Below are 57033 nucleotides of genomic sequence, written 5' to 3' on the forward strand. Positions count from 1 at the left end.
AGCAGGGCCAGGGCTGACGAGAAGAGACCCGGGCACGGCCCCCGCACGGGGGCCGTGCCCGAGCACCGCGCCGTCGCGCGCGGTGCAGGCACGGGCCCGCCGTGGGCACCCCCCTCCCGCGGCGGGCCTTCGTGCACCCTGCGGGGCGTGCGTCAGGCCCGGCAGGTGCGTCAGGCCAGGTGCGTGCGCCGGGGCAGGCGTGCCGTCAGGACCGGCGCGCCGTCAGGACAGCGCGTGCCGCATGGGGTCGAGCTTCGCGCGGGACTCCGCGAGCTCGGCGGCCGGGTCGGACGCGGCGACGACGCCGCAGCCGGCGAACAGGCGCAGCCGGCGGGGGTCGTCACGGTCGACCTCGGCGGAGCGCAGCGCGATGCCCCACTCGCCGTCGCCGTCAGCGCCGAACCAGCCGACCGGGCCGGCGTACCGGCCGCGGTCCATGCCCTCGATGCGCGTGATGAGCGCGCGTGCGGCCTGCGTCGGCGTGCCGCACACCGCAGCGGTCGGGTGCAGCGCCGCGGCCAGCGCCAGGGACGAGGGGTGCGCGTCGTCGCCCTGCGGGGCCGTCAGGACGCCCGTGACGTCGGACGCGAGGTGCAGGACGTTGGGCAGCGGCAGGACGAACGGCACGTCGGGCACGTTCGACGACGAGCAGAACGGCGCGAGCGCCCGCGCGACCGACGTCACCGCGTACTCGTGCTCCTCGAGGTCCTTGGACGAGTGCGCGAGGATCGCGGCGCGACCCATGTCGGCGTCGTCGTCGCCCGTGCGCCGGATCGTGCCCGCCAGCACGCGGGACGTGACGAGCCCCCGCTCCGAGCGCACGAGCAGCTCGGGCGTCGCGCCGATCATGCCGTCGACGCTGAACGTCCAGCACGACCGGTACCGGTCGGCGAGCCGGTGCAGCGCCCAGCGCACGTCGAGCGGGTGCTCGGTGCGGGCGAGCTCGTCGCGCGCGAGCACGACCTTGTCGACCTCACCCGCGCGGATCGCGGCGACGCCGCGCGCGACCACGTCGAGCCAGGCGTCGGCGTCGACGGCGCCGTCGGTGTAGGTGACCTCGCCGGGTGCGGCCGGCGGGACGCGGCGCGGCACGAGGTCGTGCAGCCGCGGCATGGGACCGAGCTCGCCCGCCGTGCTCAGGGTCGTCAGCCACGCGCGTCCGTCGCGGCGCCCCACGACGACGCGCGGCACGACGACGACGCCGCCCGCGGGGGAGTCGTCGTCGAACGCGAAGGACCCGAAGGCGATCGGCCCGGTGCCCGGCAGGCGCACCTCGTCGCGGACGATCGCGTGCTCGAGCAGCCGGCGCCACGCCCGCTCGGCGTCGGCGAACCTGTCCGCGCCGTGCACCTCGACGCGCGCGGCCTCGCCCCACGCCACGAGCCCGTCGCCGCGGCGCACCCACGCGAGCGGGGCGTCGGGACCGAGCAGGTCGAGCAGGTCGTCGGCGTCCGGCACGTCGTCCGAGGGCAGGTCGCACGCGACGGTGCGGACCAGCAGGGGGCGGGGGACGCCGCCGGTGACGGGGGTGCTCGGCGACGTGCTCATCGCCGTCAAGGGTAGGCCCTCGGCGGCCGCCGATCGCGTCGAGGGTGGTGCGACGCTCGTCTCAGCGGGCGGGTGTCAGCGGGGCTTGCGGGCCACGACGACGTCGCGCTCGATCGCCTGGTCGACGCGGTGCGAGAGCCCCAGGAAGGGCGCGTCCTCGAGCGGCTCGAGGCCGGCGTCCTCGAGCATCGCGACCAGGTCCTCGCGCGGCAGGACCTTGGTGTTCCACGACAGGCCCATCGCGCCGCCGCGGCGCAGCACGCGCGTCCACACCGGGACGGCGTCGGTCAGCAGGTCGCGCGGCGAGCGCGACGGCGTGCGCGGGCCCGTGACGGAGCCGTGCTGGATGCCGTACGGCGCGTCCGCGACGACGACGTCGAAGAACCCGGCGCGGTACATCCGGTCGGTGTCGAGCGTGTCGCCCTGGGTGATCTCGAGCGTCTGCACGTCACCCGCGCGGTACTCGTCCTTGGTCGCCGCGAGCTCGAAGCTGGTGCGTCGGCCCAGCTTGGCGCCCGCGACCCGGACGCGGCTCGAGCTCGACCGGTGCTTGAGCCGCTTGTCCTGCAGCCACCGCGCCGCGAACGCCGTGTACGCCTCGACGTCGCGCCGGTCGACGTCGACGCCGTACGCGTCCCACCCGTACATGAGCGCCTGGTTGAGCGTCGTGCCGCGCCCGCACATCGGGTCCAGGACGCGCACGCGCGAGCCCAGGAAGCCGTCGAGGGGCAGGGCGGCCGCGGCCGTGAGGTTGAGCAGGAGACGCGTGAGCTGCTCGTTCGTCTTGCCGACGTACTTGAGGATCGTCAGCAGGTCGTCGTCGTAGCGGTCGAGCCGCTGCAGGTCGACGGGCAGCAGCGCGCCGTCGTCGCGCAGCTCGAACAGCGCGAACAGCGAGGACAGGTTGGCGAGCACGCGCAGGTCGTCCGGCGCGAGGTCGGGCGCGTCGACCACCAGGTACGCCACGCCGCCGATCGTGCGCTCGACGGGCCCGCCGCGTGCACCGACCCGCCCGTCGAGGAGGAGCTCGTCGAGCGCGAGCAGCTCGTTGCGCACGAGACGCGCGGCCTGCTGCGAGTAGACCCGGTTCGCCGAGGGCTGGACGAGGATCGCGTACTGCGGCATGGGTGGTGACGCCCCCGGGGGTCGGCTCTGCGGCCCGGCCGACGCCGGGCCCACGGCGCACGCTACCCGAGCACGGTGCGCGCCCTGCCGTGCGGACCTGCGACCATGGGCGCATGCCTCGCGCCGCCCTCGACAAGGACCCCCGCGACGTCGCCGCCATGTTCGACGCGGTCGCGCACCGGTACGACCTCACGAACGACGTCATCTCGCTCGGGCAGGACCGCGCGTGGCGCAGGGCCACGCTGGCGGCGCTCGGCGCCGAGCGCGGCGAGACGGTGCTCGACCTCGCCGCCGGCACGGGGACGTCGAGCGAGCCGCTCGCCGACGCCGGCGTGCACGTCGTGCCGTGCGACCTGTCGACGGGCATGCTGCGCGTCGGCCGTCGCCGCCGTCCCGACCTGCCGTTCGTGGCGGGTGACGCGCTGCACCTGCCCTTCGCCGACGAGTCCTTCGACGCCGTGACGATGTCGTTCGGCCTGCGCAACGTGTCCGACGTGGACGCGGCGCTGCGCGAGCTGCTGCGCGTCACCCGCCCCGGCGGGCGCATGGTCGTGTGCGAGTTCTCCCGGCCGACGTTCGCGCCGTTCCGCACGGTGTACACGAACTACCTCATGCGTGCCCTGCCGCCCGTCGCGCGCGCGGTGTCCAAGGAGCCGGACGCGTACGTGTACCTCGCGGAGTCGATCCGCAGCTGGCCCGACCAGCGGGAGCTCGGTCTCCTGGTGCGGGACGCCGGCTGGGACAAGGTGGCCTTCCGCAACCTCTCGGGCGGGATCGTCGCGCTGCACCGCGCCACCCGCCCCTGACGTCCTCGGGCGTGATCGTGCGGTGCACCACCTGCGTCGGGGCGGCGGTCGGCGCGGGGGCAGGATGAGCACGACGACGTCCCGCGGTGCGCGGACGGCGGCGTCGCGAGGTGGTCGGCGGTGCTGGTGGCGGTGCGTCGCCAGGACGTTCGGCCCGGGCTGCCGCTGAGGTAAGCCAAGCCTTCGCAGACAGGCTCCGAGGCGCTCGTTACACTCGCCGGGGTTGCACGTGAACAACGTCACAAGTGGGGTGGCACGGTGGTCGGAGCGGTCGATGACGCGGACGTCATCGTCGTCGGCGCCGGTCCGGCCGGGTCCTCGGCCGCCTACCACTGCGCGGCCGCGGGGCTGGACGTCCTCCTGCTGGAGAAGGCGACCTTCCCGCGCGACAAGATCTGCGGCGACGGCCTGACCCCGCGCGCGGTCGCCGAGCTGGTGCGCATGGGCGTGCCGATCCGCGAGCAGGACGGCTGGATCCGCAACGTGGGCCTGCGCGTCATCGGCGGCGGCCACCGGATTGAGCTGCCGTGGCCCGAGCTGTCGAGCTACCCGTCCTACGGGCTGGCCCGTGCGCGCGCGTCCTTCGACCAGACGCTCGCCGAGCACGCCCGTGCCGCGGGCGCCAAGCTGCTCGAGGGCACGTCGGTCACGGCGCCCGTGCGCGACGAGCGCACCGGTCGCGTCGTCGGGGTCAAGGCGCGGCCCGTCGCGGCCGACGGCCGGCGCACCGTGGACGCCGGCGCCGAGGTCGAGTACCGCGCGCCCGTCGTCATCGCCGCCGACGGCGTGTCCGCGCGGCTCGCGACCGCCGTCGGGCGCGTGAAGCGCGACGACCGCCCCATGGGCGTCGCGGTCCGCACGTACTTCCGCACCCCCCGCCACGACGACCCGTGGATGGAGTCCCACCTCGAGCTGTGGGACGGGGCTCCCGGCGCCTCGAACCTCATGCCCGGGTACGGCTGGATCTTCTCGCTCGGGGACGGCACCGCGAACGTCGGGCTGGGCTCGGTGAGCTCCACGGCCGCCGCGACCAAGGTCGACTACAAGGACCTCTTCTCGCGCTGGATGGCCAACGCGCCGCGCGAGTGGGAGTTCACGCCCGACAACCAGGTCGCCCCCGTGCGCGGCGCGGCGCTCCCGATGGGCTTCAACCGCGGGCCGCTGTACGCCGACGGCCTCCTGCTCGCGGGCGACTCCGCGGGCATGATCAGCCCGTTCAACGGCGAGGGCATCGCCTACGGCCTGCAGGCCGGTAGGGTCGCTGCGGACGCGATCGCGCAGGGTCTGGCGCGCGGTTCGGCCGCCGGCCGGGAGCGGGCGCTCGCGACGTACCAGCAGCGCATGAAGGACGACCTCGGCGGGTACTACACGCTCGGTCGGGTGTTCGTGCGCCTCATCGAGCACCCCCAGGTCATGCACCTGTGCACGCGCTACGGGCTGCCCCGCCCGCTGCTCATGAAGTTCGTGCTCAAGCTGCTCTCCGACTCCTACGAACCTCGCGGCGGCGACGTGGTCGACCGCGTCATCTCCGCGCTCGCCCGGCTGGCGCCGGATGCCTGAGGCAGCGAGCATGACCCACGCGACGCAGGGCCGGCCCGGCCGGACGTCTTCGACGAGGAGGACCGCTCGATGAGCAACCCGTACGTCCCGCTCCTGGTGATGATCGGGATCGCGGCCGTCCTCGCCCTCGGTGGGGTCGGCGCGAGCGCGATCCTCGGACCCAAGCGGTACAACCGCGCGAAGCTCGAGGCCTACGAGTGCGGCATCGAACCCACGCCCCACGCCATCGGCGGCGGGCGCTTCCCGATCAAGTACTACCTGGTCGCGATGACCTTCATCATCTTCGACATCGAGGTCGTCTTCCTCTACCCGTGGGCCGTGGGCTTCGCCGAGCTCGCGACGTTCGGCCTCGTGGCGATGATGGCGTTCCTGCTGATCATCACGGTCCCGTTCGTCTACGAGTGGAAGCGCGGCGGCCTGGAGTGGGACTGACCGTGCACGGACCCGCACGACCGGGCCCCACCGCCGCCGCGACGCGCGGCCGACCGACTTCGAGGAGGAGCTGACATGGGCATCGAGGAAGCGCCCTCGGGCTTCCTGCTGACGACGGTCGAGGACCTCGTCGGCTACTTCCGCAAGGCATCGCTGTGGCCCGTCACGTTCGGGCTCGCGTGCTGCGCGATCGAGATGATGGCGGCCGGCACGAGCCGGTTCGACATCTCCCGCTTCGGCATGGAGGTCTTCCGCGCGTCGCCGCGCCAGTCCGACCTCATGATCGTGGCCGGCCGCGTGAGCCAGAAGATGGCGCCCGTCGTCCGCCAGGTGTACGACCAGATGGCCGGCCCCAAGTGGGTGCTGTCGATGGGTGTGTGCGCCTCGTCGGGCGGCATGTTCAACAACTACGCGATCGTGCAGGGGGTCGACCACATCGTCCCCGTGGACATCTACCTGCCCGGCTGCCCGCCGCGCCCCGAGATGCTGCTGCACGCGATCCTCGCGCTGCACCAGCAGATCCAGGACGAGCCGCTGGGCGTCAACCGCCAGGAGGCCGCGCGCAAGGCGCAGGAGGCCGCCATGGCCGCCACGCCCACGTCGCACATGACGGGACTGCTGCGATGAGCGACGAGGGCACGAAGCCCGCCGAGGGCACGACGCCGGGCGAGGGCACGGACCCCACGAAGGGCACCAAGCCCGTCGCGGAGTCGACGCCCCGCGAGGACGCGACGTCCCCCGCCGCCGACCGGCCGACGGAGGGCACCAAGCCCACCGCCGAGAAGGCGGACGCGTCGGCCGCGGTCAAGCCGGGCGAGCCCGCGCCGGCGGGGACGCAGCGCACGAGCGCGGCGGCCCTCGAGGCGGGGTCCCAGAACCTCCCGGCGGGCCCCGACCCGACGGGCCCGCGCACGCCGCTCGACATCGTCGACGTCCGCACCGGCATGTTCGGCGTGGCCGGCACGGGGGACACCTCGGGCTTCGGCGGTCTCGTGCGGACCGTCGCGATGCCCGGCCCCAGCGAGCGTCCCTACGGCGGCTGGTTCGACGAGGTCGTCGACGTCCTCACCGAGGTCCTCGACGAGTCCGGCACCGGCTTCGCGCACGCGGTCGAGGCCGTCGTCGTCGACCGCGGCGAGCTCACGCTCGAGGTCGCACGCGAGCACCTCGTCGAGGTCGTGCAGGCGCTGCGCGACGACCCCGACCTGCGCTTCGAGCTCTCGCTCGGGGTCTCCGGGGTCCACTTCCCGCACGACGCCGGACGCGAGCTGCACGCGGTCTACCACGTGGTGTCGGTGACCCACGGTCGACGCCTGCGGCTCGAGGTCGCGGCACCCGAGGGCGACCCGCACATCCCCTCCACCGTGGCGGTCTACCCCGCCAACGACTGGCACGAGCGCGAGACCTGGGACTTCTTCGGGATCGTGTTCGACGGCCACCCCGGTCTGGCGCGCATCGAGATGCCCGACGACTGGCCGGGCCACCCGCAGCGCAAGGACTACCCCCTCGGCGGGATCCCGGTCGAGTACAAGGGCGCGACCATCCCGCCCCCGGACCAGCGGAGGTCGTACAGCTGATGACCGCCCCCACTTCGCAGACCCCCCACGCGACCCGCCACGTGCCGCTGGACGAGACGCAGGGCGTGCCCTCGTTCGAGGCCTCGGGCGGCGACTGGTCCGACATCGCCGAGGAGGCCGCTCGCCTCGGCGAGGAGCGCATCGTCGTCAACATGGGCCCGCAGCACCCGTCGACCCACGGCGTGCTGCGGCTCATGCTCGAGATCGACGGCGAGACCGTCACCGAGGCCCGCGCCGGTATCGGCTACCTGCACACGGGCATCGAGAAGAACATGGAGTTCCGCACCTGGACCCAGGGCGTGACGTTCTGCACCCGCATGGACTACGTCGCCCCGCTGTTCCAGGAGGCGGCCTACTGCCTCGCGGTCGAGAAGCTGCTCGGCATCACCGACGACGTGCCCGAGCGCGCCTCGGTCATCCGCGTGCTGATGATGGAGCTCAACCGCATCTCCTCGCACCTGGTCTTCCTCGCGACGGGCGGCAACGAGCTCGGCGCGACGACGATCATGATCCTGGGCTTCACGGCCCGCGAGGAGATCCTCAAGGTCTTCGAGCTGATCTCCGGCCTGCGCATGAACCACGCGTACATCCGCCCCGGCGGCGTCGCGCAGGACGTGCCCCCGGGCGCCATCGACTCGGTGCGCGAGGCCATGACCACGGTCCGCGGCTACTTCCGCCAGCTCGAGGACCTCATGCTGGCCAACCCGATCCTGCAGGCGCGCATGAAGGACGTCGGGGCGCTCAGCCTCGCGGCCTGCATGTCGCTCGGCGTGACCGGCCCGCTGCTGCGCGCGACCGGCCTGCCCTACGACGTGCGCAAGACCGACCCGTACTGCGGGTACGAGACGTACGACTTCGACGTCCCGACGCAGGACGCGGCCGACTCGTGGGCGCGTCTGCTCGTCCGCATCGAGGAGTGCTACCAGTCGATGCGGATCGTCGAGCAGTGCCTCGAGCGGCTCGCGAAGCCGGGTCCGGTCATGGTCGCCGACAAGAAGATCGCGTGGCCCGCACAGCTCGCCATCGGCACCGACGGCATGGGCAACTCCCTGGACCACATCAAGGAGATCATGGGCACCTCCATGGAGGCCCTGATCCACCACTTCAAGCTGGTGACCGAGGGCTTCCGCGTGCCGGCGGGCCAGGTCTTCCAGACCGTCGAGCACCCGCGCGGCGAGCTGGGCGTCCACCTGGTCTCCGACGGGGGCACCAAGCCGTACCGGGCGCACTTCCGCGACCCGTCGTTCAACAACCTGCAGGCCGTCTCGATGATGTGCGAGGGCGGCCAGATCGCCGACGTCGTCGTCGCCGTCGCGTCGATCGACCCGGTGCTGGGAGGGGTGGACCGCTGATGTCCGTCGAGCACGCGGGCGCCCCGGCGCCCCACGACCACGGTCGGACCCCGGGGGAGCGGCACGCCACGGGCTTCGACGACGCGACGCGCGCCCGGCTGACGGCCGACGCGCAGGAGATCATCGCGCGCTACCCGCAGGCCCGCTCGGCGCTGCTGCCGATGCTGCACCTGGTGCAGGCGGAGGACGGCTACGTCAGCCCGCGCGGCATCGCGTTCTGCGCCGCGACGCTGGGCATCTCGACCGCCGAGGTCTCCGCGGTCGCGACCTTCTACACGCAGTACAAGCGGCACCCCAACGGCACCTACACGGTCGGCGTGTGCACCAACACGCTGTGCGCGGTCATGGGTGGTGACGCGATCTGGGAGGAGCTCAGCGCGCACCTCGGGATCGGGCACGACGAGACGACCGACGACGGCGCCGTGACGCTCGAGCGCATCGAGTGCAACGCCGCCTGCGACTACGCGCCCGTCGTGATGGTCAACTGGGAGTTCTTCGACAACCAGACGCCCGCCTCGGCCGTGGAGGTCGTCGACAAGCTCGTCGAGGGCGCACCCGTCGCACCGACGCGCGGCGCGTCGTCGGTCTGCACGTTCAAGGAGATGAGCCGCGTCCTGGCGGGCTTCCCCGACGGCCGTGCCGACGAGGGCGTGGGCGCCGGGCCGGCGACGGTGCGCGGCACCGTGCTGGCCCGTGAGCGCGGCTGGACGGCACCGTCGTTCGACGCCGACGAGCGCGCGGCCACGAGCGGCGCGAGCCACGGCGAGCCGGAGGCCGGCGAGGAGCAGTCCAGCGCCGACCGGGCGCCGACGACGCCGGCCGACGTCTCGCCCGCCGGCGAGCAGCGCAAGCAGAAGTCCGACGACGCGAAGGAGTCGTGATGACGACCCTGACCCCCGTGCTGTCCGCGCACTGGGACGCGGACCGGTCGTGGAAGCTCGACCGCTACGAGGCCGACGGCGGCTACCGCGGCCTGCGCCGCGCGCTGGGCATGGCACCGGCCGACGTCGTGACCGCCGTGAAGGACTCCGGGCTGCGCGGCCGCGGGGGAGCGGGCTTCCCGACGGGCATGAAGTGGGGCTTCCTGCCCGCGCCCGACGGCGGCCCCCGCTACCTCGTCGTCAACGCCGACGAGTCGGAGCCGGGCACCTGCAAGGACATCCCGCTGATGCTGGCGAGCCCGCAGGACCTCATCGAGGGCGTGATCATCACGTCCTACGCGATCGGCTGCCACCACGCGTTCATCTACGTGCGCGGCGAGGTCGTGCACGTCTACCGCCGGCTGCTCGAGGCCGTCCGCGAGGCGCGCGAGGCCGGGTACGTGGGCACCGACATCCTCGGGTCGGGCTTCGACCTCGAGATCACGGTGCACGCCGGCGCCGGTGCGTACATCTGCGGCGAGGAGACGGCGCTGCTCGACTCTCTCGAGGGCCTGCGCGGCCAGCCGCGCCTGAAGCCGCCGTTCCCCGCGGTCGCCGGTCTGTACGCGCGGCCGACCGTGGTCAACAACGTCGAGTCCGTCGCGTCCGTGCCCGGCATCCTCGTCGGCGGTGCCGACTGGTTCACGTCGATGGGCACCGAGCGCTCCGCGGGCCACGGCCTGTTCTCGCTGTCGGGCCACGTCACGCGGCCCGGGCAGTACGAGGCTCCGCTGGGCATCACGCTGCGCGAGCTGCTCGACATGGCGGGCGGCGTGCGCGAGGGGCACGAGCTGAAGTTCTGGACGCCCGGCGGGTCGTCGACGCCGATCTTCACGGCGGAGCACCTCGACGTGCCGCTCGACTACGAGTCCGTCGGCAAGGCGGGCTCCATGCTCGGGACGCGCGCGCTGCAGATCTTCGACGAGACGACGTCCGTCGTGAAGGCCGTGTCGCGCTGGATCCAGTTCTACAAGCACGAGTCCTGCGGCAAGTGCACGCCCTGCCGCGAGGGCACGTTCTGGCTCGCCCAGATCATGGCGCGCCTCGAGGCCGGGCAGGGCACGCCGCAGGACATCGACCTGCTGCTCGACCTGTGCGACAACATCCTCGGACGCGCGTTCTGCGCGCTCGGCGACGGTGCGACGAGCCCCGTGACGAGCGCCATCCAGTACTTCCGGGAGGAGTTCGAGGCGGGCACGCACACGCCCGCCGACGTCCTGTTCCCGCCCGAGCGCAGCGCGCTCTTCGACTACACGCCGCGTCACAGCACGCAGCTGGCGGGGGTGCACGCATGACCACCACGACCCCGAGGGCCACCGACACCACGCCCCTGGTGCCGGCCGCGCCGCCCGTCGTGGCTCCCGAGCCGACCGCGACGGTGACGTTCACGGTCGACGGCATCGAGACGACCGTGCCGAAGGGCACGCTCGTCATCCGCGCCGCCGAGCAGCTCGGGATCCAGATCCCGCGGTTCTGCGACCACCCGCTGCTCGCGCCCGCCGGCGCGTGCCGCCAGTGCCTCGTCGAGGTGTGGGCACCCGGCCGCGACGGCAACGTCGCCAAGATGCCCAAGCCGCAGGCGTCGTGCACGCTCGAGGCCACCCCGGGCATGCAGGTCAAGACGCAGCACACGTCGCCCGAGGCCGACAAGGCCCAGCACGGCGTCATGGAGCTGCTGCTCATCAACCACCCGCTCGACTGCCCGGTCTGCGACAAGGGCGGCGAGTGCCCCCTGCAGAACCAGGCGATGAGCAACGGGCGCGCCGCGACGCGGTTCGTCGACGTCAAGCGGACGTTCCCCAAGCCGATCGCCGTCTCGACGCAGATCCTGCTCGACCGTGAGCGGTGCATCCTGTGCCAGCGGTGCACGCGGTTCTCCGAGGAGATCGCGGGCGACGTGTGGATCGACCTGCAGAAGCGCGGTGCCGCGCAGCAGATCGGCACGTTCGACACCCGGGTGCTGGGGTTCGCGGGCGACACGCCCGTGGGCGCGTCCACGCTCGACACGAGCGGCCGGCCGTTCGCCTCGTACTTCTCGGGCAACACCGTGCAGATCTGCCCGGTCGGCGCGCTCACGTCCGCCGCCTACCGGTTCCGCTCGCGGCCGTTCGACCTCGTGTCGGCGGCGTCGATCGCGGAGCACGACGCCAACGGCTCCGCGATCCGCGTCGACCACCGGCGCGGCGTGGTGCTGCGGCGCCTCGCGGGCGACGACCCGGCGGTCAACCAGGAGTGGATCACCGACAAGGACCGGTTCGGGTTCCACTGGCAGTCGGCGCCGGACCGCGTCACGACGCCGCTCGTGCGCCGGCAGCTGGCCGACGGCACGCGCGGCGAGCTCGAGCCGTGCTCGTGGACCGAGGCGCTCGACACGGCCGCCGCCGGGCTGCGGGGCGCGACCGTGGGCGTGCTGCCCGGGGGGCGCCTCACGCTCGAGGACGCCTACGCGTACTCCAAGCTCGCACGCACCGTGCTCGGCACCAACGACGTCGACCACCGCGCGCGTCCGCACTCGGCGGAGGAGGAGGCCTTCCTCGGTCACCACGTCGCCGGCCGCACGCTGCGCGTGACGTTCGGTGACCTGGCGGCCGCACCTGCCGTGCTGTGCGTCGGGTACGAGCCCGAGGAGGAGGGCGGCATCGCCTTCCTGCGGCTGCGCTCGTCGGTCGTCGCCGGCCGCACGCGGGTCTTCGCGGTCGCCGCACTGGCCAGCCGCGGCATCGAGCGGCTCGACGGCACGCTCCTGGCCGCCGCCCCGGGCACCGAGCCCGAGGTGCTCGACGCGATCACGACGGGCGCGGACGACGTGCTCGGCGTCACCGCCGAGGCGCTGGGTGCCGAGGGCGCCGTGATCCTCGTCGGTGAGCGTGCGGCGACGGTGCCCGGTGCGCTGACCGCCGTGCTGCGCCTCGCCGAGCGCACGGGGGCACGCGTCGCGTGGATCCCGCGGCGTGCCGGTGAGCGCGGTGCGATCGAGGCCGGCACGCTGCCGACGCTCCTGCCGGGCGGACGCCCGGTCGCCGACCCGTCGGCGCGCGTCGACGTGGCCGCCGTCTGGGGCGTCGACGACCTGCCCGCGACGCCGGGACGCAGCGCCGACGAGATCCTCGCCGCAGCCGCGGCCGGGCAGCTCGGTGCGCTCGTCGTCGGCGGCGTGGACCCGGCCGACCACGCGGACCCCGTGCTCGCGCGGGCCGCGCTCGACGCCGTGCCGTTCCTCGTCTCGCTCGAGGTGCGGCGCAGCGAGGTCACCGACCGCGCGGACGTCGTGCTGCCCGTGGCCCCGCCGGTCGAGAAGGCCGGCACGTTCGTCACCTGGGAGGGGCGTCCGCGCCCGTTCGCGCAGGTGCTCACGACGACCCACCTGTCCGACTTCCGCGTGCTCGACCGGCTGGCCGACGCCCTGGGCGCCGACCTCGGTCTGCTCACGCTGGCGGACGTGCACGCCGAGCTGGACCAGCTCGGCGGCTGGGACGGCGTCCGCGTCGAGCAGCCCGCGACGAGCCCGGCGGAGCCGCCCGCGGTGCCACCGGGTCACGCGGTGCTCGCGACGTGGCACCAGCTGCTCGACGCCGGTCGTCTGCAGGACGGCGAGCCGTACCTGGCGGGCACCGCGAAGCAGCCGGTCGCGCGCGTCTCGCCGGTGACCGCGCAGGCGGCGGGTCTCGCCGACGGCGACGACGTGGCCGTCAGCACGGACCGCGGCACGGTTACGGCAGCGGTGCAGGTCACCGACATGGCCGACCACGTCGTGTGGCTGGCGACCAACCCGCGCGGTGCCGCGGTGCGCGACGTGCTCGGTGCGGTCGGTGGCACGGTCGTCCGGCTCGCACCCGCGGGCCGCAGCGACGCCCCGGGCGTCACGGCGCACGCCGGCTCCGGACTGACCGGGGACACCGCGGAGGCCGTCGCCGGCGTCCGCGTGGACGAGGAGGAGCGGGCATGAGCGGGTGGGCCACGGCGCTGGGTGCGCTGCCGACCGCGGTCGGCGGCGGGACGGCCGGCCCGGTCTCGGCGGACTTCAGCCAGGACGTGTTCTGGGTGTGGCTGCTCAAGGCCGTCGGGATCATCGTCTTCCTGCTGACCAGCGTCCTGATCGCCATCTGGTTCGAGCGGCGGGTCGTCGCGCGCATGCAGCTGCGTCCAGGGCCCAACGTGCACGGGCCGCTCGGCCTGCTGCAGTCGCTCGCGGACGCCATGAAGCTCCTGGTCAAGGAGGACGTCACCGTCCGGGCGGCGGACAAGCTCGTCTACATCCTCGCGCCGATGATCGCGGTGCTGTGCTCGCTGCTGGTGTACGCGGTCATCCCGTTCGGGCCCGAGGTGAGCATCTTCGGGGTCGTCACGCCGCTGCAGCTCACGGACTTCTCCGTGGCCGTGCTCTACATCCTGGCGTGCGCGGCGGTCGGCGTGTACGGCATCGTCCTGGGCGGCTGGTCCTCCAACTCGACGTACCCGCTGCTCGGTGGCGTCCGCTCGACCGCGCAGGTCATCTCCTACGAGCTCGCGATGGGCCTGTCGCTGGTCAGCGTGTTCATCATGGCCGGGTCGATGTCGACGTCGCAGATCGTGGACTCCCAGACGCAGATCTGGTGGTTCCTGCCCCTGCTGCCCGCGTTCGTCATCTACCTCATCTCGATGGTCGGCGAGACCAACCGCCTGCCGTTCGACCTCCCCGAGGCCGAGGGCGAGCTCGTCGGTGGGTACACCACCGAGTACTCGTCGATGAAGTTCGCGTGGTTCTTCCTCGCCGAGTACATCAACATGCTCAACGTGTCGGCGGTCGCCACCACGCTGTTCTTCGGCGGCTGGCGCGCCCCGTGGCCGATCTCGGCCATCAACGACGGCATGTTCAACACCGGCTGGTGGCCCGTCCTGTGGTTCGTCGCCAAGGTCTGGCTGTTCATGTTCGTGTTCGTGTGGATCCGCGGCTCGGTGCTGCGCTTCCGGTACGACCAGTTCATGAAGATCGGCTGGAAGATCCTCATCCCGGCGGCCCTCGTCTGGGTCGTGTGCGTGACGCTCGTGCAGGCCGCGCGCCAGCTGTGGGACGTCGACCTGCGCACGCTGCTCTTCGGGCTCGCGGGTGTCGTCGTCGTCGGGCTGGTCCTGTCCTTCCTGGTGCCGGAGAAGAAGCCCGAGCCGACCCCCGAGCCGACGGAGCCGCAGGACTTCGACCCCTTCGCCGACGGCTACCCGGTGCCGCCGCTGCCGGGGCAGGTCCTGCCCCCGTCCCCCCGCGCGCAGCGCCGCCTCGCGGCGACCGACGCCGCCGACCCGTCCGAACCCGAGACCCCGCTGGAGGTGCGCGGTGGCTGAGCAGCGCAAGAAGAGGCCCGCGCCCGACGCGTCCGCGTCCGGTGCGGGTGCGCCCGGTGGCCAGGTGCAGCCCACGCCGCGTACCGGCGGGGCCGTCGACCGCCCGTCGTCCGAGTACGAGTCGCTCATCGAGAAGCGCTCGGGCCTGAGCGAGCTGCTCGCGCCCGTCGCCGGCTTCGGCGTGACGTTCGCGAACATGTTCAAGCCCACCGTCACGGAGCAGTACCCGCGCGAGCAGGTGCCGACCAAGCCGCGCTACCACGGCCGGCACCAGCTCAACCGCTACGCCGACGGCCTCGAGAAGTGCATCGGCTGCGAGCTGTGCGCGTGGGCGTGCCCCGCGGACGCGATCTACGTCGAGGGCGGCGACAACACCCCCGACGCGCAGTTCTCGCCGGGGGAGCGCTACGGCCGCGTCTACCAGATCAACTACCTGCGCTGCATCTTCTGCGGCCTGTGCATCGAGGCGTGCCCCACGCGCGCCCTGACGATGACCAACGAGTACGAGCTGGCCGGCCCGACGCGTCCCGGGATGATCTGGGAGAAGCAGGACCTGCTCGCGCCGCTGCGCTCGGGACAGCTCGCCGCGCCGCACCCGATGGTCGAGGGGACGTCCGACACGGACTACTACCGCGGTGAGGTCACCGGGGTCACGGACGACCAGGTCGCGTGGGTCGCGGAGCACCGGCCCGACGACCCGACGCTGCCCGAGAACGCCGCGAAGGGTGCCACGGTCCCCGACCTGGGCGAGACGCGTCTCGCGCAGCGCGCGATCACGGCCGCCGCGCACCGCCAGGGGGGTGCCAGGTGAACCCGCTGCTCACCGCGCTGCCGGCCGCCGCCGGCGCGCTGACGGACTCCGGCCAGACGAGCACGGCCGAGGCCGTGCTGTTCTGGGTCCTCGCGCCGCTCATGGTGCTCGCGGCGCTGGGCCTGCTCCTGGCCCGCAAGGCCGTGCACGCGGCGCTGGCGGTCATCTTCATCATGATCTCGCTCGCGTTCATGTACGTCGCCCAGGGGGCCGAGTTCCTCGGCGTCGTGCAGGTCGTCGTCTACACCGGCGCCGTGATGATGCTCTTCCTGTTCGTCCTCATGCTCGTCGGCGTCGACCGCTCGGACTCGCTCGTGGAGACCATCCGCGGCCAGCGCTGGATCGGCGTGCTCGCGGGCCTCGGGCTGGGTGTCGTGCTCGCAGGCGTCGTCGGACGGGCCACGTACGACCCGCCGGTCGGGCTCGCCGAGGCGAACGCGCCGTCGAACCCCGAGGCCGTCGCGCACGTGCTCTTCGCCGACCACGTGCTGGCCATGGAGGCCGTCGGCGCCCTGCTGGTCGTCGCGGCGCTCGGTGCCCTGGTGCTCACGCACCGCGGTCGCCTCGTGCCGAAGGTGGGCCAGCGCGAGCGCGCCGAGCGCCGCCTGCGCGACGGCGTGCACCCGGTCTCGCTGCCTGCCCCCGGCGTCTACGCCCGGCACAACGCCATGGACGTCCCGGCGCTGCTGCCCGACGGCACGCCGCTCGAGAGCTCGGTGCCGCGCGTGCTGCGCGTGCGCGGGCAGGAGGCGGACGCGCGCGAGTACGCGGCGCGCATCGACCGTGTCCTCGCGGGCGGCTGGGCGGTCGGCGCGGGCACGTTCACGTCCGACGACGAGTACGTCGGGGGCCCGCAGGGCGCCGTCACCGGTGGGGTCGTCGTGCACGACCCCTCCGCCGGGCCGGACGGCCCCGCGGACCGGCCGACCGACGCCCCGACCCACGACGAGGAGGACGGCCGGTGAGCCTCACCCACTACCTGGTGCTGGCCGCGATCCTGTTCGCGATCGGCGCGACCACGGTGCTGCTGCGGCGCAACGCGATCATCGTGTTCATGGGCGTCGAGCTGATGCTCAACTCGACCAACCTGCTGCTCGTGACGTTCGCGCGCCTGCACGGCAACCTGTCCGGCCAGGTGCTCGCGTTCTTCGTCATGGTCGTCGCGGCGGCCGAGGTGGTCGTCGGGCTGGCGATCATCGTCTCCATCTTCCGGACCAGGCGCTCGGCGTCGGTCGACGACGTCAACCTGCTGAAGAGCTGAGGGGCAGCACGTGCACACCCTGATCTCCCTGACCGCGCCTGCCGTGCTGCCGGCGGTCGACCCGGTCGTCGCGGCCCCCGAGTGGAGCGGCGGGCAGGCGGCCGTCTGGCTCGTCGCGCTGCCGCTGCTGTCCGCTGCGGTGCTCCTGCTGCTCGGCCGCCGTGCCGACCGGTGGGGCCACTGGCTCGGCGTCCTCGCCTCGGCCGGCGCCTTCGTCGTCGGCGTCGTGCTGCTCCTGGCCGTGCTCGGCCAGCCCGCGGGCCAGCGCGTGCACGACGTGCACCTGGCCACGTGGCTGGACGCCGGCGCCCTGAGCATCGACGCCGGCCTGCGGGTGGACCCGCTGTCGCTGACGTTCGTCCTGCTCGTGACCTTCGTCGGCACCCTGATCCACGTGTACTCCGTGGCGTACATGGAGCACGACGCGGCGCGGCGCCGGTTCTTCGCCTACCTCAACCTGTTCGTCGCGGCGATGCTCCTGCTGGTCCTCGCGGACTCGTACGTGCTGCTCTTCGTCGGCTGGGAGGGCGTCGGCCTCGCGTCGTACCTGCTCATCGGGTTCTGGAACCACCACACGCCGTACGCGGTCGCCGCGAAGAAGGCGTTCGTGGCCAACCGCATCGGCGACGTCGGCCTCCTGGTCGCGATGGGGCTGCTGTTCGCGACGTTCGGGAGCCTCGACTTCGCGACCGTCGAGGCGGGTGCCGTCTCCGGCGACGTCTCGCAGGGCACGCTCACCGCGATCGGCCTCATGCTCCTGCTCGCCGCGTGCGGCAAGTCGGCGCAGTTCCCGCTGCAGTCGTGGCTCGGTGACGCGATGGCCGGCCCGACGCCCGTGTCGGCGCTCATCCACGCCGCGACCATGGTCACCGCGGGCGTCTACCTGATCATCCGGTCCGGCGCCGTGTTCACGGCCGCGCCGACGGCCCAGCTCGTCGTCGCGATCGTCGGTGCGATCACCCTGCTCTTCGGGGCGATCGTCGGCTGTGCCAAGGACGACATCAAGAAGGCGCTGGCCGCCTCCACGATGTCGCAGATCGGGTACATGGTGCTGGCCGCGGGCCTGGGGCCCATCGGCTACGCGTTCGCGATCTTCCACCTGGTGACGCACGGCTTCTTCAAGGCCGGCATGTTCCTCGGTGCCGGGTCCGTCATGCACGGCATGGACGACCAGGTCGACATGCGGCGCTTCGGCGGCCTCGGCCGGTACATGAAGATCACGTACTTCACGTTCATGGCCGGCTGGCTCGCGATCCTCGGGATCCCGCCGTTCGCCGGGTTCTTCAGCAAGGACAAGATCATCGAGGCGGCGTTCGTGCCCGTCGACGGTCAGCCGTGGCGCGCGTGGGTCTTCGGCGGCGTCGCGCTCGTCGGCGCGGGCATCACGGCCTTCTACATGTCCCGCCTGTTCTTCATGACGTTCGAGGGGCAGAAGCGCTGGAGCAGGAAGAAGGACGGCAGCGAGCAGCACCCGCACGAGTCCCCGGCGCTGATGACCTGGCCGATGATCGTGCTCGCGGTCGGGTCCGTCGGTCTGGGCTGGGTGCTCTCGAGCGTCGGCTTCGTCGAGTGGCTCGAGCCGTCCGTCGGGCACGCCGAGCACGGCGAGCCCGTGCTCGCGGTCCCGGTCCTCATCGGGCTCACGCTCGTCGCCGTGGCGCTCGGGCTCGTCCTCGCGTGGCGCCACTACGCGGTCTCGACCGTGCCGGTGACGCCGCCCCTGGGCACCGTGGTCACCCGTGCCGCGCGCGTCGACCTCTACCAGGACGCCGTCAACGACGCGCTGCTCGTCGCACCCGGCCAGTACCTCACGCGGTCGCTGGTGTACGGCGACAAGGCCGTGGTCGACGGTGCGGTGACCGGGGTCGCCCGGGCGACGGTCGGCGTCGGTGACGTCGTCCGCCGGGTCCAGAACGGGTTCGCCCGCTCGTACGCCGCCGTCATGGTCGTCGGCGTCGTCGCGCTGGCGGTCGTCGTCCTCGCCGTGCGCGGCTGACCGAAGAGCCGACAGGAGATCTGAGAACTGATGTCGAACTTCCCCTGGCTCACCGCGCTGGTGGTGCTGCCGCTGCTCGGCGCCGCGGCCCTGTGGCTGCTGCCCGCCGGCGCCCGTGCGCGTGCACGGACGGTCGCGCTCGGGTTCGCGCTCGCCGAGGTCCTGCTCGCGGTCGCGGCCTTCGCGGCCTTCGACACGGCCGAGGCGGCGACGCACCAGCTCGTCGAGACGGCGCCCTGGATCCCGGCGCTCGGGGTCTCGTGGGCGCTCGGCGTCGACGGCGTCGGGCTCGCGCTGATCGGAATGTCGGTGGTCCTGGTGCCGCTGGTCGTGCTGGCGGCGTGGCGCGAGCAGGGCTCCACGGACGGCCCCACCGACCGCCTGCGGCACTACCTGGCGCTCGTCCTGCTGCTCGAGGCGTTCATCGTCCTGGTGTTCGCGGCGCGTGACGTCTTCCTGTTCTACGTCGTCTTCGAGGCGATGCTCATCCCCGTCTACTTCATGATCGGCGCGTTCGGCGGCGCCCAGCGGCGCTACGCCGCCGTGAAGTTCCTGCTGTACTCGCTGGCCGGCGGGCTCGTCATGCTCGTGGGCGTCATCGCGCTGTACCTGCAGGGCCCGGGCGGCCCCGAGGGCTTCCTCGTGGAGAACCTCGTCGGCCTCGACCTCGACCCGACGGTCGAGAAGTGGCTGTTCCTGTCGTTCTTCCTGGCCTTCGCCATCAAGGCGCCGATGTTCCCCGTGCACACCTGGCTGCCCGATGCGGCGCAGCAGGCACCCGCCGGGACGTCGACGCTGCTGGTCGGCGTCCTCGACAAGGTCGGCACGTTCGGGATGCTCACGCTGTGCCTGCCGCTGTTCCCCGCGGCGTCCCGCTGGGCCGCTCCCGTGGTCATCGTGCTCGCGGTCGTGTCGATCCTGTACGGGGCGCTGCTGGCCATCGGCCAGAAGGACATGATGCGGCTGGTCGCGTACACGTCCGTGTCGCACTTCGGGTTCATCGTGCTGGGCATCTTCGCCTTCACGTCGACCTCGATCGCCGGCTCGTCGTTCTACATGGTCAACCACGGGCTCTCGACGGGTGCGCTGTTCCTGCTCGTCGGGTTCCTCGCCGCGCGGCGCGGCTCGCAGCAGATCGTCGACTTCGGCGGCCTGCAGAAGGTCGTGCCGGTGCTCGCGGGCCTGTTCCTCGTCGTCGGACTGTCGGCCCTGTCCCTGCCGGGGCTCTCGACGTTCGTCAGCGAGTTCCTCGTCATCGTCGGCACCTTCGCGCGCCACCCGGCGGCGGCGGTCGTCGCGACGCTCGGCGTCGTGCTCGCCGCGATCTACGTCCTGTGGCTCTACCAGCGCGTGTTCACCGGGCCCGTCCGGCCCGAGCTCGCGACCATGACCGACGCCGGCGCGCGCGAGCGCTGGGTCGTCGGTCCGCTCATCGCGCTCATGCTGGTCCTCGGGTTCGTGCCCGGGCCGGCGCTCGACCTGGTCCGGCCGCCTGCGCAGGAGAGCATCGCGCAGCTCGGTGTCGACGACGTCGAGCCCACGGCGGCGCCGTGGGTCGCCATCCCCGCCGGTACCGAAGGGAGTGACCAGTGAGCGGCTTCACCGCCCCCGAGATCGCGTGGGGGCCGATGGTCCCCGTGCTGGTCGTGCTGCTGGCGGCCGTCGTCGGCGTGCTGGTCGAGGCGTTCGTGCCCGCCGCGCGTCGCCGCACCGTGCAGCTCGTCCTGACCCTCGCGTCGCTCGCCGGCGCGCTGCTGGCGGTCGCCGCGCTGTGGTCGGGCGTCGAGCGGACGGGCGGCACCGACGTGCTGGGCGGCTCGCTCGTCGTCGACGGCCCGACGCTCGTGCTGCAGGCCACGATCGCGCTGCTCGCGCTGCTGTCGACGCTGATCTTCGCCGACCGTGTCGCCGGCGGGGAGGACGCGTTCGCGCCGTCCGCCGCCGCGGTGCCGGGCTCGGACTACGAGGAGCTCGCGCGGAGCAAGGGCCTGCGGCAGACCGAGGTCTTCCCGCTCCTGCTGTTCGCCACCGGCGGCATGATGATCTTCCCCGCGACGACCGACCTGCTGACGCTCTTCGTCGCGCTCGAGGTGCTCTCGCTCCCGCTGTACCTGCTGTCCGGCATGGGCCGGCGCCGGCGCCTGCTCTCGCAGGAGGCGTCGATGAAGTACTTCCTGCTGGGCGCGTTCATCTCGGCGGTCATGCTGTTCGGCATCGGCCTGCTCTACGGGTACGCCGGCTCGCTGCGGTACGCCGACATCGCGGCGGCCACCGCGACGCCGAACGGGCTCGAGGGCCTGCTCGTCGTCGGTGCGCTGCTGCTGCTCGCGGGCCTGTTCTTCAAGGTCGGCGCGGTGCCGTTCCACATGTGGACGCCCGACGTCTACCAGGGTGCCCCGACGCCCGTGACGGCCTTCATGGCCGCCTGCACCAAGGTCGCGGCCTTCGGCGCCCTGCTGCGCGTCGTCTACGGCATGCTGCCGGGGATGGCCTGGGACCTCGAGGTCGTCCTGTGGGTCGTGGCGATCCTCACGATGGTGGTCGGGACGGTCGCGGCCCTCGTGCAGACCGACGTCAAGCGCCTGCTCGCGTACTCGTCGATCGCGCACGCCGGGTTCGTCCTGACGGGCGTCGTCGCGCTGGACGACTCCGGCATCACGGCGGTGCTGTTCTACCTGCTCGCCTACGGCGCGGCCACGGTGGGTGCCTTCGGGCTCGTGTCGCTGGTCCGCGAGCAGGGCACGGGCGGTGACGAGGCTCCCGCGGTGCTCGGCGAGGCCACGCGCCTGCCGCAGTGGGCCGGGCTCGGCCGCTCGCACCCGGTGGTGGCGGTCACCTTCACGCTCTTCCTGCTGTCCTTCGCCGGCATCCCGCTCACGGCGGGCTTCGTCGGCAAGTTCGCGGTGTTCTCCGCGGCGGTGGAGGGCGGGGCGTGGCAGCTCGCGCTGGTCGGTGTGCTCGCCTCGGCCGCGGCGGCGTTCTTCTACGTCCGCATCATCGTGCTGATGTTCTTCACGGAGAGCCACGACGCGACCGACGCGGGCCACGCCGAGGTCTCCTCGCTCGCCTCCGGCACCACGGCGGGAGCGGCCGACGGCGCCGACCCGGTCCGCGTCCCGGTGGCGGTCGCGACGGCCGAGGCCGAGCGGACCACGCGCACGGTCGTCGTGGGCGGCGAGGGCCTGACGGTGGTCGCCGTCGCCGTGTGCGCCGCGATCACGGTCGTGCTGGGCGTCGCGCCGTCGCCCGTGCTCGACGCCATCGCGTCGGTGGGGGTCCTGCTGCCGTGAGCCGACGGGGACGGCGCCGAAGGGGCGGACCGGGAGCGACCGGACATCACGCCCGCTCGGTTCCTTCCCGCGGCCGTCGTGCGGATAGGTTCGTGCTGTGACGACCGCCCTCGCCCTTCCCCTGCACGACGCCGCGCTCGCCGAGCGCCTCACGGGGCGCCTCCGGCTCGTCGAGGAGCTGCTGCGTGACGCGGTCTCGTACGCCGACCCGATCGCGCACGACGCGTCCCGGCACCTCGTCGACGCCGGCGGCAAGCGGCTGCGCCCGCTGCTGACGCTCCTGACGGCGGAGCTCGGTGACGGCAACCGGCGCGAGGTCGTCGACGCCGCCGCGGTCGTCGAGCTCACGCACCTCGCGACGCTCTACCACGACGACGTCATGGACTCCGCACCGCTGCGCCGCGGGGCGCCGTCCGCGCACGAGGTGTGGGGCAACTCGGTGGCCATCCTCACCGGTGACCTGCTGTTCGCCCGCGCGTCGTCCATCGTCTCGGGGCTCGGCCCGGAGGCCGTGCGCATCCAGGCGCAGACGTTCGAGCGGCTCTGCCTCGGGCAGCTCCACGAGACCGTCGGGCCGCGCCCCGACGAGGACCCCGTCGAGCACTACCTGCAGGTGCTCGCGGACAAGACCGCGTCGCTCATCGCGACCTCCGCGCGGTTCGGCGCGATGTTCGCGGGCTGCCGCCCGGACGAGGTGCGCACGGTCACGCAGTTCGGCGAGACCATCGGCGTGGCGTTCCAGCTCGCGGACGACGTCATCGACCTCACCTCCGACGGCACCGTCACCGGCAAGACACCGGGCACCGACCTGCGCGAGGGCGTGCCGACGATGCCGGCGCTCCTGCTGCGCTCGCGCGCCGCGGCGGCGCCCGACGGCGCGGCCGACCGGGACGTCGTCGCGCTGCTCGACTCCGACCTGAGCGACGACGCCGACCTGGCGGTCGCCGTCGCGGCGCTGCGCGAGCACGAGGTCGTCGCGGTCACCCGCCACCGTGCCGTCGAGCTGGCGCGCCAGGCCGTCACGGAGCTGGCGCCCCTGCCGTCCGGGGCCGTGAAGGACGCCCTGGTCGCGTTCGCCGACGCCCTCGTCGACCGCGCGTCGTGACGCGGTAGCGGCGATGGTTGCGGGGGTCCGGCTGCGGTCCGGCGTCGCCACCGACCAGGCGGCGCGCGAGACCAACGAGGACACGGCGCTGGCGTCGGACGGGTTGTTCCTCGTCGCCGACGGCATGGGCGGGCACGAGGCCGGCGAGGTCGCCTCACGCGTCGCCGTGGACGTCGTGGCCGAGCTCGCCGGGACCACCCCGACCATGGACGACGTCACGCGCGTCGTCCGCGACGCCCACCGTGCCGTGCGGGCGCTGCCCGTCGAGGGCGAGCGGCGCCCCGGGACGACGCTCACGGGCGTCGTCGTCACCGAGCACGCGGGCGTGCCGTGCTGGCTGGTCCTCAACGTGGGCGACTCGCGCACCTACCGCATGGCGGGCGGCATGCTCGAGCAGCTCACGCGGGACCACTCCGAGGTGGCCGAGCTCGTCGAGCAGGGCCTCGTCGCGGTCGAGGACGCCGCACGCCACCCGCGGCGGCACGTCGTGACGCGCGTGCTGGGCGGTGCCGCGTCCCGCGTGGACCCCGACCTGCGGATGTTCCCCGTCAGCCCCGGCGACCGGATGGTGGTGTGCTCCGACGGGCTGACCGAGGCGCTGTCCGACGCCCGCGTGCAGGCGGTGCTGCGCACCGAGGCCCACCCGCGTGCGGCCGCCGACCGCCTCGTGCGCGAGGCCCTCGCGGCCGGTGCGCAGGACAACGTCACCGTCGTGGTGGTGGACGCGCTCACCGTCACCCGGGAGTCGGGCGCGGCCACGGGCGCCGACGTGGCACGATGACCGCGCACCCGACCCCGGAGGACCGCCCGTGAGCACCCGTGCCTCGGCCCCGCGCTGCGCATCGTGCGGCATGCCGCTCGCACCCGACGCCGAGTCCTGCGCCGTCTGCGGGGCCAGGGTCCCGCTGATCGCGCGCCCCGCGACGGAGGACGACGACGCGCCCGGCGACGACGACGCCCCCCGAGCGGGCGGTCTCAGCGCGCGCCGGGCCGCCGCAGCCTCGCGCGAGGGCACCGCACCCGCCGCCGCACCGCTCGCCGGGGACGCCGCGAGCGGTCTGCGCCCACCCGCGTCGCACCGCGCGGCCGCACCCCTGACCGGCTCGACACCGCTGACCGGCTCCGCACCTCTGACCGGCTCCGCAACGCTCACCGGCTCCGCCGCGCCCACGGCCGCGACCCCGAGCCCGGCACCGCCGCCTGCGCACGCCCCGAGCGCGGCCTTCGACGCGGCCGCGGCCGCGCGCGACGTGCGGGCCTCGGCCCGGCCGACGCGTCCGGCACCGTCGCGGGCGAACGACGTCCCGCCGCCCGTCGGCACGCGCGTCCTGGCCTACGCGATCGACGTCGTCGCCGCGGCGGCCGCGGCCGGCGTGGGTCTGCTCGTCGTCCGCGTCACCGACGGCGGGATGGCGCTGCTGCCGGCGCTGCTGGGCCTGCTGGTGGCCGTCGCCCAGGTGCTCGCGGAGGGCCTCGGCGGTGCCACGCTCGGGGCGCGCCTGCTGGGTCTGCGGACGGTCGACGAGCGCACGGGCGGCGTTCCCGGCGTGTGGCGCGCGCTGCTCCGGCAGCTCGTGGTCGGCCTGGGGACGCTGGTGTGCCTCGTCGGCAACTGGGTCGTCGCCGCGTCGGCCGCGTGGGACTCCGGTCCGCGCCGTCGCGGGTGGCACGACAAGGCCTCGGGCACCACCGTGGTGCACGCCTCCGCGTCGTCGGCGCGTCCGGCACGCGCGGCCGCGGCCGGCGGCGGGCAGGACGCCACGCGGCCGTGGACGCCGTCGCCGCCCCCGGGTCCCGCCGCCCCCGCGGCGCCCGCCACCGGGCGCGACGCCTCCGTGGACGACTTCCTCTTCGCGCCCGCGCCACCGGCGTCCCCCGTGCTGCCGCAGCCGTCGGCGACGACCGCGACGCCACCGCTGCCCGACCTCGTCCCCGCGGCACCCGTCGGCGCCGCCGGCCGGCCCGCTGCCGAGCGGCCCGCGGCCGACCTGCTGCCCCCGCCGCCCGCCGCGGTCCTGCGGGAGCGCGGGGAGCGTCCGGAGCCCGAGCAGCCCACGGTGCACGCCCTGGACGAGGACCTCGCGGAGCTCGAGCACACGCGCGTGCGGGACCCGGAGTCGCTGCGTCGCCGCACGGGCACCCTGGCGCTCCACTTCGACACCGGTGAGCGTGTGCGGGTCGTCGGGCGCGGTCTCGTGGGCCGCGGACCACGGGCGGAGGACGGCCAGGACATCCTCCACGTGGTCGTGCTGAGCGACGCGGCGCGGTCCCTGTCGCGCGTGCACGCCGAGTTCGGCCCCGAGGCGGCCACGGCCGACGAGGACTCCGCCATCTGGGTGTCGGACCGCGGCTCCACCAACGGCACCGTCGTCATCGACCCCGCGGGTACCGCCCGCGTGCTCCCGGCCAACACCCGTGCCCTGGTCGGCGCCGGCTGGACCGTGCGCCTGGGTGACCGTGAGGCGCGCGTCGAGGCCGACTGACGGCCGCGCGCGACGTCGTCAGGCGACCGTCGCGCCGCGGGGCGTGGGACGCCGCGAGTGCCGCAGCCCGTCCACCGTCAGGACGACGAGCGCGAGCCACACCAGCCCGAACCCCCACCACCGGGCCGGGGGCATCTGCTCGCCCGCGACGAGCACGCCGATGGCGAGCTGCAGGACCGGCGCCAGGTACTGCAGGAGGCCCACGGTCGTCAGCGGCAGGCGTCGCGCGGCCGAGTTGAACAGCAGCAGGGGGACCGCGGTGAGGACCCCGGTCCCCACGAGCGCCAGGCCGTGCAGGTCGAGCGCGAACGTGCCGGCCCCCGTCGCGTGCAGCCACACGAGGTAGAGCACGGCGACGGGCGCCAGGACGGTGGTCTCGGCGGCCAGCCCCGGCAGCGCGGTGACGCGCGGCCCGACGCGGCTCTTGATGAGCCCGTACGTGCCGAAGCTGCCCGCCAGCACCAGGGCGATCCACGGCAGGCGCCCGTAGCCGACCGACAGCACGACGACCGCGGCGGCGCCGCAGCCGACCGCGATCCACTGGACCGTGCGCAGCCGCTCCTTGAGCACGACCACGGCGAGCGCGATCGTGACGAGCGGGTTGATGAAGTACCCCAGCGCCGCGTCGACCACGTGGCCGGTGGTCACGCCGTGCACGAAGACGAGCCAGTTGACCGCGAGGAGCACGGCCGCGAGCGTGAGCCGCCAGAGCAGCGCGCGGTCCCGCATGATCGTGACGAAGGGGCGCCAGGTGCCCGTGACCTGCAGCAGGACCAGGCAGAACAGGAGCGACCACACGACGCGGTGGGCGATGATCTCGACCGGGTCGGAGGGGGTCAGCAGCGGGAAGTACAGGGGCAGGGCGCCCCACAGCGCGTAGGCGGCGACACCGGCCGCGAGGCCGCCACGGCGGGCGGGGGCGGGTGCGTCCACCCGCCGACTCTAGGCGCGTCCCGCCGGGTGTCCACATCGTGGGCTGTCCGTATCGTGGAGTGGACGTCGAGCAGGTGCGCGCCCGCGTCCTAGACTTGGCAGGCACTGCTCTCGCACCGACGGCAGGGGCGCGGCCGCCAGGCGCGACGTCACCTCCGTCCGGACGCCCCGTCGTGCGAGGGCTCCCCACAGCGGAAGGCAAACAGGTCCCGTGAGCACCCCGACCCTGCGCGTCGCGATCGTCGGCGCCGGTCCGGCCGGCATCTACGCGGCCGACATCCTGTCGAAGACCGACCTCGACGTCAGCATCGACCTGTTCGAGCGGCTCCCGGCGCCGTTCGGCCTCGTGCGCTACGGCGTGGCCCCCGACCACCCGCGGATCAAGCAGATCATCGTCGCGCTGCACAAGGTGCTCGAGCGCGGCGACATCCGCCTGCTCGCGAACGTCGACTACGGGACCGACCTCAAGCTCGACGACCTGCGCACGTTCTACGACGCGGTCATCTTCTCGACGGGCTCGATCCGCGACGCCGACCTGCCGATCCCGGGCATCGATCTCGAGGGCTCCTACGGCGCCGCCGACTTCGTCTCCTGGTACGACGGGCACCCGGACGTGCCGCGCACGTGGCCCCTGGAGGCCCAGCAGGTGGCGGTGCTCGGCGCGGGCAACGTCGCGCTGGACGTGGCCCGCATCCTGGCCAAGCACGCGGACGACCTGCTGCCGACCGAGGTCCCGCAGAACGTCTACGACATCCTCAAGGCCAGCCCGGTCACCGACGTGCACGTCTTCGCGCGCCGCGGTCCCGCCCAGGCCAAGTTCTCGCCGCTCGAGCTGCGCGAGCTCGGTCACGTGCCGGACGTCGACACGATCGTCTACCCCGAGGACTTCGAGTTCGACGAGGGCTCGATGTCCGCGATCCACTCGAGCAACCAGACCAAGCAGGTCGTCAAGACGCTGACGGACTGGACGCTCAAGGAGCCCGAGGACCTCACCGCATCGCGCCGCATCCACCTGCACTTCCTGCACAAGCCGGTCGAGGTGCTCGGTGAGGACGGCCGCGTCGTCGGCCTGCGCACCGAGCGCACCGCGCTCAACGGCGACGGCAACGTCACCGGCACCGGCCAGTTCCACGACTGGCCCGTCCAGGCCGTCTACCGCGCGGTGGGGTACTTCGGCTCGCCGCTCGTCGACATCCCGTTCGACGACGTCGCGGGTGTCATCCCCAACCGCGAGGGCCGCGTCCTCGACGTGGACGGCGACCACCTGCCGGGCGTGTACGCGACCGGGTGGATCAAGCGTGGCCCCGTCGGGCTCATCGGCCACACCAAGTCGGACGCGTCCGAGACGATCCGTCATCTCGGCGAGGACGTCGCCGCCGCGGGGGAGGCCTTCTACACGGCGACCGAGCGCGAGCCGCAGGCCGTGCTCGACTTCCTCGCGCAGCGGGGCGCCGACACCATCGAGTGGTCCGGCTGGGAGCTGCTCGACGCGTACGAGCGGTCCCTGGGCGAGCCCCAGGGCCGCGAGCGCGTCAAGGTCGTCCCGCGCGAGCACATGGTCGCGGTCGCGCTGGGGCGCGAGGTCCCGCAGGGCTGAGCTCGTCGCACGCAGGCCCCCGGACGGTGACCCCGTCCGGGGGCCTGCGTGCTGTGCCCGCGGCCGGCGCGCACGGGAACGTCCGCGGTGCACCGGGCGTTCTGCCGGTAGGCATGTCACGCTCGACGTGGGACGCGGGGGAGGACGAGGACGCACATGGGGCACCGGCACTACAACGGCCTGAAGACGGCGGCGCTGTTCGGCGCCCTGTGGGTGGTGCTGCTCGGGATCGGGTGGCTCGTCGGGGGCGCGCGCTACCTGTGGCTCTTCGCCCTGCTGGGCGTCGTGATGACGGCGTACAGCTACTGGAACTCCGACAAGATCGCGATCCGCGCGATGCGCGCGCGTCCCGTCAGCGAGCTCGAGCAGCCGGCGATGTACCGGATCGTGCGCGAGCTCTCGACGGCGGCCCGCCAGCCCATGCCGCGGCTGTACGTGTCGCCGACGATGGCGCCGAACGCGTTCGCCACGGGCCGCAACCCGCAGCACGCCGCGGTCTGCTGCACCGAGGGCATCCTGGCGATCCTCGACGAGCGCGAGCTGCGCGGCGTCCTGGGTCACGAGCTCATGCACGTCTACAACCGGGACATCCTCACGTCGTCGGTCGCCGCCGCGGTCGCCGGCATCATCACCTCGCTCGCGCACCTGGCGCTGTACCTCGGCGGCGGGGACCGCCGCGACGGCGGCAACCCGCTCGCGGCGCTGCTGATGGTCTTCCTGGCGCCCCTCGCGGCCACGACGGTCCAGCTGGCGATCTCGCGCACGCGGGAGTTCGACGCGGACGAGGACGGCGCGCGGCTCACCGGGGACCCGCTCGCGCTCGCGTCGGCGCTGCGCAAGCTCGAGGCGGGCACGAACGCGCGCCCCCTGCCGCAGGACCGTGAGCTCGTCGACGTGTCGCACCTCATGATCGCCAACCCGTTCCGCGGCGCCGGGCTGGCGCGGATCTTCGCGACCCACCCGCCGATGCCCGAGCGCATCGCGCGGCTCGAGGCGATGGCGGGCGGCGGCATCACGCGGTACTGAGCCGCGCCCTCACGCGGCGGCCGGCGCCCACCGGAACGCCACGCGCACCAGGCCGTGGTCGCCGGAGCCGTCCGCGCGGTGGTCGGGCGCGCTCAGGTGGTCGTTGACGATCGTGAGGCCGTCGAACAGCCACACCCGGCGCCGGCTGTTGTCGTAGAGCTGCTCGCTGACCAGGACGTGGTCGAGCGACTCGCGCAGGTCCTCGTGCACGTGGGTGTAGTACACGTCGCGGGTGTCGCGGTACTCCTGGAGCGTCTGGGCGGTGTAGAGCCCCGCGTCGGTGCCGCCGCGGGCGTCCCCGACGAGGTAGCGCGGCTGGCCCGTGAGGATGTTGACCGTGTTGCTGTGCTGGCCGTCGTTGACGTCGCCGAGGACGACCACGGGCGTGTCGGTGCCCTTCATGACGCCGGTGAGGATCACCCGCAGCGCCGCCGCCTCCGCGGTCCGGCGGATCGTCGAGATCGCGGCGCCGAGCGCCTCGACGTGCGGGCGGAACGTGTCCGGGTCCTCGCGGTACCAGGCCTCGCGGTCGACGCGCGTCGGGACCTTGGACTTGAGGTGCACGACCGCGACCTCCACGGGCGGACGGTCCGCGCGCGGGGCCACCGCGAACCGCAGCACGGGGCGTGAGAACCGCCGGACGCGTACGTCGATCTCGGGTGCCTGCGGGTCGTGGGTGTCCGAGGCGTGCAGCCGGACGGCGGACGGGAAGTCCGCGACCCACTGCGGTGTGCCGTGCAGCAGCCCGCGCCGCACGAGCGCGGCGCACGTGATGCGTCCGCCCGTGGCCGTGTCCGCGACGACGTCGTAGTCGTCGTCGAGGTCGGCGCGCTCCAGGGCCGCGACGAGCGCGTCGCGGTGCCACAGCTCCTGCAGGCCGACCACGTCGGCCCGCAGGTCGCGCAGCCGGTCGGCGAGCCACGCGGTCTTGCGGGCGTACTCGCGCTCGGTCCACGGCGCCTGGCCGGGGTTCATGGGCCGGCCCGGCAGCTGCAGGTTGAACAGGTTGACGGTGGCGACGGTGAAGCGGTCCAGCGGCATGACGCCCTCCCCGGGTGCCGGCCCGCGGCGGTCGGGGCCGGCACCATCGAGGAGCGCGAGGGCGTCCTCGCGGATACGTCTACCGGTAGTTGACGAACTGCAGGGCGGCGTCGACGTCCGCGCCCTTGAGCAGCGCGATGACCGTCTGCAGGTCGTCCCGGCTCTTCGCGGTCACCCGCAGCTCGTCGCCCTGGATCTGCGTCTTGACGCCCTTGGGGCCCTCGTCGCGGACGATCTTCGCGAGCTTCTTGGCGATCTCGCTGCTCAGGCCCTCCTTGATGGCCCCGGAGAGCCGGTACTCCTTGCCCGAGGGCTGCGGCTCGTTCTCGCCGGTGTCGAGCGCCTTGAGTGAGATGCCGCGCTTGATGAGCTTGGTCTGGAAGACGTCGAGCACCGCGAGCACCCGCTCGGGGGAGTTCGCGACCATCAGGACGCTGTCGCCGCTCCACGAGATGGACGCGCCGACCCCCTTGAAGTCGTAGCGCTGCGTGATCTCCTTCGCGGCCTGGTTCAGCGCATTGTCGACCTCCTGGCGGTCGACCTTGCTGACGACGTCGAACGACGACTCGCTCGCCATGCTGCTCCCTCCCTGCACCCGTGCGGGTGCGTCTGCGGTCCGGCGGAGGGGGTCGTGCGGGACGCGTGACGCGCGTGGCGCGGGCCGTGGTCCACGGGCCGCGACGTGGCGATGTGCACGAGCCCCCTCTCGGAGTTGCTATCCTTCCATCCGCACGCCGTTCGCGCGGACGCGCCGGCCCCGTCGTACGAGCTCTCGTACGCAGGGGACGACGCCGACGACGCGGCCGCGCGCCCCTTGGCGGGTTACCCGAGTGGCCAAAGGGGGCTGACTGTAAATCAGCTGGCAACGCCTACGGGGGTTCGAATCCCTCACCCGCCACGCACCGAAGGGGACGTCCGCGAGGACGTCCCCTTCGTCGTCCCCGGGCGCGGGGTCGCGGTGCTCGTGCGTCAGCAGGTCCAGGTGCCCTGGGTGAGCGACACCGTGGTGCCCTCGTCGCGCGTGTCGAAGATCCCGGCGTCCTCCTCGGACGCGAAGGACACGCCGACGCCGACCGGCTCCGTGAAGCCCGTGAGGGTCGAGAGCTTGTCCTGGGCGCCGGACTGGCAGCCGGGCGACCACGGCTCGACCTCGTAGCCCTCCTCGGCGAGGCGGTCGACCTCGGTGGCGAGCGCGGGGTCGTCGCCGTTCTCCGCGATGGCGGTCCACACGACGAAGAACTCGCCCTCGGCGTCCGCGGGCGCGATGGCCTCGGGCCAGTCGGCGGTGGAGGGGTCGACGCCGTCGTCGCCGCTGCAGGCGGCGACGGTGAGCAGGGCGGCGACGGACAGGACGGTGGCGGCCGCGCGGACGCGACGGTGACGGGGGGTGCGCATGCGCCGGATCGTGGCACGGGGGAGGACGGCCCGCGACGAACTGAAACGCTTCGGTGGGGTGCTGCCGGAGCCGTCGCGGCAGGCCGTGGGGCGGTCGTGGGAGGGCTCCGGGGAGACGATTTCACGGGCACCCCGCTGCGCGTGTACTCTGGTCCGCGCTGCCCCGATAGCTCAGTCGGCAGAGCGTCTCCATGGTAAGGAGAAGGTCAAGGGTTCGATTCCCTTTCGGGGCTCTGTGGTGTGTCACGGGCCGTTCGTCCTCGGACGGTCGGCCCGTGACATGACCGCTGTGGCGGGATAGCTCAGGTGGTTAGAGCACACGGCTCATAATCGTGGTGTCGCGGGTTCGAATCCCGCTCCCGCTACCACGTCCGGCGAACATCCGTCGCAGCAGCGCGCGTCGGCCGGCGCGCGCCAGGAGAAGAAACGCAGCCCCCGCGGGGCGCGAGAGGTGACACGAACATGGCCAGCAAGAGCGCGGACGTCCGCCCCAAGATCACTCTCGCCTGCACGGAGTGCAAGGAGCGGAACTACATCACCAAGAAGAACCGTCGGAACAACCCCGACCGGCTCGAGATGAAGAAGTACTGCCCGCGGGACAACAAGCACACGGTGCACCGCGAGACCCGCTGACGCGGTCGCGCAGCCGACCGATCAGCCGAGATGCCGGTCGACACCACGTTCGCCGGGCGGGTCTACCCGCCCGGCGACACGTATGTGGTCTCCCGTGAGAAGCTCCGCGAGTTCGCCGAGGCGACGGGTGCCACGCACCCCGCCCACACGGACGTGGACGCGGCCCGTGCCCTCGGGTACCCCGACGTCGTCGCGCCGCCCACGTTCGCCGTGGTGGTCGCGCAGCGCGCCGAGGCGCAGTACGTCGACGACCCCGCCGCGGGCATCGACTTCAGCCGCGTCGTGCACGCCGACGAGCGGTTCACGCACCACCGGCCCATCCGCGCCGGGGACCACCTGCGGACCACGCTGCACGTCGACGCCGTCACGCAGCGCGCGGGGCTGTCGATGATCACCACACGGTGCGAGATCGCCGACGCGGCCGGCGAGCCCGTCGCGACCGTCGTCTCGACCCTCGCCGTGCGACCCGAGGACGACGCATGACCGCCGGCACCCGACCCGCGTCCGCCGACCTCGCGGTCGGCCAGGAGGTCGCCCGGCGCACGGTCACCGTCGACCGCGCGCGCCTCGTGCGCTACGCGGGCGCCTCGGGGGACTTCAACCCCATCCACTGGAACGAGCGCGTGGCCACGTCCGTCGGCCTGCCCGGCGTGATCGCGCACGGCATGTGGACCATGGGCGCAGCCGCCGCCGTGGTCGAGGACTGGGCGGGGGACCCCGGTGCCGTCGTCGACTACCGGACGCGCTTCACGCGGCCCGTGCCCGTCCCGGACCCCGGTGAGGCGGCCGTCGAGGTCGTCGCCACGGTCGGGGCGCTGGACGTCGAGGCGGGCACGGTGCGGATCGACCTCACGGTGAGCGTCGAGGGCGTGCGCGTCCTCGGCAAGGCCCAGGCGGTCGTCCGGCTCGTCTGAGCGCGGCCGCGCGGGCTCGGCGTCACGAGCCGGGCGGCACCGGTCCCGTCGTCGTCCCGACGCGCAGCTGCACCGGCAGCACGCGGGGCTCGGGCGTGCGGCCCGCGAGCAGCTCCGCGACGGTCTCGCCGATGGCCACGCCCTTCTCGGCGAGCGGCTGGGCGACGCTCGTCAGCACGTCGGGCGCGAGCCAGGGCAGGTCGAGGCCGTCGAACCCGGCGACGGACACGTCCTGGGGCACCCGCAGCCCGAGCTCGCGCGCCGCCAGGACGACGCCCGACGCGAGCAGGTCGGACTGGCACACGATCGCGGTGGGGCGGTCGGGCTGCGAGAGCAGCGCCCGCCCGGCGGTCGCACCGTGCTCGACGAGCGACGCGGGCGTCTCCCAGACGACCGTCGGCGTCACGCCCGCGTCGGTGACGCCCGCGAGCCGGCGCCGCGTGATCTCCCAGGAGATCGCGGCGAGGCGCACGGGGTCGGCGGCGCCCTCCGAGCGGTCGCGGTCGAACGGCATGGTCACGGTGGCGATGCGGGTGTGGCCGAGGGCGAGGACGTGGCGCGTGAGCTCGATCATCCCGCCGTGGTCGTCGATGCCCACGGCTGCGACGTCGGGCTGCGGCGTGCCCTCGACCAGGACGGTCGGCGTGCCGCGGCGGCGGAGCATCTCCAGGACGGGGTCGTCGGTCGTGCCGCCCCACATCTGCACGGCGACGTCCATGGCCGCGGACTCCAGCAGCGGGTCGACCGCCGGCTGCGACGGGTCCTGCGGTCCGGGGATCAGCAGCACGCCGAGGCCGAGCGGTCCCAGCGTGCCGGTCAGGCCGTCGAGGACCTGCACGGCGACGGGGTCGCGGAACGCGCGCCGCAGCACGTCACCCATGATCACGCCGACGATCCCCGAGCGTCCGCGACGCAGCTGACGGCCGAGGGGGTTGGGGCCCGCGTACCCGAGCGAGCGGGCGGCCGCCAGGACGCGTGAGCGCGTGGCGTCCGCGATGGGTCCCGAGCCGGAGAACGCGAGCGAGGCGGTCGAGACCGACACCCCTGCGCTCGCGGCGACGTCGGCCAGGGTGGTGCGCTGCGCGGACAGGGCGGACCTCCGGGGCCGGCGAGGCAGTCAGGGGACGTTTGACGTCGCGGTCAGCGTACCCGCACTATGGAGGGGAACCCTCGAATCGATTCGAGGGTGAGGTGCGCCGCCACGACGCGCCCCCGGACCCCGCGTCCGCACCCCGGCCCCCGCCCTCCCGGAGCCCCTCTGTGTCCCCGCATGCCCCGTCCGTCGTCTCCCGCGCGCGCTTCCTGCTCGTCGGCCTCTTCGCCCTCGCCGGTCTCGCGTTCGCGAGCTGGCTCGCCCGCATCCCCACCGTCCGTGACCTGCTGGACCTCAGCACGGCCGACCTCGGGCTGCTGCTGCTCGTCGGGTCGATCGGGTCCCTGCTGACGGTCACCACCGCGGGCGTCCTGGTGCAGCGCCTGGGCAGCCGCCGCGTGCTGCTCGTCTCGACCCTCGTGCTGGCCTCCGCGCTCGTGCTGCTCGGCGTCGGCCCGACCCTCGGGTCCCGCTCGCTGCTCGCCACGGGCATCTTCCTCAACGGTGTCGCCGTCGCGCTCGGCAACGTCGCGATCAACGTCGAGTCGGCCCGCATCGAGCGCGCCCTGGGCCGGACCGTCATCCCGCAGTTCCACGCCGCCTTCTCGATCGGCGCGGTCGTCGGCTCCGGCGCGGGCGCCCTCGCGTCGGCGGCGGGTGTGCCCGTGGGCGTGCAGCTCCCGCTGACCGCGGTCGTGGTCGTCGTGTGGCGTCTGGCGTCGCTGCGGGGCGTGGTGCTGCCGGCGCCCGTCGTGGCCGCGGCCGCGCGGACGGCGGCCCCGCCGACCGCCACGCCCACCGGCTCGCGCGCGCGGCAGGGCGCACGACGTCTCGCGACGGCGCTCGACGCGTGGCGCGAGCCGCGCACGCTGCTCGTCGGTGTCGTCGTGCTGTCCGCCGCGTTCTCCGAGGGCGCCGCCAACAACTGGCTGTCGCTCGCGGTCGTCGACGGCTTCGCGCGCTCGGAGTCGGTGGGCGGCGCGGTGCTCGGCCTGTTCGTCGCCTCGATGACCGTCGTGCGCCTGATGGGGACCCGGCTCATCGACCGGTACGGACGGGTGGCCGTGCTGCGCGCGTCGGGTGGTGCGTCGGTCGTCGGCCTGCTGCTCTTCGGGTTCGCACCGAGCCTCGCGCTCGCGTGCGCGGGTGTGGTCCTGTGGGGCGCCGGTGCCGCCCTCGCGGTGCCCGTGGGCATCGCCGCCGCGTCCGACGACCCCGTGCGGGCCGCGGGCCGTGTCGCGGTGGTCTCGGCGTTCGCGTCGGTCGCGTCGCTCGTCGCGCCGCCCGTGCTGGGCATCGCCGCGCAGTCAGTCGGCGCGCGCCACGCGCTCGTGCTCATCGTCGCCGCCATGGTCGCGAGCGTCGTGGTGGCCCCGGCCGTCGCCCCCGAGCGGTTCGAGGTCCCCGCGCCCGCGGGCGCGGCCCCCGCGACGTCCGCCGGCGGAACGCCCGCCCTCGGCACGGCCACGGCCGCGTCCACCGACCTCGACCGCCTCGTCCGGGCCCGCCGCCACCTCCCGTCCGTCCGCGCGGTACGGCCGCGCCGGCGGCCCCGGGCCGGTCGACCCGGCGCACGCGGAGGTGCACGATGAGCGGCGTGGCCGACGTCCGACCCGCAACCGCGCCCCGCGAGGTCCGGCTCGCGTCGGCCGCGGTGTTCGCCGTCTTCCTGCTCTCGGGCGTGAACTTCGCCTCCTGGGCCGCCCGGCTCCCGGCCGTGCGCGACGCGCTGAGCCTGACGCCCGAGAGGATGGGCGTCCTGCTGCTCATCGGCGCCGCCGGCTCGCTCGTCTCGCTGCCCCTGTCCGGACTCGTGGTCGAGCGCTGGGGTGCGCGTCGCACCGTGCTCGGGTTCGCGCTCGTCAACGCGTCGGGGTTCGCGCTGGCGGCCCTCGGCGTCACGACGGGCCAGGTCGTCCTCGTGGGCGTCGGGCTCGTGCTGGCGGGGACCGGTGCCGGCGTCTGGGACGCGGCGATGAACATCGAGGGCGCGCTCGTCGAGCAGCGCCTGGGCCGGACCGTCATGCCCCGCTACCACGCGGGCTTCTCGCTCGGCACGATGGGCGCCGCCGCCCTCGCCGCGGGCGCGGCGGCGCTGCACGTGCCCGTGCAGGTGCACCTGCCCGTCGTCCTCGTGCTGTCGACGACCGCCGTCGCGGTGGCCGTGCGCGCGTTCCTCGCCGGGCCGACACCGCGCGACACCGGTGCGGACGGGGACGTTCCGGGCGGGACGCGCGCCGCCGGCGGGGCGCGCGGCGCGCTCGGTGCGTGGCTCGAGCCGCGGACCCTGCTCATCGGTCTCGTGGTCCTGGCCGCCGCGCTCACCGAGGGCGCCGCGAACGACTGGGTGAGCCTCGCGGTCGTCGACGGCTTCGGCACCGCGCACGCGACCGGGGCCGTGGCCTTCGGGCTGTTCGTCACGGCGATGACGGCGATGCGGATGTTCGGCACCGTGCTGCTCGACCGCTACGGCCGTGTCGCGGTGCTGCGGCTGTGCGTCGGCCTGGCCGGTGCCGGGCTGCTGGTCTTCGGGCTCGCGGACCAGCTCTGGCTCGCGCTCGTCGGCGTCGCCGCGTGGGGCGCGGGCGCCGCGCTCGGCTTCCCCGTGGGCATGAGCGCGGCCGCCGACGACCCGCAGCGCGCCGCGCCGCGCGTCGCGGTCGTCTCGACCGTCGGCTACGCGGCGTTCCTGGCAGGCCCCCCGCTGCTCGGCCTGCTCGCGGAGCACGTCGGCTACCGGCACGCGCTGCTCGCCATCCTCGCGCCCGTGGTGCTCGGCCTGCTGGTGACCGGTGCGGCCCGGCCGGCCGCGGGCGCCGCGGTGGCGACGGCCCCCGCGGACCGTGTCGCGCGGCCCGCGGTCTAGCCTGGAGGCGTGGAGCCCGACACCTGCGCCCTGCCCGGCCCGGCCCCCGCGTCGGCGCACCCGACCGTCCCGACCTACCCCGGCACGCCCGCGCTCGCGGACCTGACGACGCTCCGCGTCGGCGGCCCCGTCGGGCGCTACGTCGAGACGACGTCCGAGGCGGAGCTCGTCGCGACCGTGCGTGCCGCGGACGAGGCCGGCGAGCCGCTGCTCGTGCTCGGCGGTGGCTCGAACGTCCTGGTCGCCGACGCCGGCTTCCCGGGGGTCGTCGTGCGCGACGTGCGGGGCGGCGTCGAGGTGCCCGACGCGTCCGCGTGCGGCGGGATCACGCTCACGGTGCCCGCGGGCACCGTGTGGGACGACGTGGTGGCCTACGCCGTGGCGCACGAGCTCGTCGGCGTCGAGGCGCTGTCCGGCATCCCCGGCTCGACCGGCGCGACGCCCGTGCAGAACGTCGGGGCGTACGGCCAGGAGGTCGCGCAGACGGTCGCGCAGGTGCGCGTGTGGGACCGCGGCCGCGCACGGGTGCGCACGCTGCCGTTCGTGTCCCTCGGCTTCGGCTACCGCACGTCCGTGCTCAAGCGCTCGATGCGTCCCGACCCCGCCGACCCCGCCGCGCCCTGGGGCCCGACGCCCCGGTACGTCGTCCTGGACGTGACGTTCCAGGTCAGGGAGGGCTCGCTGTCGGCGCCCGTCGCGTACCCGGAGCTCGCGCGGGCGCTCGACGTCGCCGTGGGGGAGCGCGCACCGCTCGCCGACGTGCGTGCGGCGGTGCTCGCGCTGCGGGCGCGCAAGGGCATGGTGCTCGACCCCGCGGACCACGACACGTGGAGCGCCGGGTCGTTCTTCACCAACCCCGTCGTCGCGGCCGCGGACGCGGGCGCGCTGCCCGCCGACGCACCCCGCTGGCCCCTGCCCGACGGCTCGGTCAAGACGAGCGCGGCGTGGCTCATCGACCACGCGGGCTTCGGCCGCGGGTTCGGCGCTCCCGGCCCGGCGACGCTCTCGACGAAGCACACGCTCGCGGTGACGAACCGCGGCGACGCACGCGCCGACGACCTCCTCGCGCTGGCCCGCGAGGTCCGCGACGGCGTCCGGGAGCGGTTCGGCGTGGTCCTGGAGCCGGAGCCCGTGCTGGTCGGCGTCACGCTCTGAGGCGAGGGCGCGCGAGGCCGGCGGGTCGCGCGCGCGGAACCTAGACGGTCCACCCGGACCGGGACAACCCCCGCAGGTCGGGCACCGGTGTCCGTCCTGCGGCCGACGTCCTGGGCCCGCGCGACCGCCAGGGTGGACGTGCGCCGACGGCCGGGTCGCAGGGGCACCGGCGGGCGCGATCCAGGGGGATCACCATGACGAAAGCACAGTTCCGCCGTGCCCTCGCCGTGACGACCGTCGCGGCCTGTCTGGCCACGACCGTCACGGCGTTCACGGCGACGGGCGCGACCGCCCACGGCAGGCCGGGCGCCGGCCACGACCGCACGAGCCGCGCGGAGGCCGCCCGCGTCGACCGGGTGCCGACGCCCGACCCGGGCTGGTACGACTGCTCGTCCATCTTCATGCCGGGCAGCGAGTGCGGCACCGTCGAGCTCCCGCTCGACTACGACCAGCCGCGCAAGGGCACCACCGAGGTGGCACTGCTGCGGGTGAAGGCCACCGACCCCGCCCAGCGGATCGGGTCGCTGTTCGTCAACCCCGGCGGGCCGGGAGGCTCGGGCGTGGACATGGCGGCCTTCGCGCCGTACTTCCTGTCACCCGACGTGCTGGCGAAGTTCGACGTCGTCGGCCTCGACCCGCGCGGCACCAACTACTCCTCGAACGTGCGGTGCTTCCGCAACGCCGGCGAGCAGGACGCCGCGCTGTCCGGCATGTACGTGCCGTTCCCGGAGGGGCAGGAGCAGACCGCGGCGTTCGTCGACTCGGCCTGGAAGCTCGGCAAGGCCTGCTCGACGACGGGTGCCCCGCTGAGCGCGTCCATGTCGACCGCCGAGGTCGCGCGTGACATGGACGTCGTGCGGCGGGCCGTCGGCGACGAGAAGCTGACGTTCCTGGGCTTCTCGTACGGCAGCTACCTGGGCCAGGTGTACGCCAACATGTTCCCCGACCGCGTGCGGGCGATCACGATCGACGGCGTCCTCGACCCGCTCGCGTGGGCCGGTACCCGCGCGACCGCGCACATCCCGGTGACCGAGCGCCTCGGGTCCGGGACCGCCGCGTGGCGCGCGGCGCAGGAGATCCTCGACCGTTGCGGCGAGGCCGGGCCCGACCTGTGCCGCACCGCGGGGATCGGCGAGCCGCGTGCCGTGTGGGACGGGGTGGCCGCAGGTCTGCGCGCCACGCCGGTCGAGCTGCGCGACCCGGAGACCGACGAGCTGATCGTCACCGTCGACTGGCCGACGTTCGTCGGCGCCGTGCTCGGCTCGCTGTACGCGCCCGACGCGGGCGCCGGCCTCGACATGCTCACGTGGGCGATCCACTGGCTGCTCCAGCCCGAGACGCCCGAGAACGCCGAGATCCGTGCCGAGGCGCTGTCGTCCCTGCTCGGCTACGAGCGCGCGCAGCAGCAGGTCGCCGCGGAGCACGCCGGCGCCCGTACCGAGCGGGCGTCCGCGCTCGGGTTCGCGTTCCCGTACTACAACGGCACCGAGGCGTTCTCGGCGGTGCTGTGCACGGACTCCGTGAACCCGCGGCGGCCGGAGGACTGGATCGCGGCCTCCGCCCGGCAGGACGCGATCGCGCCGGGCTTCGGGCCGTCGTGGACGTGGGGGTCGGCGCAGTGCGCGAGCAAGGCGTGGACCGCGCGCGACGAGGACGCGTGGACGGGACGTTTCGACGCCCGCACGTCGTCGCCCGTGCTCGTCGTCGGCAACCTGTGGGACCCGGCGACCGCCTACGAGGGTGCCGTCGCGGCCGCGAAGGTGCTCCCGAACAGCCGCCTGCTGTCGTCGGACAACTGGGGGCACACGGCGTACGGCACGTCCGCGTGCGCCACCGACGCCATCGACCGCTACCTCATCGGCGTCGAGCTGCCGGCCGAGGGCACGCAGTGCACGGGCGACGTGCAGCCGTTCGTCGACCAGCCGATGTCGCGCGGTGCCCAGCCGCGTGCCCTGCCGCCGGTGGTGCCGCCGGTGCCGGGTGCGGAGCCGCGCACGTCGTGACGCCGTGAGCGACGCATGAGGGCGGGGGCCCGGCCACGACGGCCGGGTCCCCGTCCCGCGTCGTCAGGCGGCTGCGGGCTCCGCAGCGAGCCACGCGTCGACACCCGCGAGCAGCCGGGCCCGGGCGCCCGGGGACGCGGCGCTCGCGGTGATCGACGCCCGCGCGAGGTCCGCCAGCTCGGCGTCGGTGAACCCGTGGTGGTCGCGGGCGATGCGGTACTGGTCGACGAGGCGCGAGCGGAACAGCAGCGGGTCGTCCGCGCCGAGCGCGACGCGTGCGCCCGCGTCGACCAGCGTGCGCAGCGGCACGTCGCCCGGTGCGGCGTACACGCCCAGCGACACGTTGGAGGCGGGGCAGACCTCGAGGGGGACGTCGTCCTCGAGGACCCGGGCCAGGACGCGGGGGTCCTCGGCGCTGCGCACGCCGTGCCCGAGCCGGTCGGGCCGCAGGTGCTCCAGCACCTCCTCGACGTGCGCCGGCCCGAGCAGCTCGCCGCCGTGCGGGACGGACAGCAGGCCCGCCCGGTGGGCGATCGCGAACGCCCCCGCGAAGTCGGCGGTCGAGCCGCGCCGCTCGTCGTTGGACAGCCCGAACCCGACGACCTGCCCCGGGCCGTCGCCCGCGTGCTTCGCGGCGAGCCGCGCGAGCGTGCGCGCGTCCAGCGGGTGGCGCATGCGCGACGCGGCCACGACGACGCCGATCTCGACGCCCGTCGCCGCCTGCGCGGCACGCGCCTCGTCGAGCACGATCTCCAGCGCGGGCGTCAGACCCCCGACGAACGGTGCGTACGACGTCGGGTCGACCTGGATCTCGAGGCGGCCCGACCCCTCGGCGGCGTCGTCCGCGGCGGCCTCGGCCACGAGCCGGCGCATGTCCGCCTCGGAGCGCACGCACGCGCGCGCCGCGTCGTACATGCGCTGGAACCGGAACCACCCGCGCTCACCCGCGGGGACCATCAGCGGGTCGTCGTCGAGCAGGACCTGGGGGAGCCGGATGCCGTGGCGCTCGGCGAGCTCCGCGAGCGTCTCCACGCGCATCGAACCCGTGAAGTGCAGGTGCAGGTGCGCCTTGGGGAGCAGGTTCAGGTCACGCATCGCAGCCAGTCTGCCAGGCCGCGACCGGCGACCGCGCGGCGGGTCACGACGCGCTCGTCGTCACACCTGCGCGTCGACGAGCCGGTAGCCGACCCCGCGGATCGTGTCGAAGTGCTCCGCACCGAGCTTGCGCCGCAGGTACCGGACGTAGACGTCCACCACGTTGGAGCCGGGGTCGAAGTCGTAGCCCCACACCTCGGAGAGCAGCCGCTCACGCGTCAGCACGTCCCCGGGGTGCCGCATGAACGTCTCCGCGAGCGCGAACTCGCGCGCGGACAGGTCGACCTCGGTGTCGTCGACCCGCATGCGCCGCGTGCGCAGGTCGAGCTGCAGCCGGCCGTGCGCGAGCACGTTGCCACGGGCGGTCGCCGCGGGCTGGCTGCGCAGCCGCAGCCGCACACGCGCGAGCAGCTCCTCGAACCGGAACGGCTTGGCCATGTAGTCGTCGGCGCCCGACTCCAGGCCGGTGACGGTGTCGGTCACGGACGAGCGTGCGGTGAGCACGATGACCGGCAGCTCGTACCCCTCGGCGCGCAGGAAGCGCAGGACGTCGAAGCCGTCCATGTCGCCCAGGCCCAGGTCGAGCACGAGCAGGTCGATCCCGCCGGCCTCGACGTGCTCGAGCGCGGCCTCACCGGTCAGCACGGCGGTCGCCTCGTACCCGTGGACGCGCAGGCCCTTGGCGACGAAGGAGGCGATGCGCTCCTCGTCCTCGGCGATCAGGATGTGGGTCATCTGTGGGGCTCCACGAGCTCGAACGACTCGGCCTCGCCGTCGACGAGGCCGACGGCAGGCAGGTCGAGGACGAACCCGACGCCGGGGCCGGCGCCGGGAGGGGGGTGCTCGAGGAACACGCGTCCCCCGTGGGCGGCGGCGATGGCCGCGACGATCGGCAGGCCCAGGCCGGCGCCGTGCTGCACGCGGTCGGCCTGGCCGCGGTGGAAGCGCTCGAAGATCCGGGCCTCCTCCTCGCGGGGGACACCCGGCCCCTCGTCGCGGACCCACACCAGCACGCGGCCGTCCGCGACCTCGCTGCCCAGGCGCACGAGGGCGCCGGGCGCGGAGAAGCGCACGGCGTTCGCGAGCAGCTGCAACCACGCCTGCGTGATGCGCTGCGCGTCGAGCTCGACGACGACGTCGGCGCGCGCCACGACGACGAACCGGCGCTCGCCCAGCCCGCGGGCCTTCTCCAGCACGTCGTCCGTGAGGCGACCCACGTCCACGGGCGCGCGGCGCACGAAGTCGGGCCGGTCGACCGTGGCCAGGGTCACGAGGTCGTCGACGAGGCGCTGCATGCGGTCGAGCTCGTCAAGGGCGAGCGACTGCGTCGCGCGCACGTCGGTCTCGTCACCCGGGTCGAGCAGCTCGAGGTGGCCGCGCACGATCGTCAGCGGGGTCCGCAGCTCGTGCCCGACGTCGTCCAGCAGCTCGCGCTGCGACCCGAAGGCACGCTCGAGGCGCTCGAGCATCGAGTTCACGGACGCGGCCAGGTCGGCGAGGTCGTCCTTGCCGGTCACCTCGATCCGCTCGGACAGGTCCGACTCGGTCACGCGCCGCACGGTGTCGCGCAGCACCCGCACGGGTCGCAGCATCCGGCCCACGACGAACCACGCGACGAGCGACGTGACGACCAGTGCGGCGGCACCGACCGCGGAGTAGGTGAGGAAGATCCGCCACACGCCCGCGTTCTGCGCGGTGCGGTCGGACGCGACCACGAACATGCCGGCGACGTCCGGGTCGGCGTCGAGCCGCACCGGCACCGCGACCAGGCGGTACTCCGTGACGGACGTGCGCACGGTGCGCGGGAAGCCGGCGAGGGCGTCGTCCGCGGGCAGCGCCCGCAACCACGCCATGAGCTCCTCGTCGGTGTCGAGGCGGACGGCGCGCGTCTCGTCGGCCGGGCGCACGAAGAAGGTGCCGTCGAGGGTCGAGAGCACGCCCTCGTGCTCACCCGGCACGCGCGCCTCCACGGCCTTGAGCAGCAGCCGCTCGACGGACGACCACGGGACGCGCGAGCCGTCCGGCTGGGCCTCGCCCTCGACCTGCGCGGTGCGCAGCGCGCTGACGGCGCGCGTCAGCGAGTCGTCGATGCGCGCGTCCGTCGCGCGCAGCTGCAGCGCGAGGCCTGTCACGCCCGAGATCGTCATGGCGGCCGCGGTCAGCGCCACGACCGCGGTCATCAGCCGACCCCGGACGGTGACGCGCGACGTGGGCCGGCGGGCGGCCTCGGGGGGCACGACGAGGGCGTGCCCCGTCGTCGGCCCGTTCCGCATGGGGGACAGTATGGTCGCGCGTCCACCGCGGCAGTAGGCCCGTCCGAGCGCCGGTCGGGACCCGCTCGTCGGTCACGCGCCCGGCAGGATCCCCCGCGCGATCGCGACCGTCACGGCGTGCGTGCGGTCGTCGACCCCCAGCTTGGCGAACGCCCGCAGCAGGTGCGTCTTGACCGTGGCCTCCGTGATGAACAGCTCGCGGCCGATCGCGGCGTTCGACAGGCCGCGCGCGACCCCCGCGAGCACCTCGCGCTCGCGGGGCGTGAGCCGGTCGGCGTTGTCGCCGCGCACCTGCTGGACGAGCCGACGCGCGACCGACGGCGACAGCGCGGACTCGCCGCGCGCGGCGGCGCGCACGGCCGCGACCAGCTGCTCGCGCGGCGTGTCCTTCAGCAGGTAGCCGGTCGCGCCCGCCTCCACCGCCCGCAGGATGTCGGTGTCCGTCTCGTACGTCGTCAGGACCAGGACGTGCACGCCGGGGAGCTCGGCGACGATCCGGGCCGTGGCGGCCGCGCCGTCCGTGCCGGGCATCCGCAGGTCCATGAGGACGACGTCCGGCCGCAGCTCGTGCGCGCGGGCGACCGCCTGCTCGCCGTCGCCCGCCTCGCCGACGACCTCGAGGTCGGGCTCGAGGTCCAGCAGCGCGGCGATCCCCGAGCGCACGACGGGGTGGTCGTCGGCGACCACGACGCGCACGCTCACGACGACCCGGCCGGCACCTGCAGGCGCACGCGCGTGCCCCGGCCCGGCGCCGCCGTGACGTCGAGCGTGCCGCCGGCCGCGTCCGCCCGGGCACGCATGCCGCGCAGCCCGTTGCCCTCGGGGACGTCGGCGGCCAGGCCACGCCCGTCGTCGACGACCTCGAGGACGACCTCCGGGCCGACGCGCGCCAGCCGCAGCGTCACGTGCGTGGCGTCGGCGTGGCGGCGCACGTTGGCGAGCGCCTCCTGCGCAGCCCGCAGCAGCACCACCTGCGCCTCGGCGCCCGCGGTGTCACCGGCGTCGTCGACGACGTCGACCCGCAGGCCCGTCTCGGTGCCGAATCGCGCCGCGAGCCGCGCCAGCGCGTCGGCGAGCGTGCCGTCCTGCAGGTCGGGCGGGGCGAACGCCGCGACGAGCGCGCGCGCCTCCGCCAGGTTGTCGCGCGCGACGCCCTCGATGCTCTCGAGCCGGGCGGCCACACGGTCGTGGTGGTCGCGCGCGAGCTCGACCGACGCCGTCTGCGCGAGCATCACGACGGACGTGAAGCCCTGCGCCAGGGTGTCGTGGATCTCGGCCGCCAGGCGCTCGCGCTCCGCGACGACGCCCGCCGCGTGGTGCGACGCCGCGAGCGCGTCCTGCGCGGCGCTCAGCTCCTCGAGCAGGTACGCACGCTCCTCGCTCTGCTCGGCGATCTGCGTGATCCACAGCCCGAGGACCACCGCGAACATCAGGGCCGTGCCGAACTGCGCGGCGATCTCCGTGACCTCCTGGCCCGTCGCCCCGACGCGCAGCACCGCGGCCACCGTGATGGCCGCCGTCAGGGCGACCGCCCACACGACGCCGGCGACGCGCGTGCGCGCGAAGAACCAGATCTGCGTGTAGGCCAGGAAGAGGAGCACCGACCCGATGTCGCCGTTGGCGACCTGCACGACCACGACGACGACGAGCACCGCGAGGTAGCCGTCCGCGAGCCGCGCGCTCCCGCGCTGCGCGGCGCGCCGCCCGACCAGGACGTAGGCCAGCGCCAGCACCAGCATGGTCGAGACCGCCACGAGGGCGTCGGCGAACCCCGCGGCCTGGGTCAGCACCGCCACCAGGTACACCGCCGACATCCCGACGAAGACCAGGTCGTACATCACCAGCATGCGCAGCCAGAACCCGTGCCGGGTGACCGGCCCGGGGCCGGCCTGCGCGTCCGCGGTGCTCATGGGCGTGACTCTGCCACGGGCCGGGTCGTCCGCCGCGACGCGCGTCACCCGTCGTCCCGCCGGCGCCAGCGGAACGTCCGCACGCCCACGACCAGGCCGACGACGAGCCACGCGGCGAGCACCGCCACCGTCGCACCGTGCTGCCACGAGGCCGACGGCTCGATCGCGGCCATCTCGTCGGGCAGGAACACCGAGCGCATGCCCTGGGCCAGCCACTTGAGCGGGAAGACCGAGGCGACCTGCTGCATCCAGCTCGGGAGCTGGTCGAACTGGAAGAACACGCCGGAGACGAACTGCAGGACCAGCACCACCGGCACGACGACCGCGCTCGCGGACCGCCCGGTGCGCGGCACGGACGAGAACGCCACGCCGCACACCGCGCCGGCGGCCGTGCCGAGCACGAACACCCACGCGAACGTCCACCAGCGGCCCGGGTCCGTCGGCATCGGGACGTCGAAGACCAGGCTCGCGACCGCGAGCAGCAGCGCCGTCTGCACGAGCGCCGTGATCAGCACCTGCCCCGTCTTGCCCAGGAAGTACGCGGTCGCCGGCAGGGGCGTCGCGTGCAGGCGCTTGAGCGTGCCGTCGTCGCGCTCCGACGCGATCGACGTCGCGAGGTTCTGGAAGCTCGAGAGCATGACGCCGGTGGCGACCATCCCGGGCAGGAAGTACTGCGGGAAGTGCACCCCGGTGCCGGCCAGCAGCTCGTCCTCGGCGCCGAACACGGTCGCGAAGATCGCGAGCATGAGCACGGGGTAGGCGAACACGAACACGACCGCGTCGCGCTCGCGGAAGAAGCCGCGGACCTCGAAGACGGTGCGCGACCAGGCCAGGCGCGCCAGGCCGGGCAGCCGGGGGACGGCGTCGACGTCGGCGCGCGCCGCGACCGCGCCGCTCGGGGTGCCGGTGGTGGTCGTCATCGTGCCGCCTCCTCGTGGGCCGCGTCCGCGGTCCCGTCCTCACCGATGAGCCCGAGGTACACGTCCTCGAGCGTGGGTCGCAGCACCTGCAGTCCCGGGACCTCGCCGTCGGGGCGCCCCAGGCGTGACGCGAGCTGCGCCACGAGCGCGGTCGGGGCGTCGGTCGCCTCCTCGTGCGGGGCACCGTCGACGGTCCACCGCACGCGTGCGCGCCGCGCCTGCCGGCCGCCCAGCTCCGCCGGGGCGCCCTGCGCCACGACGCGTCCCCGCGCCACGACGACGACGCGGTCGGCGAGCCGCTCGGCCTCCTCGAGGTAGTGCGTCGTCAGCAGGATCGTCGTGCCCTCGTCGCGCAGCTGCTCGACCAGGTCCCAGAACTCGTGACGTGCCTGGGGGTCGAACCCGGTCGTCGGCTCGTCGAGGAACAGCAGCTCGGGGTCACCGACGACGCCGAGCGCGACGTCCAGCCGGCGCCGCTGACCGCCCGACAGCGCCCGGGTGCGCGTCGTGGCCTTGGCGCGCAGGCCCACCGCGTCGATGACCTGCTCGGGGTCCCGCGGCGAGGGGTAGAAGCCGGCCATGTGGTGCACGATCTCGCGGACCGTCACCTCGGCGAGGTCGTGGTTGTCCTGCAGCACCACGCCGATCCGGGAGCGCCAGGCGCGTCCGCCGCGCGCCGGGTCGGCACCCAGCACGCGCACGTGGCCCGCATCGGCCCGCCGGAACCCCTCGAGGGTCTCGACCGTCGTCGTCTTGCCCGCGCCGTTGGGGCCCAGGACCGCCACGATCTCGCCGTGCTCGACGCGCAGGTCCAGACCGTCGACCGCGCGCTTCTCGCCGTAGCGCTTGTGCAGGCCCTCGACCAGGACGGCCGGGGCGTTCGTCGTCGTCATGCTCCCAGCCTCCCGCCACGGCTCGCCGTGGCGCGAGGACCGCGCGGTCGGTGCCGGGGTCCACCGATCGGTGGACCCCGGGGGTCAGCCGTGGGCGTCAGGCGCGCGGGGTCGCCTCGGCCAGCAGCGACTGGATGCGGCCGACGCCCTCCGCGAGGTCGTCGTCGCCCAGGGCGTACGACAGCCGCAGGTAGCCGCTGGGCCCGAACGCCTCGCCGGGCACGACCGCGACCTCGACCTCGTCCAGGATCAGCGACGCGAGCTCGGCCGACGTCGTGGGGGTGACGCCGCGGATCGTGCGGCCCAGGACGCCCTCGACCGACGGGTAGGCGTAGAACGCGCCCTGCGGCGCGGGGCACCGCACGCCGTCGATCTGCTCGAGCATGCCGACCATGGTGCGGCGGCGGCGGTCGAACGCCGTGCGCATCGTCTCGACGGCGGACAGGTCGCCCGTCAGGGCGGCCACGGCCGCGCGCTGCGAGACGTTGGCGACGTTGGACGTCAGGTGCGACTGCAGGTTGGTCGCGGCCTTGATGACGTCGGAGGGCGCGATCATCCAGCCGACGCGCCAGCCCGTCATGGCGTACGTCTTCGCGACGCCGTTGAGCACGATCGTGGTGTCGGCGAGCTCGGGGACGACGCGCACGATCGGCGTGAACACGGCGTCGTCGTAGGTCAGGTGCTCGTAGATCTCGTCCGTGATGACCCAGATGCCGTGCTCCAGCGCCCAGCGGCCGATCTCCTCGGTCTGCTCGGGGGAGTAGACCGCGCCCGTCGGGTTGGACGGCGAGTTGAACAGCAGCGCCTTGGTGCGGGGCGTGCGCGCGGCCTCGAGCTGCTCGACCGTGACCAGGTAGCCCTGGTCGACGCCCGCGAACACCTCGACGGGCTCGGCACCCGTCAGGCGGATCGCCTCGGGGTACGTCGTCCAGTACGGCGCGGGCAGCAGGACCTCGTCGCCCGGGTCCAGGATCGCGGCGAACGCCTGGAAGACGGCCTGCTTGCCGCCGTTCGTCACGAGCACGTCCGCGGGACGCACCTCGTAGCCCGAGTCGCGCAGCGTCTTGGCGGCGATGGCCTCGCGCAGCACCGGCAGGCCGGCCGCGGGGGAGTAGCGGTGGTTGACCGGGTCGTGCGCGGCGCGCACCGCGGCCTCCACGACGTAGTCCGGCGTGGGGAAGTCGGGCTCGCCGGCGCCGAAGCCGATCACCGGCCGGCCCGCCGCCTTGAGCGCCTTGGCCTTCGCGTCGACCGCGAGGGTCGCGGACTCCGCGATCGCGGCGACCCGGGCGGAGACCCGGGCGCGGGTGGACGTCGTCGTCGGTGCGCTGTGGTCGGTCACGCGGACATCCTCGCAGAGCGGCCCGGGTCCGCGGCCACGGGATATCACGACGTGGTACGAGACCCCTCGCGCGAGCGGTTCGACCGTACGGCCCCGCGTCGCGTACAGTGGTCCACCGGCGGTTGACGTCCGCCATGATGAAGCACGCCTTCAGGCCGAGCCCGAGATGTTCGGGGTCGTTCGGAGGGTGGTCGCGGAGTCGTGGCGCACCAGGCCGCCGTAGGGCAGTGGCGCAATTGGTAGCGCAGCGGTCTCCAAAACCGCAGGTTGCAGGTTCGAGTCCTGTCTGCCCTGCGCACGCGACCGGCTCGGCCTCGGGACTCCCGAGGCCCGGGTCGGTGTCGTGAGCAGGACCGCCGGCCGGTCCGGCGCGTCGCGTCGGCCGGTCCGTCCGTCCTCGACAGCGGCACCCGTCCCCGGGCGTCGCACCGACGACCAGACAGGGGCCAGACGTGAGCGATACCGCTGCCGCCGCGGCGTCCGACGCCGAGGGCTCGGCTGCCAGCAGGAGCGAGCACGCGCCGCGTCGCGGCGAGGAGAAGCGCGGGCTGTTCGCGCGCATCGCGCTCTTCGTGCGCCAGGTCGTCGCCGAGCTCAAGAAGGTCGTCCGGCCCACCCGCCAGGAGCTGGTCACCTACACCAGCGTCGTCCTCGTGTTCGTCACGGTCGTCATGCTGTTCGTGACGCTGATCGACCTGGGCATCGGGAAGCTGACGTTCTGGGTCTTCGGGTGACGTACGCCGGCTGACGCCGACGCTCGCCCCACCCGCGTGGCCCCCGGCCGCGCACGCACCGGCCGCGCGCCGGTCCACAACGGAGAAAGCAGGTTGCACGTGTCGCAGGAGTCGCAGGAGCCCACGTCGGGCGCCGAGGCCGAGCTCGCGGACGCCCTCGCGTCCGTCGAGGCCGTCGAGGCGAGCGCGGGTGACGAGCTCGCCGACACGGTCGCCGACGACGTCGCCGTCGAGGACGAGGCCGCCGTCGAGGACGACGACACCGCGGACGACGTCGCCGCCGAGGACGACGCCGCAGCCGAGGACGACGCCGAGGCCGACGCAGGGGACGACGAGATCGACCCCGACGAGGACCCGGTCGCCGCGTTCAAGGCCCAGCTGCGCCGCGTGCCCGGTGACTGGTTCGTCATCCACTCCTACGCGGGGTACGAGAACCGCGTGAAGGCGAACCTCGAGTCGCGCACGCAGAGCCTCAACATGGAGGACTACATCCACCAGGTGGAGGTCCCCATGGAGGAGGTCGTCGAGATCAAGAACGCGCAGCGCAAGGTCGTCAAGCGCGTGCGGATCCCCGGCTACGTCCTCGTCCGCATGGACCTCACCGACGAGTCGTGGGGTGCCGTGCGCCACACGCCGGGCGTCACCGGGTTCGTCGGCCACACGCACCAGCCCGTGCCGCTCACGCTCGACGAGGTCTTCTCGATGCTGGCCCCCGCGATCGAGGCGAAGACCCCCGCGCAGCAGGCCGCCAAGGCGTCGAGCAAGCCGGTCGAGGTCGACTTCACGGTCGGCGAGTCGGTCACCGTCACCGACGGCGGGCCGTTCGACACGCTGCCGGCCACGATCTCCGAGATCAACCCCGAGAACCAGAAGCTCAAGGTCCTCGTCTCGCTCTTCGGCCGGGAGACCCCGGTCGAGCTGTCCTTCAGCCAGGTCTCCAAGATCTGACCTGCTGATCCCCGCCCCGCGGGGTACTGCAACCGGGTCATCGCCCACGGCGTCGGCCCACGACACGAACGGAAGGCATCATGCCCCCCAAGAAGAAGGTCACCGGGCTGATCAAGCTCCAGATCAACGCCGGTGCCGCGACCCCCGCGCCGCCGATCGGCCCCGCCCTGGGCCAGCACGGCGTCAACATCATGGAGTTCTGCAAGGCGTACAACGCGGCGACCGAGTCGCAGCGCGGCAACGTCATCCCCGTCGAGATCACGGTGTACGAGGACCGCTCGTTCACCTTCATCACGAAGACGCCGCCGGCCGCCGAGCTCATCAAGAAGGCCGCGGGCGTGGCCAAGGGCTCGCCGACGCCGCACACCGTCAAGGTCGGCACGCTGTCGGCCGACCAGGTGCGCGAGATCGCCAGCACCAAGCTCGAGGACCTCAACGCGAACGACCTGGCCTCGGCCGAGAAGATCATCGCCGGCACCGCCCGGTCGATGGGCATCAAGGTCGAGGGCTGAGCGTCCGCTCCCTCATGAAGGACGTGTCGGCGAGCGCGACCTGCGCTCGCCGACAGGTGGCAGGGCCCGTGTGCGGCCCGGATGACCACGACTGCTGACACAAGGAGAAACAGGCAGATGCCCAAGCACAGCAAGGCGTACCGCGCCGCGGCCGAGAAGCTCGAGGCGGACCGGATCTACACGCCGCTCGAGGCCGTGCGCCTCGCCAAGGAGACGTCGACGACCAAGTACGACGCCACCGTCGAGGTCGCGTTCCGCCTCGGTGTCGACCCCCGCAAGGCCGACCAGATGGTCCGCGGCACGGTCAACCTGCCGCACGGCACGGGCAAGACCGCCCGCGTCATCGTGTTCGCGAACGGTGAGCGTGCCGAGCAGGCCCGCGCCGCCGGCGCCGACGAGGTCGGCGGCGACGACCTCATCGCCAAGGTCGCGGACGGCTGGACCGACTTCGACGCCGCCGTCGCGACGCCGGACCTCATGGGCAAGGTCGGTCGACTGGGCAAGGTGCTGGGCCCGCGCGGCCTCATGCCGAACCCGAAGACGGGCACCGTGACGATGGACGTGGCCAAGGCCGTGGCCGACATCAAGGGCGGCAAGATCGAATTCCGTGTCGACCGGCACGCGAACCTGCACTTCATCATCGGCAAGACCTCCTTCTCGGAGACCCAGCTGGTGGAGAACTACGCCGCCGCGCTGGACGAGATCCTGCGTCTGAAGCCCGCGTCGTCGAAGGGTCGCTACATCGCCAAGGCGACGCTGTCGACCACGAACGGCCCCGGCATCCCGCTGGACCAGAGCAAGACCCGCAACCTCACGGAGGACGAGGCAGCCTGACGGTCGCCTCCCCACCGCGACGACCGCCTGGCACCCGCGAGGGTGCCGGGCCGTCGTGCGTCACGCGCCGGTCGCACGTGCGCGCCGCCCGGGAGCCCGTCCGCCGACGCGACAGGGCCCGGTCCCCCCTGCGGACCGGGCCCTGCGCACCGCCTCGGGGGTCCCGTGACGGTCAGCCCCTCACCAGGGCAGCCATGCGGTGACGCACGTGCCGTCCGCCGTCTCGCAGACCAGCCGCACGGGCCCCTCGGGGCTGGCGGCGAGGCGGAAGTAGCCCACCTCGTCGGTGTCGACGCCCACGACGTCGCCGTCGGGCCGGCGCAGCACGACGCGGCCGGGCCGCGCGGGGATGAGCTGGCCCTCGATGCCGCTGTCGGTCACCTCGACCTCGACCCCGACACCCTCACCCTCGAACACCAGGGTGCGCGACGGCTGGCCGCTGCGGTCACGGACGCCCGCGAGCTCGTCCCCCGTGCGCGAGTCGTGGACCAGGGAGAGCAGCAGCAGGTCCGTCGCGAGCTCGTCGCGCAGCGCGAGCATGCCGCGGTGGGCGTGGAACGCCGACGACGCCGCGGCGGTGACCCGGCGCAGCACGTCCTCCTCCGTGACCGCCTGGACGAGGTCCGCGGCGAGCGCGTCGTCGTCCTCCCACGCGTTCGCGGGGCGTGGCTGCGGGAGGCTCACGTCATCCGAGTGCCAGGACATCGTGGCCTCCTTCGCCGAGCACGGCGCCGGACGGCGTCGCGAGGTAGGTGCGGATGGCCTCCGTCTGACGGAGCCGGGCCAGCCCGCGCTGCCGGGTGGGGCCGATGGACCCCACGGGGATGCCCAGCCGTGCGGACACCTCCTGGTAGCTCGGGGCCGGGTCGGTCGACAGCAGGAGGAGCAGCTCCCGCTGGTGCGCGGGCAGCTCGGCCAGCGCGGCCCGCAGCGCCGCGTGCCGCTCGCCGCGCAGCAGCTCGTCGTCGAGCTCGGCGTCGTCCTGGGCGTCGAGACGCCCGGTCGTCGGGTCGACGGGGATCGAGCGTCGCGCGAGGTTCGACATGCGGATGCACTCGTGGCGGGTCGCGGTGGAGATCCACCCCGGCAGCGCCTCGGGCTCCCGCAGGTCGCCCAGGTGCTCCAGGAGGTTGAGCCACACCGTCTGCGCGACGTCCTCCGCCTGCTGCGGCGTGAGCCGGAACTGCCGGACCCGGGACATCACGAGGTTGGTGTGGCGCCGCACGATCTCCGACCACGACCCCTCGTCGCCCGTGAGCGCGCCCGCCACGAGCTGGGTCGCGGTGCGCTCGCCGTACGGTCTGCCCAGCTGTTCTCGGCTGCTCACGGCACGGCTCCTTCGCCTGTCGGGTTCGTCCCGAAGGCCATCATGACGCTCGACGAGGCAGGTGCCCAGCACGTCAGGCTCCTGGGAGGATCTGCAGGGCCCTGCCGAAGCCGGCGACGGGCTTGCCTGCGGCCAGCAGCGCCTGGACGGCCTGCGTCGCGGACAGGGAGTGCTCGGTCATCGCGCGTGCGATCGCGCCCGACACCTGCGGTGCGGCGAACGACGTCCCGGTCCATCGTGCCCAGGGGTCGGCGGTGAACGTCTGCGGGTCCGCCGCGAGGTCGGGCGACTGCGCGCCGGCGACATAGGTCGAGACGATCCCCTCGCCGACGGCGGAGACGTCGATCCAGTGTCCTCGGCTCGACCACGTGCTCGGACGCAGCCCCGCGGTCAGACCCCCGACCGACACGACCCGGCCGAACGCGGCGGGCCAGACCGGCGAGGTGGTGCCGCCGTTGCCGCCGGCGGCCACGACCACCGTCTCCCAGCCCCGCGCCATCTCGATCTCGCGCACCACGTCGAACGCGGCCGCGAGCGCCAGCGGTGCCTCGTCGCGGTGCGTCTCGGTGCCCAGCGACAGGTTCACGATCTGGGCGTTCTCCCGGACGGCCCGGATGAGCGCGCACGCCACGTCGACGTCGGTGGCGGTCCCGCTGGTCGTCAGGACCCGGTGCACCGTGATCTCGGCCCCGGGCGCGACCTGGGCGACGATGCCCGCCACGAACGTCCCGTGGCCGGCGGACACGTCGAGGTAGCCGTCGGCGGGGTCGGCGTCGAGGTGGTCGATGTTCGACCCGGTCGCCGCGCCGTCGGGCACGCGCGCCACGCCGGAGAGCCAGCCGTCCCTGCGGGGTGCCTCCACGATCCCGGTGTCGATGACGGCCACGCGGACGCCGCGCCCGAACGACGGGTCGACCGGGCCGTAGTCCGCGAACGTCGCGAGGCCCGGCGCCGGGACCCCGGCGCACCCCTTCATGACGGGCGACAGGGGCGTGACGTAGCTGAACGACACCGCGTGGCCCTGCGCCCGGAGATCATCGACGAACCGCGTGAGGCGGGCCTGCGAGTCCTCGCCGTCCGCGCGGAGCCGCACGACGCGGTCCTCGAGGTCCGTGCACCCGACGTCGACCCGCGTCAGCCCGTCGCGCGCCGCCTCGTCCGCGACGTCCGGCCACGAGCTCATGCTGACGAGGACCTCGCCACCGACGATGAGCGCCTTCTCGTCCTCCTGCGCCCCCCGCACCACGTCGACCCGGCGCTCGCCCCGGAGCCACCGGCCGCGCACGCGCTCCCGGATCACGTCGCCCCGACCACGCACACCGGCGTCGTCCGAGTGCCGGGCGAGCTCGGCCGCCTGCCGCGCGACCGCACGCCGGACGGCGGGGTCTGCCGCGAGACCGACCGCGGCGGGTGCGTAGTCGCGCCCGAACGGCCGCCCGAGCGATGGGGGATCTGTCCGGTACACGCTCATGTGTCCTCCTGGGTCCGGTTCGCGAAGCCTACGATCAGCGGATGGCCACGTCGCAGTCCGCGCCCGGCGCGAAGGCGCATGACCTGGCTCTCGGCAGGGAGGAGACCCGGGACGAGCTCCTGATACACCTGTGGGGCGTCGTCGACGCCCATGAGGCGGACCCGGCCAACGTCGAGGCGCGATCCCGGTCGGCGCTGGAGCGCGCGCGCCGCTCGCGGGACGTCGAGCTCCGGGTCCTCGCGCTGCGCGCGCTCGCGTGGGTCCACCGGGTGCGTCGGGAGACCGACGTCGCGCGCGCACTCCTGGACGAGGCGGTCCGGCTCGCCCGCCGTCACCGGCTGGCGGAGGTCGAGGGCGCGGTCAGGGTGAGCCGCGCGTACGTGCGGCAGGAGCTCGGTGACCTCGCGGGCGCCCGCCGCGACCTCGACCGCGCGCTGCGTGAGCCCGCATCCGGGGTGCGCGCACCCGACCACGCCAGGGCCGTCGGCCGTGCGCTGCTGGCCCGTAGCGTCCTGGACCACAACGCCGGTCGGCTCGTGGACGCGGAGCGGGGTTACCGGTCGGTGCTCGACGGTCCGGACCTGCAGGTGGGGACGGCCGTCGTCGCGGGCAACAACCTCGCGATGGTCCTCGCGGAGCGCGCGGCCTACGCCGACGCGCTGCGTGCGGTCGAGCTGGCCGTGCGGCTCGCGCAGGACGCCGGCCCGGCCATGCTGGCGCCGGCGCTCCAGACCCGCGCCTGGATCAAGGTGCGTGCGGGGCGGCTGAGCTCCGGGATGCGCGACTTCGAGCGCGCGTCGGGCGTCTACTCGGAGGCGGGCATCCCGCTCGGCGAGTACTTCACCGAGTACGCGGACGCCATGACGGACCTGCGTCTGCTGCCCGAGGCGGTGGCCGCTGCCGGGCGCGCCGAGGACGAGTTCGAACGTCTCGGGCTGCCGCTGCTGGCACTCGAGGCCGGCCTGCGGCGCGCGCGCGTCCTGCTGCTGTCGGGCGACTTCGACGGCGCGGCCCGCGCGGGTGCGGGACTTCGCCGCGCGGCGCAGCAGCAGCGCCGTGACCGCTGGCGCGACCGGGCAACGCTGGTCGAGGTGGAGGCCGCCCTCCTCGGCGGCACGGGTGACCGCGACCAGGCGAACGAGGTACGCAGGGTCGCGTCGCGGCTGGTCCGCGCAGGGGACCTGTCGGCCGCGGTCGACGCGCACGTGCTCGCCGGCCGGCTGGCCGAGGCGCGTGGCGACGTCGAGCATGCGCTGGGGTCCTACGCCGAGGGGGCTCGGCTGGCCGTCGACGGTGCCGTGCCCGTACGCGTCAAGGGTCGCATCGCGGCGGCCCGGGCCGCACTGCTCCGGAGCGACGCCGAGGGTGCCGTCCGGCAGTGCGACGCAGGCCTCCGCGACCTCGCGGTGCACCGGGACAGCCTGCCCACCGTGGAGCTGCGCGCGCTGGCGTCCGGCCACGGGGCGGAGCTCGGTTCGATCGGTCTGGGTGTGCTGCACCGGTCGAGCACCCCGGGCCGCGTGCTCGCCTGGATGGAACGTACGCGCGCGCTGGCGCTGGCGGGCACGTTGCCCGTGCTGCCTGCCTCAGAGGTGGAGGCGGCACCCGTGACGGTCGACGGGCAGCGGGTGGTGGCGTCGGACTGGCGCGAGATCACGCCGGGAGCGCGCACGCGGGCGACACGGTGGAGCCTGGCCCGTCTGCGGGAGGACCTCGACGGCCGGGTGCTCGTGGAGCTGGGCGGGCGTGATGGTCGGCTCCTCGCGGTGGTGGTCGACGGAACACGCTCGCGCATCATCGAGCTGGGGCCCGAGCAGGACGTGGCCGACCACCTGCGGGCGCTGGTCTTCGCGCTGCGGCGCATGGCGAACCCCCGTGGGGCCGCGGCCGCAGCCGCCGCGCGCGCGAGTGCGGAGGTGCGGCTCGCGGCGTTGTCGCGCGCGCTCGTCTCGCCGCTGGGAGTGGGCGCGGACGACGAGCTGGTGGTCGTCCCCGTCGGGGTGCTGCACGGCGTCCCGTGGTCGGCGCTGCACGCGGGGCCGGTGAGTCTGGCCCCGTCCGCGTCCCTGTGGCGACGGACGGCGCAGTGGGCTCGCGACGACAGGACGGGCCAGGTCCTGGTCGCAGGTCCCGACCTCGTCGGCGCGCGCGAGGAGATCGACGCCCTCCGGCGGACGTACCCCGAGGCCCAGGTGCTCGGCGCCCAGGAGGCCACCGCCGACGCCGTCGTCCGCGCACTGCGGGCCGCCGACATCGCGCACCTCGCGTGCCACGGGTCGTTGCGTGCGGACAGCCCGATGTTCTCCTCCGTCTCCCTGGCCGACGGTCGGCTCACGGTGCAGGAGCTGCACGCGGCCGGTGCCGCGCCGCGCCGGCTCGTCCTCGCCTCGTGCCACTCCGGGGCCGACGTGGCGTTCGCGGGGGACGAGGTGCTCGGTTTCGTGAGCAGCCTGCTGTCGCGCGGGACGGCGGGGGTCGTCGCGTCGATCGCCGCCGTGCCGGACGTCGAGGTGGTCGACCTCATGCTCGCGCT

Annotated in this window: 51 protein-coding genes and 4 tRNA genes (1 of these 55 only partly in view); 37 read left to right on the top strand and 18 right to left on the bottom strand. The window is 74.0% G+C overall.

Going from position 1 to position 57033, the window contains the following annotated elements; all coding sequences use genetic code 11:
* Nucleotides 1–222: 222 nt before the first annotated feature.
* Both H9657_RS08110 and H9657_RS08115 read right to left on the bottom strand, forming a co-directional pair.
* Nucleotides 223–1548 (bottom strand): isochorismate synthase, encoded by a 1326-nt coding sequence (locus H9657_RS08110; RefSeq protein ID WP_191782211.1) that lies wholly within the window; start codon nt 1546–1548, stop codon nt 223–225.
* 75 nt (nt 1549–1623) lie between these two features.
* Nucleotides 1624–2673, bottom strand: a complete 1050-nt coding sequence (locus H9657_RS08115; protein WP_191782214.1) for a TRM11 family SAM-dependent methyltransferase — start codon at nt 2671–2673, stop codon at nt 1624–1626.
* Nucleotides 2674–2786: 113 nt separating this feature from the next.
* On the opposite strand from H9657_RS08115, the gene H9657_RS08120 reads away from it, so the two are divergent.
* From H9657_RS08120 to H9657_RS08210, 19 genes are all read left to right on the top strand, one after another.
* Nucleotides 2787–3479: a demethylmenaquinone methyltransferase gene (locus tag H9657_RS08120; RefSeq protein ID WP_191782216.1), complete on the top strand. Its 693-nt coding sequence runs from the start codon at nt 2787–2789 to the stop codon at nt 3477–3479.
* A 258-nt stretch (nt 3480–3737) separates the two neighbouring features.
* A complete protein-coding gene (locus tag H9657_RS08125) occupies nt 3738–5039 on the top strand; it encodes a geranylgeranyl reductase family protein (protein ID WP_191782220.1) in 1302 nt (433 codons plus the stop codon).
* A gap of 69 nt (nt 5040–5108) precedes the next feature.
* Nucleotides 5109–5471, top strand: a complete 363-nt coding sequence (locus H9657_RS08130) for an NADH-quinone oxidoreductase subunit A (RefSeq protein WP_191782222.1) — start codon at nt 5109–5111, stop codon at nt 5469–5471.
* A 75-nt stretch (nt 5472–5546) separates the two neighbouring features.
* A complete protein-coding gene (locus H9657_RS08135) occupies nt 5547–6098 on the top strand; it encodes a NuoB/complex I 20 kDa subunit family protein (RefSeq protein WP_191782225.1) in 552 nt (183 codons plus the stop codon).
* A gap of 296 nt (nt 6099–6394) precedes the next feature.
* Complete coding sequence (locus H9657_RS08140; protein WP_404813149.1) at nt 6395–7048, top strand: NADH-quinone oxidoreductase subunit C; 654 nt, start codon at nt 6395–6397, stop codon at nt 7046–7048.
* A complete protein-coding gene (locus tag H9657_RS08145; RefSeq protein ID WP_191782229.1) occupies nt 7048–8400 on the top strand; it encodes an NADH-quinone oxidoreductase subunit D in 1353 nt (450 codons plus the stop codon). Before H9657_RS08140 ends, H9657_RS08145 begins: the two co-directional genes overlap by 1 nt.
* Complete coding sequence (gene nuoE, locus H9657_RS08150) at nt 8400–9281, top strand: NADH-quinone oxidoreductase subunit NuoE (RefSeq protein WP_191782232.1); 882 nt, start codon at nt 8400–8402, stop codon at nt 9279–9281. Before H9657_RS08145 ends, nuoE begins: the two co-directional genes overlap by 1 nt.
* Nucleotides 9281–10615: an NADH-quinone oxidoreductase subunit NuoF gene (gene nuoF, locus H9657_RS08155; RefSeq protein ID WP_191782234.1), complete on the top strand. Its 1335-nt coding sequence runs from the start codon at nt 9281–9283 to the stop codon at nt 10613–10615. The genes nuoE and nuoF overlap by 1 nt, the downstream gene beginning before the upstream one ends.
* Entirely contained in the window at nt 10612–13266 is a 2655-nt protein-coding gene (locus H9657_RS08160) for an NADH-quinone oxidoreductase subunit G (RefSeq protein ID WP_191782236.1), read from the top strand. Before nuoF ends, H9657_RS08160 begins: the two co-directional genes overlap by 4 nt.
* Nucleotides 13263–14639 carry an NADH-quinone oxidoreductase subunit NuoH gene (nuoH, locus tag H9657_RS08165; RefSeq protein WP_225214953.1) on the top strand — a complete coding sequence of 459 codons (1377 nt, stop codon included), beginning with the start codon at nt 13263–13265 and terminating at the stop codon, nt 14637–14639. Before H9657_RS08160 ends, nuoH begins: the two co-directional genes overlap by 4 nt.
* The gene (gene nuoI, locus H9657_RS08170; protein WP_404813144.1) at nt 14632–15450 is read left to right on the top strand and encodes an NADH-quinone oxidoreductase subunit NuoI; all 819 of its coding nucleotides are present in this window, start codon (nt 14632–14634) and stop codon (nt 15448–15450) included. The genes nuoH and nuoI overlap by 8 nt, the downstream gene beginning before the upstream one ends.
* Entirely contained in the window at nt 15447–16415 is a 969-nt protein-coding gene (locus H9657_RS08175) for an NADH-quinone oxidoreductase subunit J (RefSeq protein WP_191782238.1), read from the top strand. The genes nuoI and H9657_RS08175 overlap by 4 nt, the downstream gene beginning before the upstream one ends.
* The gene (gene nuoK, locus H9657_RS08180) at nt 16412–16711 is read left to right on the top strand and encodes an NADH-quinone oxidoreductase subunit NuoK (protein ID WP_191782240.1); all 300 of its coding nucleotides are present in this window, start codon (nt 16412–16414) and stop codon (nt 16709–16711) included. Before H9657_RS08175 ends, nuoK begins: the two co-directional genes overlap by 4 nt.
* A gap of 10 nt (nt 16712–16721) precedes the next feature.
* The gene (gene nuoL / locus H9657_RS08185; protein ID WP_404813145.1) at nt 16722–18707 is read left to right on the top strand and encodes an NADH-quinone oxidoreductase subunit L; all 1986 of its coding nucleotides are present in this window, start codon (nt 16722–16724) and stop codon (nt 18705–18707) included.
* A gap of 30 nt (nt 18708–18737) precedes the next feature.
* On the top strand, nt 18738–20300 hold the full coding sequence (locus H9657_RS08190) for an NADH-quinone oxidoreductase subunit M (RefSeq protein WP_191782242.1): 1563 nt from the start codon (nt 18738–18740) through the stop codon (nt 20298–20300).
* Nucleotides 20297–21997: an NADH-quinone oxidoreductase subunit NuoN gene (gene nuoN, locus H9657_RS08195; protein WP_191782245.1), complete on the top strand. Its 1701-nt coding sequence runs from the start codon at nt 20297–20299 to the stop codon at nt 21995–21997. Before H9657_RS08190 ends, nuoN begins: the two co-directional genes overlap by 4 nt.
* 97 nt (nt 21998–22094) lie before the next feature.
* On the top strand, nt 22095–23102 hold the full coding sequence (locus H9657_RS08200) for a polyprenyl synthetase family protein (RefSeq protein ID WP_191782247.1): 1008 nt from the start codon (nt 22095–22097) through the stop codon (nt 23100–23102).
* Nucleotides 23103–23115: 13 nt separating this feature from the next.
* Nucleotides 23116–23883 (top strand): PP2C family protein-serine/threonine phosphatase, encoded by a 768-nt coding sequence (locus H9657_RS08205; RefSeq protein ID WP_191782250.1) that lies wholly within the window; start codon nt 23116–23118, stop codon nt 23881–23883.
* Between the two features lie 70 nt (nt 23884–23953).
* The gene (locus H9657_RS08210) at nt 23954–25585 is read left to right on the top strand and encodes an RDD family protein (RefSeq protein ID WP_191782252.1); all 1632 of its coding nucleotides are present in this window, start codon (nt 23954–23956) and stop codon (nt 25583–25585) included.
* A gap of 18 nt (nt 25586–25603) precedes the next feature.
* Here the strand turns inward: H9657_RS08210 and rarD are convergent, their stop codons facing one another.
* On the bottom strand, nt 25604–26518 hold the full coding sequence (gene rarD / locus H9657_RS08215; protein WP_191782254.1) for an EamA family transporter RarD: 915 nt from the start codon (nt 26516–26518) through the stop codon (nt 25604–25606).
* Between the two features lie 211 nt (nt 26519–26729).
* Here rarD and H9657_RS08220 point away from each other — a divergent pair, with 211 nt between their 5' ends.
* Both H9657_RS08220 and htpX read left to right on the top strand, forming a co-directional pair.
* Nucleotides 26730–28115: an FAD-dependent oxidoreductase gene (locus H9657_RS08220; protein ID WP_191782256.1), complete on the top strand. Its 1386-nt coding sequence runs from the start codon at nt 26730–26732 to the stop codon at nt 28113–28115.
* A gap of 156 nt (nt 28116–28271) precedes the next feature.
* Entirely contained in the window at nt 28272–29141 is an 870-nt protein-coding gene (gene htpX / locus H9657_RS08225) for a zinc metalloprotease HtpX (protein ID WP_191782259.1), read from the top strand.
* Nucleotides 29142–29150: 9 nt separating this feature from the next.
* Here htpX and H9657_RS08230 read toward each other — a convergent pair whose 3' ends face one another.
* Together H9657_RS08230 and H9657_RS08235 are read right to left on the bottom strand one after the other, a co-directional pair.
* Nucleotides 29151–30182, bottom strand: coding sequence for an endonuclease/exonuclease/phosphatase family protein (locus H9657_RS08230; protein WP_191782261.1), 1032 nt, complete (start codon nt 30180–30182; stop codon nt 29151–29153).
* A gap of 79 nt (nt 30183–30261) precedes the next feature.
* On the bottom strand, nt 30262–30759 hold the full coding sequence (locus tag H9657_RS08235; protein WP_191782264.1) for a YajQ family cyclic di-GMP-binding protein: 498 nt from the start codon (nt 30757–30759) through the stop codon (nt 30262–30264).
* 239 nt (nt 30760–30998) lie between these two features.
* Here H9657_RS08235 and H9657_RS08240 point away from each other — a divergent pair.
* Nucleotides 30999–31080: transfer RNA gene (locus H9657_RS08240), tRNA-Tyr, on the top strand.
* A 71-nt stretch (nt 31081–31151) separates the two neighbouring features.
* Here H9657_RS08240 and H9657_RS08245 read toward each other — a convergent pair.
* Nucleotides 31152–31577: a hypothetical protein gene (locus H9657_RS08245; RefSeq protein ID WP_191782266.1), complete on the bottom strand. Its 426-nt coding sequence runs from the start codon at nt 31575–31577 to the stop codon at nt 31152–31154.
* A 160-nt stretch (nt 31578–31737) separates the two neighbouring features.
* On the opposite strand from H9657_RS08245, the gene H9657_RS08250 reads away from it, so the two are divergent.
* The 5 genes from H9657_RS08250 to H9657_RS08270 all read left to right on the top strand — a co-directional run bounded on the left by H9657_RS08250 (nt 31738) and on the right by H9657_RS08270 (nt 33124).
* Nucleotides 31738–31810: transfer RNA gene (locus H9657_RS08250), tRNA-Thr, on the top strand.
* Nucleotides 31811–31868: 58 nt separating this feature from the next.
* Nucleotides 31869–31945 (top strand) — tRNA-Met (locus H9657_RS08255).
* A 94-nt stretch (nt 31946–32039) separates the two neighbouring features.
* Nucleotides 32040–32210, top strand: coding sequence for a 50S ribosomal protein L33 (gene rpmG, locus H9657_RS08260; protein WP_191782268.1), 171 nt, complete (start codon nt 32040–32042; stop codon nt 32208–32210).
* A 30-nt stretch (nt 32211–32240) separates the two neighbouring features.
* A complete protein-coding gene (locus H9657_RS08265; protein ID WP_191782270.1) occupies nt 32241–32693 on the top strand; it encodes a MaoC family dehydratase N-terminal domain-containing protein in 453 nt (150 codons plus the stop codon).
* Nucleotides 32690–33124 (top strand): MaoC family dehydratase, encoded by a 435-nt coding sequence (locus tag H9657_RS08270; protein WP_191782272.1) that lies wholly within the window; start codon nt 32690–32692, stop codon nt 33122–33124. Before H9657_RS08265 ends, H9657_RS08270 begins: the two co-directional genes overlap by 4 nt.
* Before the next feature lie 22 nt (nt 33125–33146).
* Here H9657_RS08270 and H9657_RS08275 read toward each other — a convergent pair whose 3' ends face one another.
* The gene (locus H9657_RS08275; RefSeq protein ID WP_191782612.1) at nt 33147–34214 is read right to left on the bottom strand and encodes a LacI family DNA-binding transcriptional regulator; all 1068 of its coding nucleotides are present in this window, start codon (nt 34212–34214) and stop codon (nt 33147–33149) included.
* A gap of 170 nt (nt 34215–34384) precedes the next feature.
* Between H9657_RS08275 and H9657_RS08280 the strand changes: the two genes are divergently transcribed.
* The 4 genes from H9657_RS08280 to H9657_RS08295 all read left to right on the top strand — a co-directional run bounded on the left by H9657_RS08280 (nt 34385) and on the right by H9657_RS08295 (nt 40241).
* A complete protein-coding gene (locus H9657_RS08280; RefSeq protein ID WP_191782275.1) occupies nt 34385–35809 on the top strand; it encodes an MFS transporter in 1425 nt (474 codons plus the stop codon).
* A complete protein-coding gene (locus H9657_RS08285; RefSeq protein WP_191782278.1) occupies nt 35806–37083 on the top strand; it encodes an MFS transporter in 1278 nt (425 codons plus the stop codon). Before H9657_RS08280 ends, H9657_RS08285 begins: the two co-directional genes overlap by 4 nt.
* A gap of 9 nt (nt 37084–37092) precedes the next feature.
* The gene (locus H9657_RS08290; RefSeq protein ID WP_191782280.1) at nt 37093–38238 is read left to right on the top strand and encodes a UDP-N-acetylmuramate dehydrogenase; all 1146 of its coding nucleotides are present in this window, start codon (nt 37093–37095) and stop codon (nt 38236–38238) included.
* 194 nt (nt 38239–38432) lie between these two features.
* Nucleotides 38433–40241: an alpha/beta hydrolase gene (locus H9657_RS08295; RefSeq protein WP_191782282.1), complete on the top strand. Its 1809-nt coding sequence runs from the start codon at nt 38433–38435 to the stop codon at nt 40239–40241.
* 63 nt (nt 40242–40304) lie between these two features.
* Here the strand turns inward: H9657_RS08295 and H9657_RS08300 are convergent, their stop codons facing one another.
* From H9657_RS08300 to H9657_RS08335, 8 genes are all read right to left on the bottom strand, one after another.
* On the bottom strand, nt 40305–41336 hold the full coding sequence (locus H9657_RS08300) for an adenosine deaminase (RefSeq protein WP_191782284.1): 1032 nt from the start codon (nt 41334–41336) through the stop codon (nt 40305–40307).
* A gap of 60 nt (nt 41337–41396) precedes the next feature.
* On the bottom strand, nt 41397–42071 hold the full coding sequence (locus tag H9657_RS08305) for a response regulator transcription factor (RefSeq protein WP_191782287.1): 675 nt from the start codon (nt 42069–42071) through the stop codon (nt 41397–41399).
* A complete protein-coding gene (locus H9657_RS08310; RefSeq protein ID WP_191782289.1) occupies nt 42068–43609 on the bottom strand; it encodes a sensor histidine kinase in 1542 nt (513 codons plus the stop codon). Before H9657_RS08310 ends, H9657_RS08305 begins: the two co-directional genes overlap by 4 nt.
* 72 nt (nt 43610–43681) lie before the next feature.
* Nucleotides 43682–44311, bottom strand: coding sequence for a response regulator (locus tag H9657_RS08315; protein WP_191782292.1), 630 nt, complete (start codon nt 44309–44311; stop codon nt 43682–43684).
* Nucleotides 44308–45519, bottom strand: coding sequence for a sensor histidine kinase (locus H9657_RS08320; protein ID WP_191782294.1), 1212 nt, complete (start codon nt 45517–45519; stop codon nt 44308–44310). Before H9657_RS08320 ends, H9657_RS08315 begins: the two co-directional genes overlap by 4 nt.
* A gap of 44 nt (nt 45520–45563) precedes the next feature.
* A complete protein-coding gene (locus H9657_RS08325; protein WP_191782297.1) occupies nt 45564–46439 on the bottom strand; it encodes an ABC transporter permease in 876 nt (291 codons plus the stop codon).
* Nucleotides 46436–47332, bottom strand: coding sequence for an ABC transporter ATP-binding protein (locus H9657_RS08330; protein ID WP_191782299.1), 897 nt, complete (start codon nt 47330–47332; stop codon nt 46436–46438). The genes H9657_RS08325 and H9657_RS08330 overlap by 4 nt, the downstream gene beginning before the upstream one ends.
* A gap of 97 nt (nt 47333–47429) precedes the next feature.
* The gene (locus H9657_RS08335) at nt 47430–48674 is read right to left on the bottom strand and encodes a pyridoxal phosphate-dependent aminotransferase (protein WP_191782302.1); all 1245 of its coding nucleotides are present in this window, start codon (nt 48672–48674) and stop codon (nt 47430–47432) included.
* 221 nt (nt 48675–48895) lie between these two features.
* On the opposite strand from H9657_RS08335, the gene H9657_RS08340 reads away from it, so the two are divergent.
* The 5 genes from H9657_RS08340 to rplA all read left to right on the top strand — a co-directional run bounded on the left by H9657_RS08340 (nt 48896) and on the right by rplA (nt 51702).
* Nucleotides 48896–48968: transfer RNA gene (locus H9657_RS08340), tRNA-Trp, on the top strand.
* 158 nt (nt 48969–49126) lie between these two features.
* Nucleotides 49127–49408, top strand: a complete 282-nt coding sequence (secE, locus tag H9657_RS08345) for a preprotein translocase subunit SecE (protein ID WP_191782304.1) — start codon at nt 49127–49129, stop codon at nt 49406–49408.
* Nucleotides 49409–49507: 99 nt separating this feature from the next.
* Nucleotides 49508–50356 carry a transcription termination/antitermination protein NusG gene (gene nusG, locus H9657_RS08350; protein ID WP_191782307.1) on the top strand — a complete coding sequence of 283 codons (849 nt, stop codon included), beginning with the start codon at nt 49508–49510 and terminating at the stop codon, nt 50354–50356.
* 80 nt (nt 50357–50436) lie between these two features.
* Nucleotides 50437–50868, top strand: a complete 432-nt coding sequence (gene rplK, locus H9657_RS08355) for a 50S ribosomal protein L11 (protein WP_191782310.1) — start codon at nt 50437–50439, stop codon at nt 50866–50868.
* Between the two features lie 117 nt (nt 50869–50985).
* Nucleotides 50986–51702: a 50S ribosomal protein L1 gene (rplA, locus tag H9657_RS08360; RefSeq protein ID WP_191782312.1), complete on the top strand. Its 717-nt coding sequence runs from the start codon at nt 50986–50988 to the stop codon at nt 51700–51702.
* A 180-nt stretch (nt 51703–51882) separates the two neighbouring features.
* Here rplA and H9657_RS08365 read toward each other — a convergent pair whose 3' ends face one another.
* The 3 genes from H9657_RS08365 to H9657_RS08375 form a co-directional block, all read right to left on the bottom strand.
* Nucleotides 51883–52407: a hypothetical protein gene (locus tag H9657_RS08365; RefSeq protein WP_191782315.1), complete on the bottom strand. Its 525-nt coding sequence runs from the start codon at nt 52405–52407 to the stop codon at nt 51883–51885.
* Nucleotides 52388–53029: an RNA polymerase sigma factor gene (locus tag H9657_RS08370; protein WP_191782318.1), complete on the bottom strand. Its 642-nt coding sequence runs from the start codon at nt 53027–53029 to the stop codon at nt 52388–52390. The genes H9657_RS08365 and H9657_RS08370 overlap by 20 nt, the downstream gene beginning before the upstream one ends.
* Before the next feature lie 73 nt (nt 53030–53102).
* Nucleotides 53103–54500 carry a S8 family peptidase gene (locus H9657_RS08375; protein ID WP_191782321.1) on the bottom strand — a complete coding sequence of 466 codons (1398 nt, stop codon included), beginning with the start codon at nt 54498–54500 and terminating at the stop codon, nt 53103–53105.
* A gap of 41 nt (nt 54501–54541) precedes the next feature.
* On the opposite strand from H9657_RS08375, the gene H9657_RS08380 reads away from it, so the two are divergent.
* Nucleotides 54542–57033, top strand: partial view of a CHAT domain-containing protein gene (locus H9657_RS08380; protein ID WP_191782323.1) — the 5' portion only. 127 nt of this gene lie beyond the right edge of the window; 2492 of the gene's 2619 nt are visible here — the first part of the coding sequence; it begins with the start codon at nt 54542–54544; its stop codon lies off the right edge, out of view.

The sequence above is a fragment of the Cellulomonas avistercoris genome, from assembly GCF_014836445.1.
Taxonomy (GTDB): domain Bacteria; phylum Actinomycetota; class Actinomycetes; order Actinomycetales; family Cellulomonadaceae; genus Cellulomonas; species Cellulomonas avistercoris.

Coding starts and splice junctions, on each gene's coding strand:
- H9657_RS08110 (WP_191782211.1), bottom strand. CDS start 1,548: ATGAGCACGTCGCCGAGCACCCCCGTCACCGGCGGCGTCCCCCGCCCC.
- H9657_RS08115 (WP_191782214.1), bottom strand. CDS start 2,673: ATGCCGCAGTACGCGATCCTCGTCCAGCCCTCGGCGAACCGGGTCTAC.
- H9657_RS08120 (WP_191782216.1), top strand. CDS start 2,787: ATGCCTCGCGCCGCCCTCGACAAGGACCCCCGCGACGTCGCCGCCATG.
- H9657_RS08130 (WP_191782222.1), top strand. CDS start 5,109: ATGAGCAACCCGTACGTCCCGCTCCTGGTGATGATCGGGATCGCGGCC.
- H9657_RS08135 (WP_191782225.1), top strand. CDS start 5,547: ATGGGCATCGAGGAAGCGCCCTCGGGCTTCCTGCTGACGACGGTCGAG.
- H9657_RS08145 (WP_191782229.1), top strand. CDS start 7,048: ATGACCGCCCCCACTTCGCAGACCCCCCACGCGACCCGCCACGTGCCG.
- nuoE (WP_191782232.1), top strand. CDS start 8,400: ATGTCCGTCGAGCACGCGGGCGCCCCGGCGCCCCACGACCACGGTCGG.
- nuoF (WP_191782234.1), top strand. CDS start 9,281: ATGACGACCCTGACCCCCGTGCTGTCCGCGCACTGGGACGCGGACCGG.
- H9657_RS08160 (WP_191782236.1), top strand. CDS start 10,612: ATGACCACCACGACCCCGAGGGCCACCGACACCACGCCCCTGGTGCCG.
- nuoH (WP_225214953.1), top strand. CDS start 13,263: ATGAGCGGGTGGGCCACGGCGCTGGGTGCGCTGCCGACCGCGGTCGGC.
- H9657_RS08190 (WP_191782242.1), top strand. CDS start 18,738: ATGTCGAACTTCCCCTGGCTCACCGCGCTGGTGGTGCTGCCGCTGCTC.
- H9657_RS08205 (WP_191782250.1), top strand. CDS start 23,116: ATGGTTGCGGGGGTCCGGCTGCGGTCCGGCGTCGCCACCGACCAGGCG.
- H9657_RS08210 (WP_191782252.1), top strand. CDS start 23,954: ATGCCGCTCGCACCCGACGCCGAGTCCTGCGCCGTCTGCGGGGCCAGG.
- htpX (WP_191782259.1), top strand. CDS start 28,272: ATGGGGCACCGGCACTACAACGGCCTGAAGACGGCGGCGCTGTTCGGC.
- H9657_RS08230 (WP_191782261.1), bottom strand. CDS start 30,182: ATGCCGCTGGACCGCTTCACCGTCGCCACCGTCAACCTGTTCAACCTG.
- H9657_RS08235 (WP_191782264.1), bottom strand. CDS start 30,759: ATGGCGAGCGAGTCGTCGTTCGACGTCGTCAGCAAGGTCGACCGCCAG.
- H9657_RS08245 (WP_191782266.1), bottom strand. CDS start 31,577: ATGCGCACCCCCCGTCACCGTCGCGTCCGCGCGGCCGCCACCGTCCTG.
- rpmG (WP_191782268.1), top strand. CDS start 32,040: ATGGCCAGCAAGAGCGCGGACGTCCGCCCCAAGATCACTCTCGCCTGC.
- H9657_RS08265 (WP_191782270.1), top strand. CDS start 32,241: ATGCCGGTCGACACCACGTTCGCCGGGCGGGTCTACCCGCCCGGCGAC.
- H9657_RS08270 (WP_191782272.1), top strand. CDS start 32,690: ATGACCGCCGGCACCCGACCCGCGTCCGCCGACCTCGCGGTCGGCCAG.
- H9657_RS08285 (WP_191782278.1), top strand. CDS start 35,806: ATGAGCGGCGTGGCCGACGTCCGACCCGCAACCGCGCCCCGCGAGGTC.
- H9657_RS08295 (WP_191782282.1), top strand. CDS start 38,433: ATGACGAAAGCACAGTTCCGCCGTGCCCTCGCCGTGACGACCGTCGCG.
- H9657_RS08300 (WP_191782284.1), bottom strand. CDS start 41,336: ATGCGTGACCTGAACCTGCTCCCCAAGGCGCACCTGCACCTGCACTTC.
- H9657_RS08305 (WP_191782287.1), bottom strand. CDS start 42,071: ATGACCCACATCCTGATCGCCGAGGACGAGGAGCGCATCGCCTCCTTC.
- H9657_RS08310 (WP_191782289.1), bottom strand. CDS start 43,609: ATGCGGAACGGGCCGACGACGGGGCACGCCCTCGTCGTGCCCCCCGAG.
- H9657_RS08320 (WP_191782294.1), bottom strand. CDS start 45,519: ATGAGCACCGCGGACGCGCAGGCCGGCCCCGGGCCGGTCACCCGGCAC.
- H9657_RS08325 (WP_191782297.1), bottom strand. CDS start 46,439: ATGACGACCACCACCGGCACCCCGAGCGGCGCGGTCGCGGCGCGCGCC.
- H9657_RS08330 (WP_191782299.1), bottom strand. CDS start 47,332: ATGACGACGACGAACGCCCCGGCCGTCCTGGTCGAGGGCCTGCACAAG.
- rplK (WP_191782310.1), top strand. CDS start 50,437: ATGCCCCCCAAGAAGAAGGTCACCGGGCTGATCAAGCTCCAGATCAAC.
- rplA (WP_191782312.1), top strand. CDS start 50,986: ATGCCCAAGCACAGCAAGGCGTACCGCGCCGCGGCCGAGAAGCTCGAG.
- H9657_RS08365 (WP_191782315.1), bottom strand. CDS start 52,407: ATGTCCTGGCACTCGGATGACGTGAGCCTCCCGCAGCCACGCCCCGCG.
- H9657_RS08375 (WP_191782321.1), bottom strand. CDS start 54,500: ATGAGCGTGTACCGGACAGATCCCCCATCGCTCGGGCGGCCGTTCGGG.